The sequence below is a fragment of the Heminiphilus faecis genome, from assembly GCF_008728965.1.
GTDB lineage: Bacteria > Bacteroidota > Bacteroidia > Bacteroidales > Muribaculaceae > Muribaculum > Muribaculum faecis.
On the sequence record NZ_VSMC01000023.1, the window covers coordinates 1 to 53535 of the forward strand.

65 protein-coding genes, 1 tRNA gene and 1 pseudogene are annotated in these 53535 nt (G+C 47.6%); 3 read left to right on the forward strand and 64 right to left on the reverse strand.

Annotation, left to right across the window (positions count from 1 at the left end; translation table 11 throughout):
* Positions 1-194 precede the first annotated feature (194 nt).
* The 33 genes from rplQ to rpsL form a co-directional block, all read right to left on the reverse strand.
* Positions 195-701: a 50S ribosomal protein L17 gene (gene rplQ / locus FW767_RS09865; protein ID WP_121699812.1), complete on the reverse strand. Its 507-nt coding sequence runs from the start codon at positions 699-701 to the stop codon at positions 195-197.
* 6 nt (positions 702-707) lie between these two features.
* Complete coding sequence (locus FW767_RS09870; RefSeq protein WP_121699813.1) at positions 708-1700, reverse strand: DNA-directed RNA polymerase subunit alpha; 993 nt, start codon at positions 1698-1700, stop codon at positions 708-710.
* Positions 1701-1720: 20 nt separating this feature from the next.
* Positions 1721-2326 carry a 30S ribosomal protein S4 gene (rpsD, locus tag FW767_RS09875; RefSeq protein ID WP_121699814.1) on the reverse strand — a complete coding sequence of 202 codons (606 nt, stop codon included), beginning with the start codon at positions 2324-2326 and terminating at the stop codon, positions 1721-1723.
* Between the two features lie 168 nt (positions 2327-2494).
* Positions 2495-2884 (reverse strand): 30S ribosomal protein S11, encoded by a 390-nt coding sequence (gene rpsK, locus FW767_RS09880; protein ID WP_121699815.1) that lies wholly within the window; start codon positions 2882-2884, stop codon positions 2495-2497.
* Between the two features lie 9 nt (positions 2885-2893).
* A complete protein-coding gene (gene rpsM, locus FW767_RS09885) occupies positions 2894-3274 on the reverse strand; it encodes a 30S ribosomal protein S13 (RefSeq protein WP_121699816.1) in 381 nt (126 codons plus the stop codon).
* Between the two features lie 36 nt (positions 3275-3310).
* The gene (gene ykgO, locus FW767_RS09890) at positions 3311-3427 is read right to left on the reverse strand and encodes a type B 50S ribosomal protein L36 (protein WP_068961805.1); all 117 of its coding nucleotides are present in this window, start codon (positions 3425-3427) and stop codon (positions 3311-3313) included.
* 17 nt (positions 3428-3444) lie between these two features.
* Positions 3445-3663, reverse strand: coding sequence for a translation initiation factor IF-1 (gene infA, locus FW767_RS09895; RefSeq protein WP_121699817.1), 219 nt, complete (start codon positions 3661-3663; stop codon positions 3445-3447).
* Positions 3664-3672: 9 nt separating this feature from the next.
* A complete protein-coding gene (gene map, locus FW767_RS09900; RefSeq protein ID WP_121699818.1) occupies positions 3673-4455 on the reverse strand; it encodes a type I methionyl aminopeptidase in 783 nt (260 codons plus the stop codon).
* 34 nt (positions 4456-4489) lie between these two features.
* A complete protein-coding gene (secY, locus tag FW767_RS09905; RefSeq protein ID WP_121699862.1) occupies positions 4490-5833 on the reverse strand; it encodes a preprotein translocase subunit SecY in 1344 nt (447 codons plus the stop codon).
* Positions 5834-5838: 5 nt separating this feature from the next.
* Complete coding sequence (gene rplO, locus FW767_RS09910) at positions 5839-6285, reverse strand: 50S ribosomal protein L15 (RefSeq protein ID WP_121699819.1); 447 nt, start codon at positions 6283-6285, stop codon at positions 5839-5841.
* Positions 6286-6301: 16 nt separating this feature from the next.
* Positions 6302-6481, reverse strand: a complete 180-nt coding sequence (rpmD, locus tag FW767_RS09915; protein WP_121699820.1) for a 50S ribosomal protein L30 — start codon at positions 6479-6481, stop codon at positions 6302-6304.
* Positions 6482-6494: 13 nt separating this feature from the next.
* On the reverse strand, positions 6495-7013 hold the full coding sequence (gene rpsE / locus FW767_RS09920; protein ID WP_148464033.1) for a 30S ribosomal protein S5: 519 nt from the start codon (positions 7011-7013) through the stop codon (positions 6495-6497).
* 5 nt (positions 7014-7018) lie between these two features.
* Positions 7019-7360 carry a 50S ribosomal protein L18 gene (gene rplR / locus FW767_RS09925; protein ID WP_121699822.1) on the reverse strand — a complete coding sequence of 114 codons (342 nt, stop codon included), beginning with the start codon at positions 7358-7360 and terminating at the stop codon, positions 7019-7021.
* Between the two features lie 17 nt (positions 7361-7377).
* Entirely contained in the window at positions 7378-7932 is a 555-nt protein-coding gene (gene rplF, locus FW767_RS09930; RefSeq protein WP_121699823.1) for a 50S ribosomal protein L6, read from the reverse strand.
* A 20-nt stretch (positions 7933-7952) separates the two neighbouring features.
* On the reverse strand, positions 7953-8351 hold the full coding sequence (gene rpsH / locus FW767_RS09935; RefSeq protein WP_121699824.1) for a 30S ribosomal protein S8: 399 nt from the start codon (positions 8349-8351) through the stop codon (positions 7953-7955).
* 76 nt (positions 8352-8427) lie between these two features.
* Positions 8428-8697 (reverse strand): 30S ribosomal protein S14, encoded by a 270-nt coding sequence (gene rpsN, locus FW767_RS09940; RefSeq protein ID WP_121699825.1) that lies wholly within the window; start codon positions 8695-8697, stop codon positions 8428-8430.
* Between the two features lie 9 nt (positions 8698-8706).
* Positions 8707-9258 (reverse strand): 50S ribosomal protein L5, encoded by a 552-nt coding sequence (rplE, locus tag FW767_RS09945; RefSeq protein WP_121699826.1) that lies wholly within the window; start codon positions 9256-9258, stop codon positions 8707-8709.
* A complete protein-coding gene (rplX, locus tag FW767_RS09950) occupies positions 9258-9578 on the reverse strand; it encodes a 50S ribosomal protein L24 (protein WP_121699827.1) in 321 nt (106 codons plus the stop codon). Before rplX ends, rplE begins: the two co-directional genes overlap by 1 nt.
* Before the next feature lie 25 nt (positions 9579-9603).
* Positions 9604-9969, reverse strand: coding sequence for a 50S ribosomal protein L14 (gene rplN / locus FW767_RS09955; protein WP_121699828.1), 366 nt, complete (start codon positions 9967-9969; stop codon positions 9604-9606).
* Positions 9970-9971: 2 nt separating this feature from the next.
* A complete protein-coding gene (gene rpsQ / locus FW767_RS09960) occupies positions 9972-10232 on the reverse strand; it encodes a 30S ribosomal protein S17 (protein ID WP_121699829.1) in 261 nt (86 codons plus the stop codon).
* A 9-nt stretch (positions 10233-10241) separates the two neighbouring features.
* A complete protein-coding gene (rpmC, locus tag FW767_RS09965) occupies positions 10242-10439 on the reverse strand; it encodes a 50S ribosomal protein L29 (RefSeq protein ID WP_121699830.1) in 198 nt (65 codons plus the stop codon).
* A 6-nt stretch (positions 10440-10445) separates the two neighbouring features.
* Positions 10446-10877 (reverse strand): 50S ribosomal protein L16, encoded by a 432-nt coding sequence (gene rplP, locus FW767_RS09970; RefSeq protein ID WP_121699831.1) that lies wholly within the window; start codon positions 10875-10877, stop codon positions 10446-10448.
* Between the two features lie 20 nt (positions 10878-10897).
* Complete coding sequence (rpsC, locus tag FW767_RS09975) at positions 10898-11629, reverse strand: 30S ribosomal protein S3 (RefSeq protein ID WP_121699832.1); 732 nt, start codon at positions 11627-11629, stop codon at positions 10898-10900.
* Positions 11630-11632: 3 nt separating this feature from the next.
* The gene (gene rplV / locus FW767_RS09980) at positions 11633-12040 is read right to left on the reverse strand and encodes a 50S ribosomal protein L22 (protein ID WP_121699833.1); all 408 of its coding nucleotides are present in this window, start codon (positions 12038-12040) and stop codon (positions 11633-11635) included.
* A 49-nt stretch (positions 12041-12089) separates the two neighbouring features.
* Positions 12090-12359 (reverse strand): 30S ribosomal protein S19, encoded by a 270-nt coding sequence (gene rpsS, locus FW767_RS09985; protein ID WP_009318503.1) that lies wholly within the window; start codon positions 12357-12359, stop codon positions 12090-12092.
* Between the two features lie 19 nt (positions 12360-12378).
* Entirely contained in the window at positions 12379-13206 is an 828-nt protein-coding gene (gene rplB, locus FW767_RS09990) for a 50S ribosomal protein L2 (protein WP_121699834.1), read from the reverse strand.
* A gap of 5 nt (positions 13207-13211) precedes the next feature.
* The gene (gene rplW / locus FW767_RS09995) at positions 13212-13502 is read right to left on the reverse strand and encodes a 50S ribosomal protein L23 (RefSeq protein ID WP_121699835.1); all 291 of its coding nucleotides are present in this window, start codon (positions 13500-13502) and stop codon (positions 13212-13214) included.
* A gap of 19 nt (positions 13503-13521) precedes the next feature.
* Complete coding sequence (gene rplD / locus FW767_RS10000) at positions 13522-14142, reverse strand: 50S ribosomal protein L4 (RefSeq protein WP_121699836.1); 621 nt, start codon at positions 14140-14142, stop codon at positions 13522-13524.
* A complete protein-coding gene (gene rplC / locus FW767_RS10005; RefSeq protein WP_121699837.1) occupies positions 14142-14759 on the reverse strand; it encodes a 50S ribosomal protein L3 in 618 nt (205 codons plus the stop codon). Before rplC ends, rplD begins: the two co-directional genes overlap by 1 nt.
* A 44-nt stretch (positions 14760-14803) precedes the next feature.
* The gene (rpsJ, locus tag FW767_RS10010) at positions 14804-15109 is read right to left on the reverse strand and encodes a 30S ribosomal protein S10 (RefSeq protein WP_121699838.1); all 306 of its coding nucleotides are present in this window, start codon (positions 15107-15109) and stop codon (positions 14804-14806) included.
* 18 nt (positions 15110-15127) lie between these two features.
* Positions 15128-17254: an elongation factor G gene (gene fusA / locus FW767_RS10015; RefSeq protein ID WP_121699839.1), complete on the reverse strand. Its 2127-nt coding sequence runs from the start codon at positions 17252-17254 to the stop codon at positions 15128-15130.
* Between the two features lie 31 nt (positions 17255-17285).
* Positions 17286-17762, reverse strand: a complete 477-nt coding sequence (rpsG, locus tag FW767_RS10020; protein ID WP_121699840.1) for a 30S ribosomal protein S7 — start codon at positions 17760-17762, stop codon at positions 17286-17288.
* Positions 17763-17930: 168 nt separating this feature from the next.
* Positions 17931-18335: a 30S ribosomal protein S12 gene (gene rpsL, locus FW767_RS10025; protein ID WP_121699841.1), complete on the reverse strand. Its 405-nt coding sequence runs from the start codon at positions 18333-18335 to the stop codon at positions 17931-17933.
* Between the two features lie 377 nt (positions 18336-18712).
* Between rpsL and FW767_RS10030 the strand changes: the two genes are divergently transcribed.
* Positions 18713-19894 (forward strand): putative sugar nucleotidyl transferase, encoded by a 1182-nt coding sequence (locus FW767_RS10030; protein ID WP_121699863.1) that lies wholly within the window; start codon positions 18713-18715, stop codon positions 19892-19894.
* Positions 19895-19939: 45 nt separating this feature from the next.
* Here the strand turns inward: FW767_RS10030 and FW767_RS10035 are convergent, their stop codons facing one another.
* The 17 genes from FW767_RS10035 to FW767_RS10115 form a co-directional block, all read right to left on the reverse strand.
* The gene (locus FW767_RS10035) at positions 19940-22105 is read right to left on the reverse strand and encodes a cation:proton antiporter (RefSeq protein ID WP_121699842.1); all 2166 of its coding nucleotides are present in this window, start codon (positions 22103-22105) and stop codon (positions 19940-19942) included.
* A gap of 180 nt (positions 22106-22285) precedes the next feature.
* Entirely contained in the window at positions 22286-23299 is a 1014-nt protein-coding gene (locus FW767_RS10040) for an aspartate-semialdehyde dehydrogenase (RefSeq protein WP_121699843.1), read from the reverse strand.
* 59 nt (positions 23300-23358) lie between these two features.
* Positions 23359-24141 carry an acetylglutamate kinase gene (argB, locus tag FW767_RS10045; RefSeq protein WP_121699844.1) on the reverse strand — a complete coding sequence of 261 codons (783 nt, stop codon included), beginning with the start codon at positions 24139-24141 and terminating at the stop codon, positions 23359-23361.
* Between the two features lie 2 nt (positions 24142-24143).
* A protein-coding gene (gene prfB / locus FW767_RS10050) for a peptide chain release factor 2 (protein ID WP_121699845.1) occupies positions 24144-25266 on the reverse strand; the annotation gives its coding sequence in 2 pieces (ribosomal slippage) (positions 24144-25202 and positions 25204-25266; 1122 coding nt in all).
* Positions 25267-25316: 50 nt separating this feature from the next.
* Positions 25317-27125 (reverse strand): AMP-dependent synthetase/ligase, encoded by a 1809-nt coding sequence (locus tag FW767_RS10055; protein WP_121699846.1) that lies wholly within the window; start codon positions 27123-27125, stop codon positions 25317-25319.
* A 241-nt stretch (positions 27126-27366) separates the two neighbouring features.
* A complete protein-coding gene (locus FW767_RS10060) occupies positions 27367-27885 on the reverse strand; it encodes an outer membrane beta-barrel protein (protein ID WP_121699847.1) in 519 nt (172 codons plus the stop codon).
* 158 nt (positions 27886-28043) lie between these two features.
* The gene (locus FW767_RS10065) at positions 28044-28781 is read right to left on the reverse strand and encodes a hypothetical protein (RefSeq protein WP_121699848.1); all 738 of its coding nucleotides are present in this window, start codon (positions 28779-28781) and stop codon (positions 28044-28046) included.
* Between the two features lie 65 nt (positions 28782-28846).
* On the reverse strand, positions 28847-30145 hold the full coding sequence (locus FW767_RS10070) for a sensor histidine kinase (protein WP_121699849.1): 1299 nt from the start codon (positions 30143-30145) through the stop codon (positions 28847-28849).
* Entirely contained in the window at positions 30135-31475 is a 1341-nt protein-coding gene (locus tag FW767_RS10075; RefSeq protein WP_121699850.1) for a sigma-54-dependent transcriptional regulator, read from the reverse strand. The genes FW767_RS10070 and FW767_RS10075 overlap by 11 nt, the downstream gene beginning before the upstream one ends.
* Positions 31476-31623: 148 nt before the next feature.
* A complete protein-coding gene (locus FW767_RS10080) occupies positions 31624-33102 on the reverse strand; it encodes a TolC family protein (RefSeq protein WP_121699851.1) in 1479 nt (492 codons plus the stop codon).
* Between the two features lie 195 nt (positions 33103-33297).
* The gene (locus tag FW767_RS10085) at positions 33298-33486 is read right to left on the reverse strand and encodes a hypothetical protein (RefSeq protein ID WP_121699852.1); all 189 of its coding nucleotides are present in this window, start codon (positions 33484-33486) and stop codon (positions 33298-33300) included.
* A gap of 35 nt (positions 33487-33521) precedes the next feature.
* Positions 33522-34757 (reverse strand): ABC transporter permease, encoded by a 1236-nt coding sequence (locus tag FW767_RS10090; protein ID WP_121699853.1) that lies wholly within the window; start codon positions 34755-34757, stop codon positions 33522-33524.
* 5 nt (positions 34758-34762) lie between these two features.
* Positions 34763-36052 (reverse strand): ABC transporter permease, encoded by a 1290-nt coding sequence (locus tag FW767_RS10095; RefSeq protein ID WP_121699854.1) that lies wholly within the window; start codon positions 36050-36052, stop codon positions 34763-34765.
* A 40-nt stretch (positions 36053-36092) separates the two neighbouring features.
* On the reverse strand, positions 36093-36764 hold the full coding sequence (locus FW767_RS10100) for an ABC transporter ATP-binding protein (protein ID WP_394349342.1): 672 nt from the start codon (positions 36762-36764) through the stop codon (positions 36093-36095).
* 52 nt (positions 36765-36816) lie between these two features.
* Positions 36817-38148 carry an ABC transporter permease gene (locus FW767_RS10105; RefSeq protein WP_121699855.1) on the reverse strand — a complete coding sequence of 444 codons (1332 nt, stop codon included), beginning with the start codon at positions 38146-38148 and terminating at the stop codon, positions 36817-36819.
* Between the two features lie 6 nt (positions 38149-38154).
* The gene (locus FW767_RS10110) at positions 38155-39474 is read right to left on the reverse strand and encodes an ABC transporter permease (RefSeq protein ID WP_121699856.1); all 1320 of its coding nucleotides are present in this window, start codon (positions 39472-39474) and stop codon (positions 38155-38157) included.
* Complete coding sequence (locus tag FW767_RS10115) at positions 39471-40718, reverse strand: efflux RND transporter periplasmic adaptor subunit (protein ID WP_121699857.1); 1248 nt, start codon at positions 40716-40718, stop codon at positions 39471-39473. Before FW767_RS10115 ends, FW767_RS10110 begins: the two co-directional genes overlap by 4 nt.
* A 148-nt stretch (positions 40719-40866) precedes the next feature.
* On the opposite strand from FW767_RS10115, the gene FW767_RS10120 reads away from it, so the two are divergent.
* A complete protein-coding gene (locus tag FW767_RS10120) occupies positions 40867-41412 on the forward strand; it encodes a hypothetical protein (protein ID WP_121699858.1) in 546 nt (181 codons plus the stop codon).
* A gap of 19 nt (positions 41413-41431) precedes the next feature.
* Positions 41432-41516: transfer RNA gene (locus FW767_RS10125), tRNA-Ser, on the forward strand.
* Between the two features lie 272 nt (positions 41517-41788).
* Here FW767_RS10125 and FW767_RS10130 read toward each other — a convergent pair.
* The 14 genes and pseudogenes from FW767_RS10130 to FW767_RS10200 form a co-directional block, all read right to left on the reverse strand.
* Complete coding sequence (locus FW767_RS10130) at positions 41789-42241, reverse strand: DUF6194 family protein (protein WP_235898101.1); 453 nt, start codon at positions 42239-42241, stop codon at positions 41789-41791.
* Between the two features lie 7 nt (positions 42242-42248).
* Entirely contained in the window at positions 42249-42848 is a 600-nt protein-coding gene (locus FW767_RS10135; protein WP_150980558.1) for a uracil-DNA glycosylase family protein, read from the reverse strand.
* A 4-nt stretch (positions 42849-42852) separates the two neighbouring features.
* The gene (dmpI, locus tag FW767_RS10140; RefSeq protein ID WP_138298338.1) at positions 42853-43053 is read right to left on the reverse strand and encodes a 4-oxalocrotonate tautomerase DmpI; all 201 of its coding nucleotides are present in this window, start codon (positions 43051-43053) and stop codon (positions 42853-42855) included.
* A 6-nt stretch (positions 43054-43059) separates the two neighbouring features.
* Positions 43060-43629, reverse strand: coding sequence for a flavodoxin family protein (locus tag FW767_RS10145; RefSeq protein WP_150980561.1), 570 nt, complete (start codon positions 43627-43629; stop codon positions 43060-43062).
* Positions 43626-44141, reverse strand: coding sequence for a GNAT family N-acetyltransferase (locus tag FW767_RS10150; protein WP_150980564.1), 516 nt, complete (start codon positions 44139-44141; stop codon positions 43626-43628). Before FW767_RS10150 ends, FW767_RS10145 begins: the two co-directional genes overlap by 4 nt.
* Positions 44141-44428 (reverse strand): YciI family protein, encoded by a 288-nt coding sequence (locus FW767_RS10155; RefSeq protein ID WP_035457600.1) that lies wholly within the window; start codon positions 44426-44428, stop codon positions 44141-44143. The genes FW767_RS10150 and FW767_RS10155 overlap by 1 nt, the downstream gene beginning before the upstream one ends.
* 24 nt (positions 44429-44452) lie before the next feature.
* Positions 44453-44725: pseudogene (locus FW767_RS13335) on the reverse strand (zinc ribbon domain-containing protein); the annotation flags it as partial.
* A 282-nt stretch (positions 44726-45007) separates the two neighbouring features.
* Positions 45008-46411, reverse strand: coding sequence for a mobilization protein (locus FW767_RS10170; RefSeq protein ID WP_150980566.1), 1404 nt, complete (start codon positions 46409-46411; stop codon positions 45008-45010).
* A gap of 206 nt (positions 46412-46617) precedes the next feature.
* Positions 46618-47574 (reverse strand): toprim domain-containing protein, encoded by a 957-nt coding sequence (locus tag FW767_RS10175; RefSeq protein WP_150980568.1) that lies wholly within the window; start codon positions 47572-47574, stop codon positions 46618-46620.
* 212 nt (positions 47575-47786) lie between these two features.
* Positions 47787-48863: an AAA family ATPase gene (locus tag FW767_RS10180; RefSeq protein WP_150980584.1), complete on the reverse strand. Its 1077-nt coding sequence runs from the start codon at positions 48861-48863 to the stop codon at positions 47787-47789.
* Between the two features lie 14 nt (positions 48864-48877).
* Positions 48878-49186, reverse strand: a complete 309-nt coding sequence (locus FW767_RS10185) for a DUF3853 family protein (RefSeq protein ID WP_080650746.1) — start codon at positions 49184-49186, stop codon at positions 48878-48880.
* A 223-nt stretch (positions 49187-49409) separates the two neighbouring features.
* On the reverse strand, positions 49410-50435 hold the full coding sequence (locus tag FW767_RS10190) for a hypothetical protein (RefSeq protein ID WP_149940669.1): 1026 nt from the start codon (positions 50433-50435) through the stop codon (positions 49410-49412).
* An 11-nt stretch (positions 50436-50446) separates the two neighbouring features.
* Positions 50447-51736, reverse strand: coding sequence for a PDDEXK nuclease domain-containing protein (locus tag FW767_RS10195; RefSeq protein WP_150980571.1), 1290 nt, complete (start codon positions 51734-51736; stop codon positions 50447-50449).
* 65 nt (positions 51737-51801) lie between these two features.
* Entirely contained in the window at positions 51802-53085 is a 1284-nt protein-coding gene (locus FW767_RS10200; protein ID WP_150980574.1) for a site-specific integrase, read from the reverse strand.
* Between the last annotated feature and the right edge of the window lie 450 nt (positions 53086-53535).

Here is a 53535-nt window from a genome sequence, read left to right on the forward strand (position 1 = left end):
TCTGCTGCTGTCCGCTCTTGGGGGCGGTTTAGGCCGCCCCCGCCGCTTGGGCATCCCCTCGCCAGAAGGAGAGAGGAGAATGACTAATGCCCATCTCAAAGTTTTGCACTTCGATTTGGAATCTTCAGAATAATAAAAAAATCGCCGTCCCGGGAAGGGGCAGCGATTTTTCATTATAAGATGTGTTCTGAAAATTATTCAGCGGCAGGAGCTTCGGCTTCGGGAGCTGCATTGTCGGCAACAGGAGCCTGTTCAGGAGCGGCAGCAGCCTTGTCAGCAGCGCTCTTGCGCGAGCGGCGAGTGCGGGTAGCTTTCTTAGCTGTAGTGTCCTTAAGCATGTTCTCGTTGTAGTCAACCAACTCAATGAAGCAGGTCTTGGCATTGTCACCAAGACGGTTTCCGGTTTTAAGTATGCGGGTGTAGCCACCGTTGCGGTCGGCAATCTTCTGCGCAACTTCGCGGAAAAGCTCAGTGACAGCATACTTGTTCTGAAGATGGCTGAATACCAAGCGGCGGTTGGGAGTGTTATCCTCTTTGGCGCGGTTGATCAGGGGCTCGGCATACATGCGGAGAGCTTTAGCCTTGGCAAGCGTAGTGAAAATGCGCTTGTGCATGATGAGGGAAACAGTCATGTTAGCGAGCAAGGCATCGCGGTGAGCCTTTTTGCGACCAAGATGGTTAAATTTTTTATTGTGTCTCATCGTTTATTACTCTTTATCTAATTTATATTTTGAAATGTCCATTCCGAACGACAGGTTAAGATTGGCGAGGAGCTCATCAAGCTCCGTGAGCGATTTCTTACCGAAGTTACGGAATTTCAAGAGGTCGGTCTTGTTGAAGACCACGAGTTCGCCAAGGGTTTCCACTTCAGCGCTCTTCAAGCAGTTAAGAGCACGGACCGAGAGGTCCATGTCCACGAGCTTCGACTTAAGCAACTGACGCATGCGGAGAACTTCTTCATCAAACTCTTCGTTGCTGTCAGTCTCGGTTGTCTCGAGAGTTATCTTCTCATCGGAGAATAGCATGAAGTGATAAATCAGTATCTTCGCAGCCTCTTTAAGGGCGTCTTTGGGAAGTATAGAACCGTTGGTAGTGATCTCAATAATCAATTTTTCGTAGTCGGTCTTTTGGTCAACACGGAAGTTTTCAACCGTATACTTCACATTTTTGATTGGAGTATAGATCGAGTCAATAGCGATAACATCGATCGCATCGGCGGGAGAGCTGTTTTCTTCAGCGGGGACCCAACCGCGTCCTTTGTTTATAGTGATGTCGAGCTGAAAACTTGCACCGGGATCCAAATGACAAATGACTTGGTCGGGATTGAGAACCTCGAATCCGCTAAGCGCCTTGCCAATGTCACCGGCCTTGAACACCTCCTGACCTGACACCGTGATTGTAGCCTTTTCGTTTTCGGTATCTTCGACAATCTGCTTGAGGTCAACTTTCTTCAGGTTGAGGATGATGTTTGTGACATCTTCTTTCACACCGGGAATAGTGTCAAACTCATGCTTCACGCCATCGATGCGGATTGAAGATATGGCGTATCCTTCAAGAGAGGAGAGGAGAATGCGTCGCAGCGCATTGCCCACAGTTATGCCATATCCGGGCTCCAATGGCTTGAACTCGAACTTACCGAAGAAATTATCGGCTTCCAACATGACGACTTTGTCAGGTTTCTGAAATGCTAAAATAGCCATGGATCTACGTTTTAAAATGATTATTTAGAATACAACTCGACGATCAACTGCTCCTTGATGTTTTCAGGAATATCTTCGCGAGTGGGAACGTGGAGGAACTTGCCGGCCTTCTGAGCCTCGTCCCATTCGATCCACGGATACTTGCTGTGGTTGAAACCAGCGAGAGCATCAGCTATCACCTCGAGCGACTTAGAGCGCTCACGCACACCGATAACGTCGCCGGGCAGTACGTGATAAGAGGCGATATTTACTACATCACCGTTGACAGTGATGTGACGATGGAGCACCAGCTGACGTGCGGCCGCACGAGTGGGAGCGATGCCCAAACGGTAAACCACGTTGTCAAGGCGTGCCTCGAGAAGCTGAAGCAGCACCTCACCAGTGATGCCTTTAGTGCGAGAAGCACGAACGAACAGGTTATGGAACTGTTTTTCGAGCACACCGTAGGTGTATTTAGCCTTTTGTTTTTCGCGGAGCTGTACGCCGTACTCAGAAGACTTACGGCGTTTGTTAACGCCATGCTGTCCCGGAGGATAGTTTTTACGCGAGAGAACTTTGTCAGCGCCGAAGATAGGCTCGCCAAATTTGCGGGCAATCTTAGTTTTTGGTCCGGTATATCTTGCCATTATAATAATCTTAATTAGGGTTTTGACTATGGGTCGTCATCTTAGTGCAGCCGCGACCACAGAGAGGTGATAAAAATTGTGGTCTATTCACATTCAATGCCGCTTCACAGTCAAGAGCCTCGGTTGATATATGTTCGTGAAAGTAATTAATGATGATAAAATCCCGACTTATACGCGACGACGCTTGGGAGGACGACAACCATTGTGGGGCAGCGGAGTAACGTCAACGATTTCGGTAACTTCGATGCCGGCACCGTGTATGGTACGAATAGCTGATTCGCGACCGTTACCGGGACCCTTTACATAAGCCTTTACTTTACGGAGACCAAGGTCGTAAGCGACCTTAGCGCAATCCTGCGCTGCCATCTGAGCAGCGTAAGGGGTATTTTTCTTTGAGCCACGGAAGCCCATCTTACCGGCGCTTGACCAAGAGATCACCTGACCTTCAGAGTTGGCTAAGCACACGATAATGTTGTTGAAAGATGAGTGAACATGCAGCTGACCGTTAGCGTCAACCTTGACATTTCTCTTCTTTGCTGCGACTGTCTTTTTTGCCATATTAATTTATTATTTTGTAGCTTTCTTCTTGTTAGCGACTGTTTTCTTGCGGCCTTTGCGTGTACGGGCGTTGTTTTTTGTGCTCTGTCCACGTACGGGCAAACCGATACGGTGACGTATACCACGGTAGCAACCAATGTCCATAAGACGCTTGATATTGAGCTGGATCTCGCTACGGAGATCGCCCTCTACCTTATGGTCACGTCCGATAACCTCACGCACGGCGGCAGCCTGAGCGTCGGTCCAGTCTTTTACTTTGATATTTTTATCAACTCCGGCTTTCTCAAGGATAGAGTTAGCGGCGCTACGTCCGATGCCGAATATATAAGTCAAGGCGATTTCACCTCTTTTATTTTGGGGGAGATCCACTCCCACGATTCTAACTGCCATATTGATTGACTAAATTTTCTGCAAAAATAACAAAAATTATCCTTGACGCTGTTTATACTTTGGATTTTTCTTATTGATCACATACAAGCGACCCTTGCGACGCACGATTTTGCTGTCGGGAGTGCGCTTTTTAATTGAGGCTCTTACTTTCATATCTATGGTTGTTTTTATTATTTATATCTAAACGCAATTCTGCCTTTGGACAAGTCGTAGGGAGACATCTCGACACGAACTTTATCACCGGGTAGGATGCGGATGTAGTGCATGCGCATCTTTCCTGATATGTGGGCCGTAATTTCATGCCCGTTTTCCAATTCGACGCGAAACATCGCGTTACTTAATGCCTCGACGATAGTACCGTCTTGTTCTATTGCAGCCTGTTTTGCCATATAATAAATTTAAATTGCTTTGTCGCCTAATGCCTGTTCAATGTAGTCGAACGTTGTTAAAATCTCTGTTTCGCCATTAATCACGGCCACCGTATGCTCGAAATGGGCCGATGGCTGACGGTCACGGGTGCGGCACTGCCATCCGTCTTTTTCGATGACAATGTTGCGTTTTCCCAAGTTTACCATGGGCTCAATGGCTATGCACATGCCGTTTTTAATGATTGGTCCAGCTCCTTTACGTCCGTAATTCGGGACTTCAGGGTCCTCATGCATGGATCGGCCTATGCCGTGGCCACACATCTCACGGACTATAGAGTAGCCATGACGCTCGCAAAATGACTGGATGGCATTTGATATGTCGCCTATGCGATTACCGTCTTTGCATGCGGCTATACCGCGGTACAAAGATTCTTTAGTCACTTTAAGGAGCTGCATGACTTCGGAAGCCACGTCGCCTACGGGGAATGTGTAGCATTGGTCGCCGTTGTAACCGTTGAGTTCCACTACACAATCCAATCCGATTATGTCGCCCTCACGCAGTGCGTAATTGGAAGGGAATCCATGGACGACAACCTCGTTTACCTCAATACACAGAGTTCCGGGAAACCCTCCGTAACCAAGACAGGCGGGCTTACCACCGTTGTCGAGAATAAATTCACGGGCAATGGTGTCGAGCTTATGTGTAGTAACCCCGGGAGCCACCCACTTGGCGACTTCGCCAAGTGTGCGGCTTACGAGTTTAGAAGCCTCGCGCATCAAGATTATTTCTTCAGATGTCTTGAGATATATCATTATTGACGATTTCCAGCTTGTTTATTCAACTTTATCAATAAGCACTACCGGTTGTGCGGCCCTTAATCTTACCGTTCTTCATCAGCCCGTCGTAGTGGTGCATCATGAGATGAGACTCGATCTGCTGAAGAGTGTCGAGCACAACACCCACGAGGATGAGCAACGAAGTACCACCGAAGAACTGGGCGAAGTTCTGGCTGACGCCAAACAGACGCGCAAACGCAGGCATAACAGCCACAATGCCCAAGAAAAGAGATCCGGGCAATGTGATGCGCGACATGATCGAGTCAAGATACTCCACAGTCTTCTTTCCGGGTTTGACACCGGGGATGAATCCGTTGTTGCGTTTCATGTCTTCAGCCATCTGTGCAGGGCGCACGGTGATAGCGGTATAGAAGTATGTGAACGCTACGATGAGGATGAAGTAGGTAATATTGTAAGCTAATCCGTTAATATCGGAGAATTTTGCAAAAATGCTGTTTTCGCGGGCTCCGAAACCGGCAAGGGTGATGGGTATAAACATTATTGCCTGAGCAAAGATGATAGGCATCACACCTGCGGCATTAACTTTCAGGGGTATGTATTGGCGTGCGCCGCCATACTGCTTGTTGCCGACAATGCGCTTTGCATATTGCACGGGTACTTTACGCGTACCCTGCACAAGCAATACGGCGCCTACCGTAACGGCGAATAGCAGAACGAGCTCGACGATAAACATGACAAGGCCACCTTCTGAGCCGGTTGAACCGGGAAGACGGCTTACAAATTCATAGTAGAGCGACTGGGGCAGACGGGCGATAATACCCACCAAGATGATGAAAGAGATACCGTTGCCAATACCACGATCGGTAATGCGCTCGCCGAGCCACATGATGAACATGGATCCAGCAGCCAGAATGACCGAGAGATAAAGTACAGTCCAAAATCCCATTACTGCATGGCCACCTGCGCTGTTAACCTGTACCTGAAGGTTTATAAGGTATGCGGGGCCCTGAAGCATCAGGATAATCACGGTAAGATAACGAGTGTACTGGTTCAGTTTCTGACGACCGCTTTCACCTTCGCGCTGCATCTTCTGGAATGAAGGGAGGACCATGCCGAGAAGCTGTATCACGATGGATGCCGTGATATATGGCATGATACCGAGTGCAAAGATAGAGGCTTGCGAGAAAGCGCCGCCCGAGAACATATCAAGGAGCTGCATCAAGCCGCTGCCGGCAGTAAAATTGGCCAGCGCGTCAAGATCGTCGGGATGTATACCCGGAAGCACCACGTAACATCCCAGTCGATATACGAATACCAACAGGAATGTCACGAGGAGACGCTTGCGGAGCTCTTCGATTGTCCAAATGTTTTTAAGGGTTTGAACAAATCTCATTATCATTAAACTTTAGCGATTGAACCACCGGCAGCCTCGATAGCCTTCTGAGCGGCTTCAGAGAATGCGTTGGCTTCAACAGCGATTGCACGAGTGATAGTGCCGGAAGCAAGAATCTTCACCAGCTGATTGCGCGAGATGAAACCGGCAGCACGAAGTTCTTCGATGCCGACCTTCTCGAGGCCTTTAGCTGCGGCGAGAGTCTCAAGATCGCCGATGTTGATGGCTTTGTATTCAACACGGTTGAAGTTCTTGAAACCGAATTTAGGAAGACGACGCTGCAAAGGCATCTGACCACCCTCGAAGCCCACCTTGCGGCTGTAGCCCGAACGGGATTTAGCACCCTTGTGACCACGAGTTGAAGTACCGCCTTTACCAGAACCTGCACCGCGACCGATGCGGGTCTTCTTTGTATTGGATCCTACGGCAGGATGAATTGTATTTAATTCCATAACTGTAAGCCTTGAATTATGCGTTGGTCACTTCAACGAGGTGACGAACACGGTTAACCATACCCATCACGCTGGGAGTGTCTTCTTTGACAACCGAGTGATGCATTTTCTTCAAGCCGAGAGCATCCAAGGTGAGTTTCTGAACCTTGGGAGCGTTGATGCGGCTCTTTATCTGAGTGATTTTAATTTTTGCCATTTTTCAAGTCGAATTAACCGTTATATACTTTTTCGAGTGATATACCACGATTTTGAGCTACTTGAAGCGGGCTTCTCATTTCGCCGAGGGCCTCTATTGTAGCCTTCACAAGGTTGTGGGGGTTGGAAGAGCCCTTAGACTTTGCAAGGACGTCGGTTATACCCACGCTCTCAAGCACGGCACGCATAGCACCACCGGCCTTAACACCGGTACCGTGGGATGCGGGCTTGAGGATAACGCGAGAGCCGCCGAACTTCGCTTCCTGTTCGTGAGGGATAGTGCCTTTGTGAACGGGCACGCGGATAAGATTTTTCTTAGCCGCTTCCACACCCTTGGCGATAGCCGCGGTAACTTCATTAGCTTTACCGAGTCCCCATCCTACTATGCCGTCTTCGTTACCTACAACGACGATAGCGGCGAAAGTAAAGGTGCGACCACCCTTAGTAACCTTGGTAACACGGTTTATAGCCACAAGGCGGTCCTTCAATTCGAGATCGTTGGTCGATTTTACTCTGTTATTCTTATTTGCCATGATTCTTAAAATTTAAGTCCGCCTTCGCGAGCTGCGTCAGCCAATGATTTTACTCGGCCATGGAAAAGATAGCCGTTACGGTCAAACACGACCTCGGTTATGCCTGCGGCGAGAGCCTTTTCGGCAATGGCCTTTCCGACTTTGGCAGCCACCTCAGTCTTGGTGCCTCCTTCGAGGCCCTTCGATGAAGTTGCAACAAGAGTCTTGCCTTCGAGATCGTCAACAAGCTGTACATAGATCTGCTTGTTGCTACGGAACACCGTCATGCGAGGACGAGAAGCGGTGCCTGACACTTTACCACGGATACGTGTCTTGATTTTATTTCTTCTTTGTATCTTTGATATCATGATTCTGTCTTCTTTAATTATTTAGCACCTGCCGACTTACCCGACTTACGACGGATAACCTCGCCGACAAACTTGATACCTTTACCCTTGTAGGGCTCGGGCTTGCGGAGCGAACGTATCTTGGCGCACACCTGACCGAGGAGCTGCTTGTCATCGCTCTCAAGAATGATGAGCGGGTTTTTGTTACGTTCGGTCTTAGCCTCTACCTTAATCTCTTTGGGCAACTTGATGAATATAGCGTGAGAGAAGCCGAGAGCAAGTTCAAGAACCTGACCTTCTGAAGTGGCGCGATAACCGACACCTACCAACTCCATCTCCTTGCGGTAACCCTGCGACACACCAACCACCATATTGTGGATAAGTGCGCGATACAGACCGTGCTGTGCACGATGCTCGCGGTCATCGGAAGGACGAGTCAAAGTCACATGACCGTCTTCGACATTCACTGTCAAATCGGGATTTATTTTTTGCGAGAGTTCACCCTTGGGGCCTTTTACGGTAACTTCGTCACCTTTAACGGTCACGGTTACGCCGGCAGGTATTTCAATGGGAGCTTTACCTATTCTTGACATTGTTATTTCCTCCTATTAAATTAGTATACATAACACAATACCTCACCACCGACTTTGAGTTCGCGAGCCTTTTTGTTGGTCATCACGCCTTTCGAAGTCGAAAGTATGGCAATACCTAAACCGTTTAACACTCTCGGCATATCTTTGTAACCGGTGTACTGACGAAGACCGGGACGAGATACACGCTTAAGATTTTTGATAGCGTTAACCTTGTCAACGGGGTCGTACTTCAAGGCGATCTTGATAGTACCGGCTGGGTTTTCACCCTCTACAAACTTGTAGTTAAGAATGTAGCCTTGTTCAAAAAGAATCTTGGTGATCTCTTTTTTCAAGTTTGAGGCAGGGATCTCCACAACTCTGTGCTGAGCTTTGATGGCATTCCTCAATCTTGTTAAATAATCTGCTATTGGATCAGTCATTTTATTGATTTGTTTAAATTGATTCGGGATTATCCGAACAATATTTAATACTCACTTATAATATCGGTCCCGTAAATTACCAGCTTGCTTTCTTTACACCGGGAATAAGGCCTGCCGATGCCATTTCACGGAACTGTATACGTGAAATACCGAACTGGCGCATATAACCTTTAGGACGGCCAGTGATGCTGCAACGGTTGTGCAGACGCACTGAAGAAGCATTTTTGGGAAGTTTCTGGAGGCCTTCGTAGTCGCCGGCAGCTTTGAGGGCAGCCTTTTTAGCGGCGTATTTAGCTACGAGTTTGGCTCTCTTCACTTCACGAGCCTTCATTGATTCTTTAGCCATAGTATAATCTTAGTTTTTAGCGTTCTTGAACGGGAGTCCGAAGTGTTTCAACAATGCATATCCTTCTTCGTCAGTCTTTGCAGATGTAACGAAAGTGATATTCATACCCATCATCTTAGAAATAGAATCGATGTTTATTTCGGGGAAGATGATCTGCTCGGTGATACCGAGAGTATAGTTACCGCGTCCGTCAAGCTTGCCTTCAATACCTTTGAAGTCGCGTATACGGGGCAAAGCCACACGGATAAGGCGCTCCAAGAACTCGTACATTCTCTCGCGACGCAGAGTAACGCGTGCTCCGATGGGGTTCTTTTTACGCACCTTGAAGTTAGAAATGTCTTTCTTAGACAAGGTAGCTACGGCTTTCTGGCCAGTAATAGCAGTAAGCTCGTTGATAGCGGTCTCGATGATCTTCTTGTCCTGAGTGGCCGCACCCAGACCCTGATTGATGACAATCTTCTCAAGGCGGGGCACCTGCATAACGGTTGTATAGTTAAATTCTTTTTCAAGAGCGGGGACAATGCGCTCCTTGTAATCATTCTTAAGAGTGGCTGTGCTCATTACTTAATCTCCTCTCCTGATTTTTTAGAATAACGTACTGATTTACCCTCCTCGTTTTTACGACGAGCCACACGACAGGGCTTGCCTGTCTTAGGGTCGAGAAGCGCGAGGTTGGAAATGTGCACCGGAGCTTCGATCTTTATGATGCCGCCCTGCGGATGCTTAGCATTTGGCTTGGTACTCTTGGATACCATGTTGATACCTTCAACGATAGCGCGACACTTGGATACCTGCACGGAGAGCACGCGGCCAGTCTTGCCGCGGTCATCACCGGCGAGCACATATACGTTGTCGCCCTTTTTAATATTTAATTTGCTCATTGTGGTTTACTTCTTTTACTATGGATTAAAGTACTTCAGGGGCAAGTGAAACAATCTTCATGTTGGTGGCGCGAAGTTCACGGGCCACGGGGCCGAAGATACGTGTTCCGCGGAGTTCACCGGCATTGTTGAGCAACACGCAAGCGTTGTCATCAAAGCGGATGTAAGAACCGTCGGCACGACGCACCTCTTTTTTAGTGCGCACTACCACTGCCTTAGATACAGTACCCTTCTTTACGTCTGAGGAGGGGATGACGTTCTTTACCGACACTACGATAATGTCACCCACCGAAGCGTAACGACGACCTGTACCGCCAAGAACATGGATGCAAAGGGCTTCCTTGGCACCACTGTTGTCTGCAACAGTTAAACGGGATTCTGTCTGTATCATAATTATTTAACTTTTTCGATTATTTCTACCAATCTCCATCTTTTGGTTTTGCTCAAAGGACGGGTTTCCATCAGGCGCACTGTATCGCCTACGCTGCACTCGTTGTTTTCATCATGAGCGTGATACTTCTTTGTCTTGTTGACAAATTTACCGTAGATGGGGTGTTTTTCTTTCCATTTCACCATTACAGTGATGGTTTTGTCACCCTTGTTGGACGATACAACCCCAATGCGCTCTTTTCTTAAGTTTCTCTTTTCTTCCATTTCTTGGGATTATTTATTGTTAAGTTCACGCTGACGCAACTCAGTCTTCATGCGTGCAATCATTTTACGGTCACGTGTAATGGCTGCAGGATTATCAATGGGAGAAATTGCGTGATTGATCTTCATCTGAAGATAATCTTTTTGAGCTTGTTCAAGACGATCCTTGAGGTCCTGAGTGCCGAGTTCCTTTATTTCTTCTTTCTTCATAATCTTTTACACGTTTTGAGTTGGGTCATAATCGCGACGCACAATAAACTTGGTGGTCACGGGGAGCTTCTGGGCTGCAAGGCGGAGAGCTTCCTTAGCTACATCGAAAGGCACACCCTCAAGCTCGATCAGTATACGTCCGGGAGTAACGGGCGCAACGAAACCTTCGGGATTACCTTTACCTTTACCCATACGCACTTCGGCAGGCTTCTTAGTGATGGGCTTGTCGGGGAATATGCGGATCCATACCTGACCCTGACGCTGCATGTAGCGGGTCACGGCGATACGTGCGGCCTCAATCTGACGGCCGGTGATCCACTTTGATTCCAAAGTCTTGATGCCAAACGAACCGAAAGCGAGCTGATTGCCACGCTGGGCATTGCCCTTCATACGGCCCTTTTGTTGACGGCGGAATTTAGTTTTCTTAGGTTGTAACATTGTTGTGTTGATTCAATTCGTTAACGATTGTTTTTGGGCTTGCGGAAACGATTGCCACGGGGCGCTCCGTTGTTGCCTCCGCGACTTTCCTTGCCAGAGTTTGCGAATACGGGAGCAAGCTCGCGCTTGCCGTATACCTCACCGCGGCAAATCCAAACCTTCACACCTACCACACCTACCTTGGTGTGTGCTTCCACTAAAGCGTAGTCGATATCGGCGCGAAGTGTGTGGAGCGGTGTACGACCCTCCTTAAACATTTCGCTTCGGGCCATTTCGGCGCCGTTAAGACGGCCGCTGACCTGCACCTTGATACCTTCGGCACCGCTGCGCATAGTGCTCTGGACAGCCATTTTCACAGCACGGCGGTAAGCGATCTTACCTTCTATCTGACGGGCTATGTTGGCCGCTACGATCTGAGCGTCAAGCTCGGGACGTTTTACCTCGAAGATGTTGATCTGAACATCCTTGTCGGTAATCTTCATAAGCTCTTTCTTGAGCTTGTCCACATCGGCACCGCCTTTACCGATAATAAGACCGGGACGCGAAGTGCAGATAGTGATGGTGATGAGCTTGAGTGTACGCTCGATAACGATGCGCGATACACTTGATTTGGCGAGACGGACTTCAAGATATTTGCGGAGCTTTGCATCCTCGAGCAAATTATCGCCGTACTTTTTGCCACCATACCAGTTAGAGTCCCAACCACGGATGACACCTAAACGGTTGCTTATTGGATTAACTTTCTGTCCCATCTCTTATTCTTTAGTAGATTTATCAATTGTGTCTACAAACAATGTCACATGATTGGCACGTTTGCGAATTCTGTAACCACGACCTTGGGGGGCCGGACGGAGACGCTTGAGCATGGGAGCGGGTCCCACAAAGATTGTGCTTATATAAAGCTCGCCGTTTTCGGCTTTGCGCTCGTTTTTGGCTTCCCAGTTGGCGATAGCTGAACGCAGGCATTTTTCCAAACGCGCTGCAGCTTCTTTATTTGAGAATTTAAGGATACCCAGCGCGCGGAACACTTCCTTGCCACGTATCATGTCGACTACCAAACGCATCTTGCGAGGCGACGAGGGCACGTCGAGAAGCTTGGCAAAAGCCTGCGACTTCTTGGCTTCCTTAATCAATTCGGCTGATTGTCTTTTTCTTACACCCATTGTATTTAATTTCTTTTTTTGTCAAAAATTTTTATATCAATGGCCCAATTTATTTTTTCTTATTGCCGCCGTGTCCACGGAAGTTACGAGTGGGGGCAAATTCGCCCAACTTGTGACCTACCATATTTTCGGTGACATAAACGGGAATAAACTTATTACCATTGTGCACTGCAAAAGTGTGTCCTACAAAGTCAGGAGAAATCATTGAAGCGCGGCTCCAAGTCTTTATGACTGATTTCTTGCCGCTTTCCTCCATGGCCGACACTTTCTTCTCCAGCTTCACGCTGATATATGGGCCTTTTTTTAATGAACGACTCATAGTTACTTAATTAATCAGATTACTTTTTTCTTCTTTCAATAATGTACTTTGAAGAATGCTTCTTCGGTGCACGTGTCTTGAGACCCTTTGAGTACAATCCCTTGCGTGAGCGCGGATGGCCTCCAGAGGCGCGTCCTTCACCACCACCCATGGGGTGATCCACAGGGTTCATAACGACGCCGCGGTTGCGCGGACGACGACCGAGCCAACGTGAGCGTCCGGCCTTACCTGAACGCTCGAGAGAGTGTTCGCTGTTGCCTACGACGCCGATAGTTGCCTTGCAAGCCGAGAGCACTTTACGGGTTTCACCCGAAGGTAATTTGATAATTGCGTAATCTCCTTCGCGCGACACAAGCTGAGCGAATGTGCCGGCCGAACGAGCCATGAACGCTCCCTGTCCGGGACGCAACTCGATGTTGTGGATAACGGTACCTACGGGTATAGCGTTCAGCGGAAGGGCATTGCCCAACTCTGGAGCTACATCAGGACCGCTCACAACAGTCGCGCCCACTTCAAGGCCATTGGGTGCAATTATGTAAGCCTTTGCTCCGTCTACGTAGTAAAGAAGAGCGATACGGGCCGAACGGTTAGGATCGTACTCGATCGATTTTACTACTGCGGGTACACCGTCTTTGTTTCTCTTAAAGTCTATCACACGGTATTTGCGTTTGTGACCACCGCCAAGGTAACGAGAGGTCAGGTGGCCTTCGGAGTTACGTCCTCCGCTTGACTTTTTACCGACTGTAAGAGATTTCTCTGGCGTCCGGGCAGTGATCGTACCTTTGAACACGCCAATAACTTTGTGTCTTTGCCCCGGTGTTGTGGGCTTGAATTTTCTTACTGCCATTTCTGTTATATATTGCTATAGAAGTCGATAGTTTCACCATCAGCTACAGTGATGATGGCTTTCTTGTAGTCAGATGTGCCTCCTTTGATGATGCCGCTACGGGTGTAACGCGACTTGTTTTTGCCGCGTACAATCATAGTGTTGACTCTAACAACGTGTACGCCATAGAGCTTCTCAACCATGTCTTGGATCTGAAACTTGTTGGCCTCGGGAGAAACACGGAAAGTGTAGCGATTACGCTTTTCGGTAAGCATAGTCGCTTTTTCAGTTACGATAGGTGTTATTTGAAATTCCATTTCTATATCCTCCTGTGTATTATATGTTGTTAATTACATCAAGGCTACCTTCGGTCAAGATGATAGCTTTATTATTGAGCAAAGCATAAGTGTTTACATCGCAAGCACTTATTATTTTTGCTCCGGGCACATTTCGAGCCGACAAAAATACATTTTTATTTTGGTCCTTCAAAATCAGAAGGATTTTTTCGTCTGCAACTTTAAGATTTTTAGTAAAATTTACAAAATCTTTAGTTTTCGGGGCCTCGAAAGTGAAGTCTTCAACAACGATTATCTGGTTGTCCTGCGCCTTGTAGGTCAGTGCCGAACGACGGGCGAGGGCCTTGAGTTTTTTGTTGAGTTTGAAGCGATAGTCACGGGGACGGGGACCGAATACGCGTCCACCGCCTACGAGTACGGGCGAGTTGATGTCACCGATACGGCTACCGCCGCCACCCTTCTGCTTGTGGAGCTTGCGGGTAGAACCGGACACTTCACTTCTTTCCTTGGACTTGTGAGTACCCTGACGCTGATTGGCGAGATACTGCTTCACATCGAGATAAACGGCTTGCTCGTTAGCTTCGATTGCAAACACCTCGTCGTTAAGCTGAGCCTTACGGCCGGTGTCTTCTCCTTTTATATTATAAATTGCGAGTTCCATTATTTCTCAATTAATAAGATTGAACCTTTAGATCCGGGGACCGAACCCTTTATCATCAGCAGATTGTGTTCGGGGATCACTTTGATCACCTGAAGGTTTTGCACTGTGACGCGCTCGTTGCCCATCTGACCGGCCATGCGCATACCCTTGAATACTTTTGCGGGATACGAGCAGGCACCGATTGAACCGGGCTTGCGAAGACGATTGTGCTGACCATGGGTAGCCTGACCTACACCGCCGAAGCCGTGACGCTTCACAACACCTTGGTAACCTTTACCTTTGGAGGTGCCGACGATGTCGACAAAGTCGCTTTCAGAGAAGAAGTCCACGGCGATAGTATCACCGAGATTGTACTCTCCTTCAAATCCTTTGAACTCGGCCAAGTGTCGCTTGGGAGTCACTCCGGCCTTTTTGAAATGGCCCTGCATCGGACAAGTGGTGTGCTTCTCCTTCTTGTCCTCGAAACCGAGCTGAAGGGCTGCATAACCATCGTTCTCAACAGTCTTTACTTGAGTAACTACACAAGGACCAACTTCGATAACAGTGCACGGTATGTTCTTACCGTCGGCACTGAAAACGGATGTCATTCCGATTTTCTTTCCTAATAATCCTGGCATTTCTCTTGATTGTTAAAATGTTGACTTTTATTAAACTTAAAATCTTATACTTTGACTTCAACCTGCACACCGCTGGGAAGCTCGAGCTTCATCAGTGCGTCCACAGTCTTGGCGCTTGAATTGTAGATATCGATCAGGCGCTTGAACGAAGAGAGCTGAAACTGCTCGCGCGACTTCTTGTTGACGAAAGTCGAACGATTGACAGTGAAGATGCGCTTGTGGGTGGGCAGAGGTATAGGACCGCTTATCACCGCACCTGTAGCCTTTACAGTCTTTACAATCTTCTCGGCCGACTTGTCGAGCAAGTTGTGATCGTAAGATTTTAGCTTGATTCTGATTTTTTGGTTCATATCTTTTTGTATAAAATATTATTTCAATAAATCCACACGGCCTTGGCACTCGGTGAGCACGTTCTTGGCGATCGAGCTGCTTACCTCGGCATAGTGAGAGAACGTCATGGTGCTTGTGGCACGTCCTGAAGTGATTGTGCGGAGTGCGGTAACATAACCGAACATCTCGGCAAGAGGAGCCTTGGCTTTTACCACACGGGCACCGCTGCGGCTTGTCTCCATACCTTCAACCTGACCGCGACGCTTGTTAAGGTCACCGATCACGTCACCCATGCTCTCCTCGGGAGTAACCACTTCAATCTTCATAATCGGCTCAAGAAGCACGGGATTGGCTTTTTCAGAAGCTTTCTTGAATGCCTGTATAGCGCAAAGCTCAAACGAAAGCTGATCGGAGTCAACCGGGTGGAACGAACCGTCGATAAGAGTGACCTTGAGGTGTTCTACGGGGAAGCCGGCAAGAACACCGTTCTTCATAGCGGCTTGGAAACCTTTCTGGATAGAGGGAATAAATTCCTTGGGAATGTTACCGCCCTTAACCTCGTCTACAAACTGAAGATTGCCTTCGAAGCCTTCGTCAACGGGCTCTACGCGTACAATGATGTCGGCAAATTTACCACGACCACCGGTCTGCTTCTTGAATACTTCACGAAGTTCGACAGGCTTGGTGATAGCTTCCTTGTAAGTAACCTGAGGACGACCTTGATTACACTCTACCTTGAACTCACGACGCAGACGGTCGATGATTATATCAAGATGAAGCTCACCCATACCGGATATAACGGTCTGACCGGTCTCTTCATTAGTCTCTACACGGAAAGTAGGATCCTCCTCGGCGAGTTTCTGAAGACCCACTCCGAGTTTGTCAAGGTCTTTCTGAGTTTTGGGCTCTACCGCGATACCGATTACAGGATCGGGGAACTCCATTGCCTCGAGTACGATAGGAGCATCCTCGGCACAAAGAGTATCACCGGTACGGATATCCTTAAAACCTACTCCGGCACCTATATCGCCGCAACCGATCTCTTCTTTCGGGTTCTGCTTGTTGGAGTGCATCTGGAAAAGACGCGATATACGCTCTTTCTTTCCTGAACGGCTGTTAAACACATAGCTTCCTGCGGGGATAGCACCCGAATAAACGCGGAAGAAGCACAGACGTCCTACATAGGGGTCAGTAGCGATCTTGAACGCGAGGGCACACATCGGCGACTCGAAGTTGGGCTCACGAGTAAGCACTTCGTCAGGATTGCCTACGGCATGGCCTTCAACAGCACCAGAGTCAACAGGGCTGGGAAGATAAGCGCAGACAGAGTCAAGCAGACACTGAACGCCCTTGTTCTTGAACGAGCTACCGCATATCATCGGCACAACCGACATAGAAAGAGTGGCGGCACGCAAAGCCTTGCGTATCTCGTCCTCGGTGATAGTAGCGGGATCGTCAAAATATTTAGCCATGAGATCGTCGTCAAATTCAGCGATCTTTTCAAGCATTTTGTCGCGCCATTCCTCAGCCTCGGCAAGGAGGTTGGCAGGTATCTCTTCTACGGTGTAATCGGCACCCATAGTCTCGTCATGCCAATAGATGGCCTTCATGGTCACGAGGTCAATGACACCCTTGAATGTCTCTTCAGCCCCGATAGGAACCTGAATAGGACAAGGGTTAGCACCAAGTATCTCCTTAAGCTGGCGCACAACCTCAAAGAAGTTGGCACCCGAACGGTCCATTTTGTTTACGTAACCGATACGGGGAACATTGTACTTATCAGCCTGACGCCATACGGTCTCTGACTGGGGTTCAACACCGCCCACGGCGCAGAACGTAGCCACAGCACCGTCAAGCACACGCAGTGAACGCTCGACCTCAACAGTGAAGTCAACGTGTCCCGGAGTGTCTATCAGGTTGATTTTGTACTTCTCGCCGACATAGTTCCAGAAAGTGGTGGTAGCGGCCGAAGTGATTGTAATACCGCGTTCCTGCTCCTGCTCCATCCAGTCCATAGTAGCGGCGCCGTCATGCACCTCTCCGATCTTGTGAGTAAGACCGGTATAGAACAGGATACGCTCCGATGTGGTAGTCTTACCGGCATCGATGTGAGCCATAATTCCGATATTACGGGTATATTTTAAAAGTTCGTCTTTGGTTGCCATTATCGAAATGATATTAGTGAATCATATTTAATTAGAAACGGAAGTGAGCAAATGCGCGGTTGGCTTCGGCCATCTTATGCATGTCCTCCTTGCGCTTGAATGCGCCTCCCTGCTCGTTATATGCGTCTACAATTTCAGCTGCGAGTTTGTCGGCCATAGTCTTGCCGCCGCGCTTACGTGCATAGATAATAAGATTTTTCATTGAAATCGACTCTTTGCGGTCGGGACGTATCTCGGTAGGTACTTGGAATGTAGCACCACCTACACGACGTGATTTCACCTCCACCTGAGGAGTCACGTTTTCGAGAGCCTTCTTCCAGATTTCGAGGGCTGTCTTCTCTTCATTAGGCAACTTCGACTTCACAGTCTCGAGCGCCGAATAAAATATAGTATAAGAGGTATTTTTTTTGCCGTCATACATCAGATGATTGACGAACTTTGACACTCTTACGTCATGAAAAACGGGATCAGGCAATACGACCCGCTTTTTAGGCTTTGCTTTTCTCATTTTGTTTTTAAAATTGGCGTTTTTGGTTGCTTGGCTGCTTTTTAATCTTCAACTCGGCTCTCTCGCCTCGTTTACTCAACCTAAATTGCTGTCCAATAAATCAAAAACGAAGTTGTAATTAACTGGGTTTTGTTTATCTCCTGCAAGAATTTCGGCTATAGGTCAAAATTACTTCTTGCCTTTTGCCGCGGGTGCTGCTCCCGGTTTCGGACGTTTTGCTCCATATTTCGAGCGACGCTGTGTACGATCCTTCACTCCGCTCGTATCAAGAGTACCGCGCACAATGTGATAACGCACACCGGGAAGGTCTTTTACACGACCGCCACGAACGAGTACGATAGAGTGCTCCTGAAGGTTATGACCTTCACCGGGTATATAGGAGTTAACCTCCTTACCGTTGGTCAGTCTCACACGGGCTACTTTACGCATTGCAGAGTTAGGCTTCTTGGGAGTAGTGGTATAAACTCTCACACACACACCACGACGCTGGGGACAGCTGTCAAGTGCCGGAGATTTACTCTTATCCTCAAGAGCTACACGTCCTTTTCTTACTAATTGCTGAATTGTAGGCATCTTAGTTCTTGTTTTTACTTTAAAGTTATTATCGTTTAAATTGTCTTCTTTACGTAGAGCTACGCGCCGCTATCGAGCTGAAATTCAATTTCATAGACAGCAATGCACGCATACAGCGCTCAAAAACTTCGCAAAGTTACTCACTAAATCGCTATTTTCCAAATATTTCCGTTCTAAAAAATTAGTATTTGGCTTTTTAAACCCTTAATTGTTCAACTGAAACGGGATTTTACATAATTTTAACACTTTTCAAGACCTTTAATATCTTTTAACCACATCTCAACCGTTTTATTCGCTCTTTTCTTCGCGCTCAACGCGTTTTTCGCTATTTTTGCAGCTCTTCACATTTCATCTAAAACAAAAAAGACAAAATGCCCATGGCACGCAACATCATCCTATACGACGATCCCGAATTAAGAGAAAACCTGCTCCCGATAACATTTACCCGCCCGATAGCCGACATACGCTTCGGCATATTCACCATACGCCGCAAGTGGCAACGCGCGTTTCCCGGCGACTACTCATACCTTACGGCCGACTATCTGCAGCCCAAATATCCGGCGCACGAAGTCAACACCCTCGACGACTTCTACATCGCCGGCAATATATGCCCCAACCCCTCGCTGATTAAAGCCATTGAAAAACTCCCATCCGGAGCCGCTCTTACTTGCAAAGGTGTCACTCTGGCACGACACGGCAAAAATACCGATACCGTTGTCGAAATCGACGAAATGCCCCTTGCAGTCAACTCACTCACTGACATATTCATGCTCAACGAGCAGGCTCTCATTGACGACTATATGACAATAGCCCGTACTGCTACATCCGCCCCATTAAGCAAAACCTGCACACTCATAGGCGACCCGTGTTTCCCCGACGGCACACCAAAGATATTCATCCACCCCGAAGCCACGGTCGAGGCCGCGACGCTCAACGTCACCAAAGGACCCATATACGTAGGTCCCAATGCAGAGATAATGGAAGGCACCTGTGTACGCGGCCCTCTTGCCCTGTGCGAGCACTCATATATAAATATGGGTTCAAAAATATACGGAGCCACTACCATCGGTCCGTATTGCAAAGTAGGCGGCGAAATCAACAATGTGGTCATGATAGGCTACAGCAACAAAGGCCATGATGGCTTCCTCGGCAATGCGGTCATAGGCGAATGGTGCAATCTCGGCGCAAACTGCGTGGCGTCCAACCTCAAAAACGACTACTCGGAAATTAAGCTGTGGAATTATCCGGCTCACCGCTTCCTACGTACAGGCCTGCAATTCTGCGGGCTGATCATGGGCGACCACACCAAAGCCGGCATCAACACAATGTTCAACACAGCCACCGTGGTAGGCGTAGGATGCAACATCCACGGCTCCGGATTCCCGCGCAATTTCGTGGCCTCTTTCAGCGAAGGCGGAGCCTCGGGCTTCAGCGATGTATCACTTAATAAATTCTTTGATATAGCACGTCGCGTCATGGCGCGCCGGCATGTCGAGCTCACCGACATAGACATCGACATATTCAACTCAATCTATGCCATAGCGGAGACGTATAAATAATAATGTCCCGCCGCTTTCGCAGTTCAGTTAATGCAGCGACCTAAACTATAGGTCTATCTTCTTCACCTTATTGCGCTGCGTAAAACGCTTGCGAAGCAGTATCAGACGTCGATAATATCCGGCCACACGGAGCCACAGTTCACTCGGTGTGGCCGTAATGTCACTTGCGAGCGGATCAATCGAAGATGTTGTAGCGGCTCCTGCGCCGAACTGTTCGGGATATATGACAATAAGATTATTCCGCGAAAAGTATTTCTGAAGAAACGCCGGAAGCTGATCCATCGACGAGTCAAACGACACCGACGCGCGACGGGCATTAACCACCACAAACAGATCATCGTCAAGCACCTTGTTGGCCAGCAATACGAAGTCATCCCATTCCTCCACATCACGATATTCGCTCCTTATCTCGAAACCGTCACGTTTGAGCACCGCGCGAATGTACGACTGCACCTCAACCGGACAACAGAATATTATTCTGCACCCGAGCTGCCGGGCAAGATTGCCCAAAGCCGCAACCCATCCGGTAAAACCGGTTTCATACTGCGACTTGGGAGGCACTGACACAACTATGCGTGTAATTGTACTTACCGGGATAAAACAGCGGGTTATCACAAGCATCTTGTGGGTGGAAGCCAGAAGCTGCTCTATTTTTGAACCAAAAAACGAGTCTATTATGGTAGCCTTGCGGTGCATACCCAATATCACTTCCGACACATCGCGTTCTTCTATCGTATTCACAAGACCGGTAACAAAGTTAAGGTCATAACGTTCTATCGGAGTAAGTCGCGTGTCAACACTCGCCGCAGCCTGAACGGCAAGCTCAAGCGAGTTACGCCCGATGGCTCTCGAACCTTCCGAATTGTCATTGCGCACATGCAACGCATACATTTTACCCGAACGGGCAAACGGGTTGCGCATGAGCATGGCCAAGTCCACGAGAGCTCCTGCAGTTATAGGATTGGCTACGGATATGAGCGTATTGCGGCTCCGCGCCACTTTATCGACACTACCCTCCCCCTTACTTTGCATCTGCTGCAACTTCATCTTGGCCGCCGCCTGCTCAGTAACGATGGACGATACCGTACAGGTGACAAGTATCATGACAATAGTACCGTTCAGTACCGACTCGTCAAACATGCCTATATTGAAGCCTATCATCACGGCGGCAAGGGTAGCGGCAGCCTGAGCGTTTGACAGACCGAATATCATCCTCCGGTCAAGGCCCGACATATGGTAAGTCAGTTGCGTCATCCATGCCGCAATCCACTTGCACAAAGTAGCCACTACCGACATTATCACCGCTACATAAAGTACATCCCATCCCTTCACTATAACCTCTACATTTATAAGCATGCCCACTCCTATAAGGAAGTAAGGTATGAATATGGCATTGCCCACAAACTCAATACGGTTCATCAGAGGCGACATATTGGGGATATACCGGTTAAGCACAAGTCCGGCGAAGAATGCACCGAGCACACTTTCAAGCCCTATCATCTTGGCCGAATAACTCGCCAGAAACACCATAGCGAGCACATAGACAAACTGGGTTATATTGTCATTATACTTCTTGAAAAACCACCTTGTCACCCGCGGAAAAGCATATACCACGACTACACAGTACACCACAAGACGCAAAAGCAGCATCAGTACCGTACCGGGATTAAATGCCCCGTCGACATGTATGCCCACACACACGGCAAGCACAATAAGAGCGCCCAGTACCGTCACTATCGTACCCGCTATGGTTATTATCACGGTCGATGACTTAGTAAGACCGAAGCGCGATATGACCGGATAAGCGATAAGCGTATGCGAAGCGTACATCGACGCAAGAAGTATCGACGTAAGCCAGTCAAGATGCAGCATGTAATAAGACGTGACAGTACCGATTATCATCGGCACAAAAAACGTGTAAGCACCAAAGCTCATACCCTTGCCCAGATTCTTCTTCAGGTGATACATGTCTATCTCTATTCCGGCAAGAAACATCAGATATAAAATACCTACCTGTCCGAAAATCTCGAAACTGGCATCACGGGCCAGCAGGTCAATGCCGTAAGGGCCCACAACGACACCGGCCACAATCATACCTATGATGTGGGGTATCTTCAAGCGGTTCAGAAGTACGGGAGCAAGCAGAATTATCACCAGCACTATAAAAAAAATCAGCACGGGATCGGTCACTATGGCTGTGGCATTCTGCATCGTTTCAAGTGTTTTTTAGGAATCCGACACAAATTTACAACTTTTTCATTTAACACCGTACCATACGGTCATAAAAAAAGGAGGCGGCTCTCGCCGACCCCTTTTCACACACATAAAATAAAGGCTTAAAAAGAATAAATCTTATTTGTACAGAGGTTTCTTTATAGGGATATTATTCCTTTAAAACTTTTTGCCGTGGGCTATCATGTACTGGGCTATCTGAACCGCATTGAGGGCGGCACCCTTCTTAATCTGATCGCCGACCACCCAGAATGAAAGACCATTGTCGCACGTTATATCTTTTCTGATACGCCCCACATACACCGGATCTTCATCGGCTACATGCAGGGGCATAGGATATTTTTTATCGGCCGGAGCGTCAAACACAACCACCCCTTCTGCTTTCGACAGTGCCTCACGGGCCTCTTCGACCGATACGGGGCTCTCCGTCTCAAGCCATATCGACTCGGAGTGAGCGCGCATCACAGGCACACGCACACATGTGGCGCTGACATCAAGACCGGGAGCATGCATTATCTTCTTTGTTTCGTTATACATCTTCATCTCCTCCTTGGTATAACCGTTGTCGGTAAATACATCTACCTGAGGGATGACATTATATGCAAGTTGATAGGCAAACTTTTCTATCGTAGGCTTCTCGCCGCGTCCGAGCTGGGCATATTGTTCGACAAGTTCGTCCATGGCGGCGGCACCGGCACCGCTTGCAGCCTGATAAGTGGCCACATGTACGCGCTTTATGGGCGATATGTCATTGATGGGCTTCAGGGCCACTACCATCTGTATGGTAGTGCAATTCGGATTGGCTATGATATTGCGGGGAGTGTTGAATGCATCGTCACCGTTTACTTCCGGTACAACGAGGGGCACGTCATCATCCATGCGGAAAGCGCTGGAGTTGTCTATCATAAGAGCACCGTGCTTGGTGATGGTGTCGGCAAATTCACGCGAAGTGCCAGCTCCGGCCGAGGTAAACGCTATGTCTACGTCTTTGAAGTCGTCATTATGCTTCAATTCCTTGACCTCTACCTCTTTGCCGCGAAAAGTATATTTACACCCCGCGCTTCGGCTTGAGCCGAAGAGCAACAACTCATCAATAGGGAAATTTTGTTGGTCAAGCACACGCAGAAACTCCTGTCCTACGGCACCGCTTGCACCCACGATAGCAACTTTCATAATTTTCCTGATTTTTCGCTACAAAAGTAGCGCATTAATTTCATTTTTCCAAAATAATGCTAAATTTTCGCTACTATGTGCGTACCGGATGTCATATTGCCTATTTCCGATGCCTTGGTTATAATCACTTTTCCGACACCGAGGTCGATGGCATCAAGAGCATTTTCAAGTTTGGGAAGCATACCGCCTCCTACCACTCCGTCTTCTTTCAGCCTGCCATACAATGCCCTGTCAATAAACGGTATCACCGAAGCGTCGTCATTCTCGTCACGCAATACGCCGGGTTTTTCAAAGCAGTACACCAACTCCACATCAAAATAAGGAGCAAGACCTTTGGCTGTCTCTCCCGCCATAGTATCGGCATTGGTATTGAGCAGATGGCCTTGCTTATCATGTGTAAGCGGAGCTATCACAGGCACAATGCCGGCGCGCAGCAAAGAGGCGAGAGCCTCGCCGTTCACACTCTCCACATCGCCTACCCAGCCGTAATCGACCTCTTTAACCGCACGCTTGCGGCTGCGCAGTATATTCATGTCGGCGCCGGTCATTCCGAGCGCATCGACATCAAGAGCCTGAAGTCCGGCCACGATATTCTTGTTTACCAGACCTCCGTATACCATAGTTACAATACGGAGCATCTCGTCATCGGTCACCCTGCGGCCGTCGATCATCTTGGTCTCCACACCCATATCGGCTGCGAGCTTCGTTGCCGACCTGCCGCCGCCATGTACCAGCAGCTTGAATCCACCGATACCGGCAAAGTCGGCGAGCAAGGCTTTCAAGGATGCTTCCTCCTCTACTATTTTGCCGCCGACCTTTATTATTGTCAGTTTATCTTTCATTGTCAGTTATTGTCGTTCTCTCCGGCAAACTCCATCAGATATGCCTTGATAAACCCGTCAAGATCACCGTCCATGACTCCGTTGACATCACTTGTCTGCCAGTTGGTGCGATGGTCCTTCACGCGCCTGTCGTCAAAGACATAACTTCTTATCTGCGAGCCCCACTCGATTTTCATCTTGCCGTCCTCAATTTTGCGCTGCTCGGCAAGCCGGTGCTGGAGTTCCTTGTCATAAAGTATCGAGCGCAACTGCCTCATCGCATTTTCCTTGTTCTTAGGCTGGTCGCGGGTCTCGGTATTCTCGATAAGTATCTCCTCTTTCTCACCGGTATACGGGTCGGTAAACTGATAGCGTAGTCGTACCCCCGACTCCACCTTGTTGACGTTCTGACCGCCTGCACCGCCGCTTCGGAACGTATCCCACGACAACAGCGCCGGGTCCACTTTAACCTCGATAGTATCATCGACAAGCGGCGTCACAAATACTGACGCAAACGACGTCATGCGCTTTCCCTGCGCATTGTACGGCGACACACGCACAAGACGGTGTACTCCGTTCTCGCTCTTCAGATAACCGTAGGCAAAGGCACCGTCCACCTCGATGGTCACAGACTTTATGCCGGCTTCATCGCCTTCGAGTATATTGGCTATGGATGTCTTGTAGCCCTTGGCCTCACACCAGCGAAGATACATGCGCATCAGCATCGACGCCCAATCCTGACTCTCCGTGCCACCGGCACCGGAATTTATTTTAAGCACCGCACCAAGCGAGTCCTCTTCACGGCGCAGCATATTGCGCAGTTCAAGAGCCTCGAGTTTAGTCATGATGTCGCTGTACATGGCGTCAAGCTCACTCTCCTCCACAAGACCCTCTTTGAGAAAATCCCATGCAAGCTGAAGCTCGCCCACCGCTTTGTCAAGCTCATCGTAACCGTCAATCCACTGATGCAGTTCCTTTACTTTCTTCATCTGGGCCTGCGCCTCCTTCTGATGTTCCCAGAAATCCGGTACATGAGTGCGCAGTTCCTCCTCTTCTACCTCGACACGCTTACTGTCGATGTCAAAGATACCTCCCCAGCGCATCCTTGCGCTCTATCGTCTCTTTTAGCTGCTCAAACGTAATCATAGCAATATGGTTAAAATTTTATAGTATTTGAATTAATAGTCTGTCATCAATCACTGTGCGTACATAGCCTCTATCTCGCGGGCATACCGGTTGTTGATGACCGGACGGCGTATCTTAAGCGTATTGGTCAACTCGCCCGACTCCATCGTGAACTCCTTGGGAAGAAGCACAAATTTCTTCACCTTCTCATAGTTGGCGAATCCATTCTGCAACTTGTCGATACGCTCCTGTATAAGACGACGTATCTCACTGTTGTTCACAAGATCGACAAGCGACTTATATTGAATATGCTTTTTCCGGGCATACTCTTTCAACGCCTCAAAAGCAGGTATTATTATAGCTGTCACATACTTGCGCTGATCGCCGATCACAGCCACCTGCTCGATGTATTCGTCCTCTCCGAGACGGCTCTCTATAGCCTGCGGAGCTATGTATTTGCCATTGGAGGTCTTGAACAGGTCTTTCAGTCGCTCGGTAAGCACAAGCGCTCCGGTATCATCTATTTTTCCGGCATCGCCTGTACGGAACCATCCGTCCTCGGTAAACGCAGCGGCGGTCTCCTCGGGCTTGTTGAAATAGCCGGCCATAACTGTCGGACCCTTCACAAGCACTTCATTCTCATTTCCGAGTTTGATCTGTATACGGGGCATGACAGTACCTACCGTGCCTATCTCATAACCAAGAGAAGGATAACAAGTCACCGTAGCGGTAGTTTCCGACAGTCCGTATCCGACCACGATATTGATACCGCACGTATGCAGAAACTCCACTATCGTATCAGACAGAGGCGCTCCGGCCGTGGGAAATATATTTCCGTTCTCTATGCCTATGACCTTGCGCATAGGCAGAAACACATGTCTGTCATAAAAGCGATATTGCATCTCAAGTATGCGAGGTGCCTGACGGCCCATACGCACATAATCAAGATTGCGCCGCCGCCCCACTGCAATAGCACGCTTAACCATAAACTTCTGCACGGCATTCATGCGCGAGATTTTGGACTGCACGGCAGAATAGACTTTCTCCCAGAAGCGAGGCACACTGCACATGCATGTAGGACGCACCTGACGTATCGAAGTCTGTATGTCATGAGGGTCAAGATTTATGTACACCTTCATACCGCTATAAAGGCAGAAATAAGTCCATGCTTTCTCGAAGATGTGGCTCATCGGCAGGAAGCTTATGGACGTATCGCGGTCACTAAGCATGACAAGGCGCTCCCTGTGCACATCCATAGCAGCGTCAAAGCACGAATGGAGCAGCATGGCTCCTTTCGGCTCGCCGGTAGTACCCGATGTATAAAGAAGAGTGGCAAGGTCAGCCGGACGGGCCGCCTTACGGCGTTTTTTCACTTCTTCGCGACAGTTCTCGCCGGCAGCACGTCCCAGCTTAAGAAACGACGAAAAAGTCATCGTTGTAGTGTCATCGGCATCAAGAATTATATCTTCATATACTATGACCTGCATCAGACCTCTGCACGAAACTGCGGCCTCACGGGCTATAAGGTATTGCTGACGGTCCCCGACAAAAAGCAGTTTTACCCGGGCATCGTTCACTATATATTCAACCTGTTCGCGACTGCTCGTGGCATATATGGATACAGGCACGGCGCGATTGGCAAATGCACCGAAATCTGTCATAAGTATTTCAGGACGATTTCCGGAGAAAACACCCACGGTATCGCCCGGCTCCACGCCCATTATCTCAAGGGCGCATGCGGCAGCCTCCACCTGACCGGCAAAATCGGACCATGTGGTATCGACCCATGCTCCTTGCGGGGTAGCCTTGAAACTGAAGGCTATTCGATCCCCGTATTTTAATGATTGCGTACCGACCAGATTTGTCAATATATTTGGCATAAATCAGTATTTTACTTGACAAAGTTAAAGCCTTAGCCTTACTAAACAACACTATAGGCGCTCTTTTCTGCCGAAGCGTTAACATTCATTTACAATCTCTTCAGGAATACATATGACAATTAATATATATTAAGAAAGCAAACAGGCGCGACGAACCAATGTCATCACGCCTGAAAACCATACTATATAAAATAAAAAAATAAGTCGGCAGCTGTTGCAAAACACCCTGCAACTACCTTTTTCAGAGATGTATCTTGAAGCCTACCTGTATAAGACCCTGCGCACCGAAACCGGCCTCGCCAAATATAGACACAGTATTGCTCAGACCCACCTGTGCGCCTACCGGAGTCAGCTGAAACGCGAAGTAGCCTTTGTTTTCCGATTCGTCATCATAGGTCTCGTGGGTGATAATTGAGCCGATACCTACTTTACCGTACACGGTTACAATCGAGTTGCGATAATAATTGTAACGGCCGTTGAGCATAATGGCGTGATAATAAAACTTATTATCGGAGTGATGCTTACGCGAAGTACTGGAGAAAGTATAGGAGGGACCTATCCAGAAATTGGGTGCGATATTGAAATTGGCTCCCAAGTTCAAGGCTCCCCATGCGGTGTTGACGTCACCGCCGCCGTCATGACAGTCCATGGCATCCATCTGAGTATAACCGCCGTAACTTGCAGTCAATTCGGCGCGCTGGGCGCTGGCAGTTGTGAAAAAGGCGACAACGGCCGCGATAATAAGTAAATACCTCTTCATAATAATCGTTTTTAGTTAGATTAACGTGAAATTAAATTACAATTAATTAAACAACATTAAACGACGAAAGTTGAACAGCTATTTATTTTTTATCACAAAATCCTAAAACAGGGGCTAATAACAACACTGTTTTATATCGGCCCAACCCGAAAGGCCACTTAGGGAGCAAGCGCTTTCGCCACAACAGGAAATGACTCCGACTCAAGCGCCCGCCGCAGCCTTGAAGCCATGACCCGGAAAGTCCGATAAGTTATGGCCGCCGATACAGGCGCACCAATGAAAGGCACTACTTTTGACACTCCGCGCCCTAAGGCATCCTTTGACAACTTCACCCCTGTAGTCTTGATAACGTACTCCAACGCCCGGTCCACGGCAACCTGTACCGCGGCATTCTGAGGCAGTCTTATCGCAGCCTGCTTGACAGCGGCTTCGGCTATCTCTCCGGCAAGAGCCGAAACTATTCCCGCACCCATCATCTCACCGAGAAAAAGGGTCACTATACGTCGCGACTCGTCGTCCATGCTCCCCGACCGGCCTGTAAGCTGGGGCCAACCGTAAAGATACAGCATCTTCTGAAGCAGGACTATGGCATGAGAATAAAACTGAAGTATGTCGGCGGGAATAGTGCCCAGCAACAGCCATCCCCCACCAAGACCGGCCCCGGCCGAAGCAAGGCATGCCAGCCTCATATGATAATCGACACTCTTCCTTACAAACCGGTCGAAGTCGCGTTTGTCCAACACATGCCGGGGCGATATCACCTCGGCCGCATCCCGGTCAATGCCGGGCATGCAGTGCGACATCTGCTCCCTGATAAAATCAGCCCTGTCCACCCGTAGGATGTCTGAAGACAGAGCGGTGACTATAATCTTATTCCATATCGTTTTATCGGCCATATCGTTTATTTATATTTTGTAGTTATAACAAATATCGGGCCGATATGTCAGCATACACGTTTCAATCAGCGGGGAAATATCACAGAAAACCGTGTAAGACCGTCATCGCCGGTACGCAACGAGAATGTACACTTATGCTTGTTAAGAACATCGCTGATAAACAACAGTCCTATGCCTTGCCCGTCGGGTTTTGTCGAGAAGAACGGGCTGAACAGCTTATTCTCCACCTCATCGCTTATACCCGGACCGTTGTCAATCACGGCAAGAGTGGGCGGTGAAGCCGAGGTGACTATTGTCACGTCGCCTCCGCTCACAAGACTCTCCGTAGAATTCTTTACCATGTTTATAAGCGCCTGCTCCATCAGCACACGGTCCAACATTACAGGCACCTCTTCCTCACACAACTCCATATGCAACTTCACGTCACGAAGCCCGCACATGCTTTCGAGCAATACTTTGGCCGCACCCACACACTCATTCAGGTCACAGACACACAGCACCGCATCGGGTATCTTAACAACAGCGGCAAACGACGTTATAAATCTACTCATCGACATACAACGCTGCTCGCACACCTTTATGAGTTCCAGCAGATCATCGTCGCCGATATCCTCGACCGCCGCCGACACACTGTCAAGCATGGAATTTACCCCCGCCATAGAGTTGTTGACCTCATGAGCTATCATTCTTATGACTTTTTCGTAAGCCTTGCGCTCGGCTTTCATCACTTCGGTGGTAAGCTTCTCTATCATTACGAACTGATGGGCATAACCCTTGTCCATAAACGACAGTCGCGAGCACCTGTATATCATTGAGTCGCTGAGGCGCATAGTCTCCACTCCCCCATATGGCATACGCGCCACAACGCGCCCTAAGGCCGAACCGCTATCCTCTACAGGACGGCCTACCAAAGCGTCCACGGAGCTGCAGCCGAGAAATTTGGCCGCCGCACCATTGCACATGCTCACGCAGCCTTTACTGTCAAAAATCACTATACCCATAGGCGAAGCGGCTATCAGAAGATCCATGAAGTGGTTCTGCTCCCTGACATGAAGACGCTCCTCCTTTAACTGGGCCATTATGCGGTTAAACATATCCACTATACGGTCGGCCTCGTGCTGCCCAACCGGCGAAAGCCGGCTGCTGAAGTCCTGCTCACGCAGCAGGTCTATACCGTTAGCTATAGTGTCAAACGATTTTATAATTTTACCATAAAAGAAAAACAGGAGCAACATACTCAAGAAAACGACTCCTTCGGTAATATAGAACGCAAGATTGCCACTCCCGGCCAGAATCCACATAAGCGCTATGTTGGCACCGAAGAACACGACTGAAAGAGCGATGAATATACGCCTAAACTTCATAATCTATGCCGAACTTGTCCATGCGCCTGTACAGAGTCTGACGCGATATACCCAAAGCCGCCGCCGTCCGCGACATATTGTAATTATGCTTTACAAGCATGTTCATTATCGTCCGGCGCTCCACATCCTCAAGTTTTTCCGATGACTGCAGCTGCACCGCAGGGTCGTGAGGCAACTGAAGGTACAGCTCCTCGAAGTGGCGCCGGTCATACACGTCGGTACCGCCCACGATAAGAGTTCGCTCCACAATATTTTTAAGTTCCCTTATGTTGCCCGGATAAGGCAGCGATGCGAGATACGCCATGGCACCTGACGTTATCTCTACTTTAGGGAGCCTGCACGACCGGCAATACTCGTCGGCGAAGTGCCGTACAAGCAGCGGTATGTCTTCAGGCCGTTCCCTGAGAGCCGGAAGCACGGCCGTAATAAGATTTATACGATAAAACAGATCCTCACGGAAAGTACGGTCGGCAACCATCTTGTTCAGGTCGGCATTGGTGGCGCACACCACCCGTATGTCGACCTTCCGCGGACGACTGTCGCCGAGCACCTCGAATGTGTGTTCCTGAAGCACTCTCAGCAATTTCACCTGACTACCGAGATCCAGATCGCCTATCTCGTCAAGAAATATCGTGCCTCCGTCGGCAAGAGCGAAACGCCCGGTCCTGTCAGCCACAGCTCCGGTAAATGCGCCCTTTTTATGTCCGAACATCTCGCTTTCGAAAAGCGACTGCGATATGCCGCCGAGATTGACCTTTACAAACGGTTTGCCGGCACGCAGACTGTTGCGGTGTATGGCCTCGGCTATCAGCTCCTTACCCGTACCGTTCTCACCCATAATAAGCACAGATGCGTCGGTCCGGGCCACGCGCCGTATGGTGTCAAGCACCTTGTTCAAGGAAGGGCTGTCACCGATTATACCCGACCGGTCAAACTCTTTGGTCACGACTCCGTCATTATGCCCTGCAATGTCAAGGGCCGCTTTGACATGCTCAAGCACATTGCGGTTGTCCCACGGCTTGGTTATAAAATCGAAAGCCCCTGCATGTATGCCCTCAACCGCAAGAGGTATGCTGCCCCACGCCGTCATAAGTATGACCGGCATGTCGGGACGGAAAATCTTCATCTGTTTAAGTAGCGTAAGCCCTTCATCGCCCGAAGTGGCCCGCGAAAAGTTCATGTCAAGCAACACAAGCTGCGGAGCTGTCGACCTGACCACATCCATGGCCTCGACCGGACCGGCTACGGACACAACCTCATATCCTGCCCGCTGCAGAAGCATCTTAAGCGACAGCCTTATGGCATTATCATCATCAACTACCAATATCATGACTACAAATGTACTATTTTTAAGGAACAATCTAAAAGTTAGGGTGTTAAATTTTCATTGAATACGGGCGCCGTAGAAACACGGCGCCCGTAAGACCCTGATGAACTTCAACAATACGACCGGGACTGCTGATTATTTTTTTGTAACACTACTGCCTGATCACAGCCTCGATATCGGCGTCAATGCTTTTTCCCGCACCGAAATCCCATAATGTAAGGCTGCGCAACTGGTAGTAATAATGCCAATACGTATAGAGCTGATTGATATAAGCCTGACGTGAAGCGTCTTTTTTTGCCTGTGAGTCATTAAGGTCAAGTGTAGATATTTTGCCTATCAGAAATGTCTCGACATTGGTGTCGTAGCGCTTCTGCGCTATGTTATCGGCGGTGATGGCTATATCGAGCTGTCGCTGCTGGTTGTTGAAGCGCTCCACAAGAATGAATATGTCCTGATTGAAGTTCATGGTCTCCTGACGCAGACGGCTCTCGACAACGTCACGGTTACTTTCGGCCACTTTCACTTTGCCTCGGCGTTTTCCCCAGTCGAGCAGCGGTATACGGAAGCCGATCTCCACCACCTGATTGTCTTTCAAATTGTCATAAGCCGGACCGAACTTGTCGGCAGTGCCTGTATAACCGATCTGCGCAAAAAGAGTTATCTCGCGCATGTTGCCTTTGGCTTTGGCCACTTCGTAATCGGCTTCGAGCTGACGTCGCCTTATATTCTTTGCAAAAGAATTGTTGGCCAACGCCTTGTCAAGAACATCGTCATAGCCCACCACAGCCTTAGGTATATCAGAAGGTATCACAGGTTCAAGGTCGACATTCTCCTCAAGCGACAGAAACGAACGCAATTTAAACATGTCGCTCTTGAACTGACTCTCGCAGTTGGTGAGCGACGACACAGCGTTAAGTTTATTCAACTCAAGCTGCAGCAAGTCATTCTCGCTTATCTGGCCCATTGAACGTTTTGCCTTTGCCACCTCATAGAGTTTATTGGCATTGGTCAGATTCTGACGTGCTATCAACAAGTTTTCCTTTGACATCAGTAGATTGAAAAAGTAGTTGATGGTCGACATGGCCACCTGCTCCGTGGCACTCATGAACCGTGCTTTGGCCTCCTCATAGCGTACCGGCTCGATGCGCCGGTTCCACTTTATATGATTTACGCCGAATATGGGCTGACTCAGAGTCAGAGCCACCGGCACCGACATGAAGCGATTGTATTTATTTCCTTCAAGCTGCTTGAGAAAGTCTATCGAAGTGTTGAGCGACAGCGTACCTCCGGTCAGCCATATGTTCTGGTCGACCGACACCGTACCGCTCATCTGCATATAGTTGTTACGGACAAAAGTGTACGAACCGTCTTCAAGCTGATACGAGTTGTAACTCTTGCGATAGCTCGGCGCGGTAGCCTGAAAGTTTATCTCCGGAAGCAGGTCGGCACGGAAAGTGCGATACTCCCAATAAGCGGTCTTAAGTTCGTTAAGTGCCACCGCCGCATCAACGCTCTGCGCACGGGCTATGGCTATGGCTTCGTCAAGAGTTATCGAGCGCTTCAGGTCCTCCGCTCCCGACACAAGCGGAAGCATAAGCACCGCTATGGTAAAAAGTCTGTTAAGTATCATATCTGTCATATCTTTATTTTCGGATTATATATAAGTCTGTCACTCATCATGCAGCGCCACTGCCGGTGACACCCTCATTGACGAGCGGGCGGCAGGCCATATCGCGATTACGAAAAGAACCACGGTAAACAAAAAAACGCTATCACACCATAAAGAGTGCACACATAGCTCACCGTACCGTGAGTGAGGTCGTAGTCATCCTTCATGTCGGAAAGCGCCCTCGCGCCGGGCTATCTCGCACCCCACCATATCGGCGGCATAGGCTTTCGACAATCGCCGTACGGCCGCCATGACAAATGTCATGGTAACCGCCGTGCCGACAATCACAATCACTGCGTGAAGGCGATTGTCGGACACAAGGCGATACAACTGCTTAAAAAGCATACCATAAACCAATATTTCAAAATTAAAATCGCTTGCTATTCGTCATGTAGCGCTACAGCAGGAGGCATCTTCATGGCACGGAATGCGGGAATGGCGATACCGAGCGATATCATGAGAGCCATAATCACATAGGTCACCGCAGTGCATATCACAAACCGCATGACCGTGAAATATCCGTCGAACCAAGAGGTCATCTCCAGCTTAGCTATATTGAAATCGGCCACCAAAGCCAGCGGCGTTATCACAGTCAGCAGCAACAGCCCCTCCCCGATAAGCCGGCGGAACACGTCACCGCGTGTGGCGCCGCTTACCTTACGTATGGCAATCTCGCTCACCCTCTGCTGCGCACGGAACCAGAATGTACCGAACAGACCGAGGAATATGTTGAGCAGCAGGAAGCCCATGCCCACACAGTTATTACGCATTTCATTGGTGATATAGACCTGATAGTTGCGCCGTATGTCATCAAACGACCTGACATTTGTCACATAAAGGTTGCCCACACGGTACTGCCGGTCGGCATCGGCCATGAAGTTCTCTATGAAATCGCGGTCCTTGTCATCGTAGACTCTCACACACCATTCGTTTCCGTTGAGAGGATTTTCTATCGAGCCTACCATGCTAAAATCGTGTCCCCAGCCTCCGAAGTCGTTATACTTGACCTCGTTAATGGCCGCGCCTATACGGTAGGTCATCGTAGTGTCACGATTCAGGTAGAGACCCTCACCCACTATGTCGGTCACGCGTATGTCGTCGTACATGAACACATTGTCAGAGAGCAGCACTTCGCCGCGACGGAGTATTTCGGCAAGCTGTTCGGAGGTTTCGCCGCGTGTGCCTTCGTAACGAAACACATTGACAAAATCAGGTGTGACGTTGCGGTATACGCAGTAGCCCTTGCACATTATAGTGTCGTAACTGAACCATCTGCCGCTGTTGCTGCCGTTATAGGGATATGAGTTGGTGCTCACGGCCACATACTCTACTTCGGGACGGCGTTTTATGCGGTCGAAAAGCTCCTGACGGTCCGCCATGCGCTCTTCCATCGTCTGATTTGGAATATAGTCGGCACTGTTTTCTGAAAGAGACTTTACTCCTATCCTGTAACAGTGCTCGATATTAAAACCGCGCGGACAAGTGTACGAGTTTATCTTTACATAAAAATAGTCTACTACGTACCACAGCACAACGCTCACCACAAGTAGTTCCAAGGCAAGCCACAGATTGCTGCGCCATTCGTTTTTTATCTGTTTAAGCAATTTTCGTTCCATAGCGCTCAATGTTTATTGCCGTTGAGGGCGGTTACTATTTTGGTACGCGACGCACGCCACGAGGGTATGCCGCTGCTCAGCAGGTTAAGGATGAAGCAGAACAGCAATGCCCATAAAAATGTAGATCCTTGAATCAACATCGACACATCGACCGAAGGAGGATTAAGCGTCGCGCTGAACGGCTGAGTGAAGAGCATGGAGCCGCACAGGTACGCAAAAACCACACTCATGAGCCAGCCCAAAGCTCCGGCAAAGAGTGTTATAATCAGACTTTCGCTTATGATCTGAAGAGCGATTTCGCTACGCAGACAGCCGAAAGCGCGACGGACACCGATTTCCGACACACGCTGCCGCATACGGCTGTCGGTCATACTGCTAAGATTGATGGCCGGCACAATAAGGAGTATCAGATACACTACAAAGCGCTTACGACGTGAAATCGTCACATCGGGCTCGCTGCTGGCATCAAAACATATCGAAGCCGTCTCCTGATCATATGGGCGACCGAATGGCACGAATTTCCATCCGGTAGGCACTATCTCTTCATTATACTTGGCATAATTATGCTCGACCTCCTTCTTTATGGCATCAAAATCATCGCGCGACTTGGCGAGTAATGTAGCCCGCATAGAGCCCATAAGACCGCTGTTCCACGTCTCGACAGGCGATGAGGTATAAGGTATCCACACCTGTGCGTAAGCTGCGGAGGCGAGTGTCGACACATCCTCGACCACTCCGGCCACGGAGTAGGCTGTATAATCAAGCTTGAACTCACGTCCCACAACATCTTCGGTGCCAAATACCGCACGCGCCACGCTACGGGTTATCACCGCCTGCTTCAGTCCCGCGTCAAAAGCGGCTTTGTCATATGGTTTGCCGTGAATGAAGCGGAAGTCAAATACCTTCCAGAAGTCATCATCGGTTTTGGACAGATCGACCTCAACAGGTGTCCCTCCGGGAATCACCGCCGATGAAGTTTCAAGAAATGCCTGATGTATAGTCACAGCCTCGGGAGTGTCAAGCGATTTATAGAGCGCTTTGGCCGATTTTTCAGAAATGGGGCCGTTGGACGACCACCCGTCACTCTCGTTTAAAGCCTTGATCGATCCGTACTGCGCATGCAACAACCTGTCGCGGTTGCTCTCCGGCGAAAATGGCGCCACCATGACCTGCTGCATCATAACCACTACCATAATGAGAAATATGGCGAGTGCCGTACCGGTCACGGCTACAATGCTAAGTACAGGTTGCTGCCTGACAGAAGCCAGTGTCTGTTTAAAAATATTGGTATTCATTATCTGACAATGGATTGGTTATATTTTCAACACGACTTCATCACTGTATCTGACGTCCGTCGAAGAAACGCATTATACGATCGGTCATCTTGGCCTGCTCCTCGTTGTGAGTCACCATGACTATGGTGCGGTTGTCTTCTTTGTTGAGATTGTGAAGCAGCTCCATCACCTCGGCACCCATCTTTGAGTCGAGGTTACCGGTCGGTTCATCGGCAAGTATTATCTCCGGATTGCCTACTATGGCGCGGGCTATGGCCACACGCTGGCACTGACCACCCGAGAGCTGCGACGGCATGTGGCGCATACGGTGGCTCAGTCCCACACGCTCGAGCACCTCCTTGGCAAGACGGGTGCGCTCACTTCCGCGCATCTTGCGGTAGAGCAGAGGAAGTTCCACATTGTCTACAACGTTGAGCGAGTTGATCAGATGGAAACTCTGGAATACAAAACCGAGATTGGCATTACGGAACTCGGCAAGCTGCTTGTCCTTCATTTTTCCGATGACAGTGCCGGCCATCTCGATAGTGCCGCTTGTAGGCTCGTCGAACAACCCGATGACATTGAGCAATGTCGATTTACCACAGCCCGAAGGGCCCATGATGCTTACAAACTCGCCTTGATCGACGGTAAGATTCACATTTTCCAGTGCAAGAGTCTCAATTTCGTCAGTACGGTATATCTTATTTATACCGCTAAGTTTAATCATTGTCATAATGTTTGTTTATTTTATTTTGAACTATATTTCACAAAAATTTATCACAGTGTCATTCGTCACGTAACGCGTCGACCGGGCTCACCCGGCTTATGCGCCTTGCCGGCAGGTATACACCGGCACTAACCACCGCTATCAGTATCACATATATGATAAGCGACACGATGGTGAAATGCAGCATGAAGCTATCGGTCCAGTCGGGCATGTAAGCGGCAAGAGTGGCTCCATTAAAACCTCCTATAATCTCAAGGCCCTCCTTAAGGGCATACTGCATATATGCAAGACATCCGACGAGCCATGCCAGAGTGGCAAGTACCCATACCTCTCCGAGCATCTCGCGCATTATATATCCGGGAGTGGCCCCGAATGAACGCATCACGCCGGCATCCTCGCTTCGCTTGCGTGTCTGGAGATAGAATGTGCCTATAACGCCCAGACACAGGTTGACAAGGAAAAATACGGCGAGAGCGGTCTTAAGACGCAATTCGTTAGTCTCGCCCTGCGACAGGCCGAGGTCCTCTTTTATCGACTCATAAGACTTTATGTCATACGCCTTGACATTGCCTGATTTCAATTCCGTATTAATGAGCGGACGAAAATCGTTTAGAAACGAGGCCATATTTACATTGGGTTTAATGCGTACTACCAGTTCAATATTGCCGGCATCATTAGATACAAGTCCGGCAAGAGTCGATGACGTGTAGGTAATCATGCTACGGCCCATGGAACTTCGTATCACGGCGTCATTGACAACTCCGACAATCCTGCGGTCATTGTCGGCAGCAGATGCCTCATCGAAATCATGAGTGTTTTCCAGCATATAGTGTCCTAAAGCTTTACCATCAGGAAACAGAGCCCTCGCAAGTGACTCGCTTATCACAATCTCGCCGGGACCGGGAGTCATGCCGTCAAGTTGAGCCGCCGAAGGACCTCCGGCCACTCCTTCAAGACCAAATGTCTCGAAAAACGGCGTGCCGCCGACATAATCGATCCTCGACACACTTAGGCTTACCGAGTCATTTGGATTTACGACTTCCCAAGAACTTCCCTGACTTTCAAAAGTCGCCCATCTAAGCACAGGCACCACCTTATCGACGCATGGATGTCCGGCTATAGAACCGATTATGCGTGTAATAGCCTCCGTCCTTGCCTCGGGAGTGGCGGCTGCGGCGTCATACCGCGACGACATAGGCGATATTTCAAACAGGCTTATACGTGCAAGCCTTTCGGCGTCATAGCCGGGAGAGCAATGGGCCACATAAGTCTTCACAATGACGGGGTCGAGAATAATCCACGCAAGCACAGTGACTATGACAAGCTCTGCAAGAAGCCAGCCGTTACGCTTGCGGCGGCTCCACAGATTTTTTATTATTAGTCGAAACATAACAGTCTATCTTTTTTCATTAAGCGATGATACTATAGGGCGTCTGAGCGACCACCATACAGGCAACAGGGCCGAGGCAAGGTTCAGGACTACACACAGAAGCAATGTGGCAATAAATACGGCAGGAGCAAAAAGCATCTCGCCCGATACTTGGGTTGTCACCGTATCGACGTGTAAATTCGAATACTTCGTCATGATGCCGTAGATCCAACTGCGGTTGGCAAACATCATGACCCAAGCAACCACAAGGCCGAGCAGTCCACCGGCGAGAGTCATATAAAGGTTCTCGGCAAGGACCTGCGAAAGCAGACGGCGGCGTGTGGCGCCAAACGATTTACGGATACCCATCTCCGCGAGGCGCGCCTCCATGCGTCCGGCTATCATGCCGCTGAGATTCATAGCCGGCACAAGCAACAGCACCAGAAGTATCACGGCATATTTCTTAGCCACTGTCATCCAAGAAAACTCCTCATTATTAGAATCCATGAATGCCGTCTGATAATGCGTCACGAGCGGATTGGGCATTGACACGACACCGGTTGTATCGGCGGCATTTACACGACGCACGATCTCGTTTAGCTCAGCACGCAAAGCGGCTTCCTGCTCATTGTCTTTTACAAAATAGCTCACACCCACACTTCCTACCCAAGGCACACCACACGGACTTACACGGTCATAACCGGGTACAGTTGTATAAGGACAATAAACCTGTGCAAACGACGCCGGGGTAAGTACACTACCCTCCTTGACAACCCCGGTCACACGTGACCTTACGTCATTATAATCAACATACTTGCCCACGGCATCCTCCGGATTGCCGAAAAGCCTCTCTGCCATACGATGACTTATGACACATACCGGAAGCGCACTGTTAAGGTCGGCCTCATCAAACGGTTTGCCCGCTATAAAGCGGAACCCATAAAGCTCAAAAAATGCAGGGTCGACACCTTTTGCCTCCACTTCAAACTGCTTGGCCCCGTCTACTGTGCCGATAAACGAGCAGCTGCTTGCATTGGGGGTGACATGAGCCGATACAATCTCCGCATTCTCAACCTGCGACAGGTAATCGCGGAAAAAAGGATAGCCTACAAGCGACATACAGGACATGTTTTTTGCCTCATCTTTATATGACACACTGTTGACATACAATGTGCCGCCACGATTGTATTCGGGATAGACAGGAGCAAGTTTCACATAATATATCATGGCGAATATCATGGTGAAAGCTATGGCAAGAGCCACACCGCCCACATAGAGCGCGGCAAAGGCCGGTTGCTTCCGGGCATCGGCCCAAGTCTGAGTCAGCGATTGTCGGAAGTCTTTCATTTCAGTTTGAGTTTATTGCTGTTCTTGTACTGGCTCATGTCACTTATCACCACCTGTTCGCCGGGACTGATGCCGCGTACCACCTCGACATTCTCGAAGTTGCTGTCGCCAAGACGCACTTTACGCTTAACAAGCTCGTTCTCGCCGTCGAGGACAAACAGTTCATACTCTCCCGGGCCGGTGTAGAAGGAGCCGTTGGCTATACGCGTCACGTCCTCCACCACATCGCACATGACATATACGTCGGTCTTGAGTCCCGAGCGCAGACGACGGTGATTGTCCTCGTCGAGCTGTACGTTAAACGATATGACTCCGTTGCGCGACAGAGGAGTGACGTTCGTCACAGTGCCGCTTAGTTTCTCCTTGCCTATCTTGACAACAGCCTTGCCGCCTACGCTCACGCGGTCGCCGTACGAGTCGGCTATCTCCCCTTCGACTTTGAAGTGGCTGAGATCCGATATCACAGCTATACGCTCGCCTTCGCTTACCTTCTGGCCTATCTGATTGTTTATATATGTAAGTGTGGCGGCGCGAGGAGCCTTGATACGGGCGTCATCAAGAGTACGCTTCATCTCTCCGAGATTTTTTCCGAATATGTTTAGCTCCAGATCTTTTACTTTAAGGTCGGCATCAGTGACCTTGCGCTCGTTTTCGAGTTGCTGTTTCATCTGCTCCAGCTCCAGCTTGCCGGTATTGTAGGCGAGTTCTACCTGCTTCACACGGTCGCCGGTGCCCGAGCCGAGACTGTCAAGATAGCGTTCGTTGCGAAGCTCGACCTCCATACGGTTTACCGCCATAGCCTTGACCTTGATCTGCATGTCGAGGTCGCTCAAGCGTGTATCGTTATTTATACGCTGCTGCTCAAGCTCATACCGTTTCATCTCTATCTGGTCCATCAACTTGTTGAGCTCCGTCTCGGTACTCTGCAGATCAAGACGCAGCAGCGGAGTACCTGCCCCTACACTATCGCCGGCCTTACAGTAAATCTCCACTATGCGGGTGTTGATCGGTGAGTTTATAATCTCTTCAAATGCCGGAACAACCTTACCCGTGGCGCTGACGGTAGTCTCAATGCTGCCCTGATCGGCGGTGACTATGATGACATCCTTGCGCGTAAGGCTCGTACGCATCAAAGATGTAAGCACAACTACAACGGCAATCACAGCCGCAGCTATGGCTCCGTAAGTGATGAATGTCTTACGACGTGCCCGTGCACGCACTTCTTTAGGAATTTCTCTATCCATTGTAAAAAACTTTGTATTATATGACAATAATAGTACATTAACCGTGCCAAAAACGCATCTCTTTGATAACCAGCATAGTCTCATTTCAAGAACTGTCCGATATCGGACAATTGTGTCCGTTTGCAAGATTTTGTGTAACTTTGGTGCCATGACAACCGCCCGATTCAAAGTTTCACCCTCATGCCTTATCGCAAGTATAACTAAACGATGGCTCGCCGACAACTGGTGGATGCTTGCCATAGCGCCCGCAATAAGCCTCATGCTTGCCGCGATGGGCGACATACGCTTTATGTTTGTGGCTCTGATCATGATATTCACAGTCATTCCTCCAGCCGTATTTATAATATACTTTTACTACGGTGTGACGCCGGCCGCCCGCTACTCAATACTCTTACACTACATCACGGCTGACAACTCCGGACTGCATATAACATACATTGCCGAATATGAAAACACGAACGTGCCTGAGCCCGAACTGATCGGCTGGACCGATATAACCGATGCAAGTGCTGATGACAAAAATATGTACTTGTATCTCCGCAATCCCAGATACTCACTTATCATAGTACCTGTAGACAAACTATCGCCCGTCGAGACGGCGTCCGGTGTAGAACTTTCGGCAATAACCGGAGACTGGCTCAAATTTTCGCGAAAAAACATAAAATTACTTGCACAAACCAAAAAAAGTATCTAACTTTGCACCCGTCATCCATGGAGAGGTGGCAGAGTGGTCGATTGCGGCGGTCTTGAAAACCGTTGAGGGTCACACCTCCGGGGGTTCGAATCCCTCTCTCTCCGCAATAAATGCTGAAAATCAGCAAATTGCAAAATGAACACCCAATTTTACACCCAAGAATGTAAAATTGGGTGTTTTTGTATTATTTAAGAAAACTGCCGAGCGACTATGCATTGATCAGTGATTCTTTCCATTTTCAATCACCTTATGAAGCCTAAAACAATATCATACACACAGCCATGTCGCTGCGCTCTGCTGCAAAACGAGCAATCGCCAAGGGTAAATTACTGCAACTGTGATACACAATCAATAAATATGTTTCTTATCACAACGGCTATTTCCTTTTGCTGAATTTCTCTTTTGCATATTCATAAGATTCGAGGATATATGGCTTCAATGATTCAAAAGTCGTTTCGGATGGGCTCAAAGCGCAAATCCAACCCATCCACGCATAGACCGGATGCGGCATAATGACATTCTTTGCACTAAAGTTATATGGCATATCCACAATACTGCCTTTGCATGGACGTTTGGGCAATTCTCCGAACAAAGTGCGGAATGTCTGTTTTCGGACACCTATATTCACTCGCCACGCTCCCTCACGGTCTAGTCGGGAAGCTCGGTCATTGTCACCATCCTTTTCTTTGATTGTCAAGACATATACGCCACGTTTCAGTACGCTACTGGGATTATAGAAAATACCACGCTCGCCCCAGCTACGAACTTCGACAACTCCTTCAAGGTTGTCAAGGCAATATTTCAGAATGTTGTCAGGTGTAATAGCCATATTGTAATCATGATTCTTTAATTAACCGGTGCATCGTTGCAATATCCTCCGATGCCATTTCAAATTTTGATTTCTCAATCAGGATATTTTGCCCCGTCATTATATAGGATGGAAGGATACGAATACCGTTGTATAAAATCTCGGTATTGCGCAATTTATAGGTAGATATGCTTGGGACAGCATTCTTCCCGGTCGCCTTCTTGCTTATCATATTAAAGGCTTTCTTTGCCACATCCCCCATAAGCATAATGACCCTGACATTGGGAAACAATGCAAGTTCTCTTTCCAGATAAGGCAGATTTTCCTCTATGTTCTCTTTTGAAACGGCATATTCGGTTTTGGGCATCTTAACAGCGTTGGTGATGTAAATCCCTTTGTTCAGGATATCCGGTGCGGAATTCACCTCTATCCCGGCTTTTCGGAACAATGGAATTGTCGTTGACATATATGCGGCATCCGGCTTTCCATAGAAATCATCTTCCGGGCATGAGGGGACAACCTCATTTATCATGATTGCCCGTATGATTTCCGGATTAACCTCTACATTGTTGAAGTGCATATCTGTTTCCCTTTCGGATAATCGCCGTAGTTGTTCCTCGATATTCATAATACTATCCTTTATAGCTACGTTTTATTTCATCAATCGACTTGCCGCCGATACCAAAGTTCTCATCCGGCAATTCCTTAATGGTTACGGTGAAGAATTGCGCCGGGATATGGGTTATTTCGGCAGCTGTTGCTGTCAGCCGCTCAATAAGTTCTTTCTTCTGTTCGGAGGTCAAAGCCCCGCTTTCAACTGAAATGTACGGCATAATATATTATAATTTTAATTTAGACAGAATTAGAGCCATGTTCTGACCAAGATTGCGCATATTGGCAATTCCCTCGTCATCTTTAAGGACATCGCCAATTTCTCGCCCATAAACCATGTTCCAATATGTCGAGCCTATGACAATCATCTCTTTATTGAGAAAGAAATGATTCATAGTGTCAACGGCTGTCATCCCCCCGGCACGACGAACGGCGGCAACTGCCACGCCCAATTTATGTTTCAATATTCCCGGATTGACAGCAGCGACAACGCCACCTCTGTCCAACAATGCTTTCATTCGAGAGGAAACATCTGCTGAATAAACCGGCGAACCGAGAATTATCCCGTCAGCTCTAACCATTTTGCTAAATACATCGGAAAAACCGTCTTTGCGGAATACACAATTACCTTTACCTTTACAGGCAAAACAAGCACGGCATGGCTCTATATCGACATCGGCCAATTGGATAAACTCGGTTTCAATACCTCTCTTATTCAGTTCCTCAAATATCGTGCGGATTATGATAGCTGTATTACCATCTTTCCGTGAGCTGCCGTTAATTCCAATTACTTTCATAGTCCTTTGTATTGTTCCATTTCAATGCAATTCCAAGTTTCGCCCAAGCAAGAATAGCTTTCTGTTGTTGGAACAATCACGCGCCTGAATCCGACAGACTTATAGCAATGGATGGCTGACGGATTATTTTCAAAGACACCGAGTGATACTTTCGTAGCACCAAGCGTCTCAAAAGCATATTTGACTGCCATTGAAACAAGAGTTTTACCAAAACCTTGACCACGTTTTGAATCATCGACAATGACGAATCCCAAGCGTTGTTCCGATGAATCATCTGCCGGAGTGCGCAGGGTGATATATCCCACAATGTTATTGCCATTCAACATTGTCAGGGCGCGTTGACTTTGTCCGTCAATATACCGCTCGTGATAGATATTCATATCTTCTGGTGTGACCGGGTAACACTCATATCTGTCAGCGCACCATTGGCGCATAAGATATTCGTTTTTTAGCCAAGTAGTAATTACATTGGCATCTGTGGGCTGATATGGTCTAAGACTAAGGCGCATCATTATAGAATTGTTTTCAACTCTTCATTGCAAAACATTGTCGGGGTAAATTCCACAATCTGATAGTTGGCAATGTCGTTGATGTGGAACGGATCTTCGGAAATAATAGCATCAACCGCTTCGCGGTTGTTGGCTTTTATCATTATCACGCCACCAATGCGAGGGATCTGTGGCCCAGATGTTATGAAATCTCCGATGGCATAATGTTTGGCGAGATATTCACGGTGCGCACTCAGATAGTTATCAACCTCGCTCAACGGCTTTTTGTATGTGAGAATTGCAATAAACATAACGAGTCTATTTTTCCAGCGTTTAAGGTGAGGGAAGAATTGACGCATCATGTCTTTAGCCTGTTCCTGTGTCAAGTTCTGTCCTGACTGTTTGTTTATCTCATCAGTGAATTGGGCGCAGTGGTCAATCATCTGCTCCATAGTCATATCCTGCGCAAACTTGCCATCTTTGTAGCAGTAGATGCAATAATCTTCATTGAGTGTGCCATCGGTATTCGTACCGAGGATTTCGTTTGTTAGCGGCATTCCGCAGCTTTGACAGAATTTTTGTTCCATATCGTTTTCCTTTTCGCCCATCAGTCCAACAGGGTAGGTTATTAAATACAAAAGCGTGGACTACCTATGTCAATCTAACTTGACGGCCCTGAGAAAGCCTATGATGCAGATACAACGATAGCAGCCCACGCTATATGCGTGAGAACCACTATGCTATCTCTTGCATCAAATTTGAAAGGCTCTCAGGTTTTCAAGTTACAAGATGAGCATAACGCTTCTTTTTCTTATGTCTTGGAAAGAGTTGCCCCTATCCGAATGCAAAATTAGTTATTTTATTGATGTTTTGCATTATATAGAGCGGAATTATAGCTTGAATCCTCTACTTTTTCTTGGCTCTTCCGCTGATTGTCGTAAACCTTGCCGGAGTTTCTCCCATTGCTCTTTGAACCATTCGCCTATCGGTTGCCTGTTTATTGTAAGCACCAATTTATTATTATCAACCGAACTTTTCTCAATCTTGAAAATATCGTTCTTTATGTCAAACTTTCGTCTATGCTCTTCGGAATAGATTTTCCCATTGCATCTGATTGCTTCTTTTTTTGTCAAAAGATTGTTTACCATATCTTTGGTAAATCCGATGGCATAGCAGAATTTTTCCATTCTAAACATCTCTTTGAGTAAAGGGAACCAGTTGAACGCTTTTTCAAGAATGGTGTTCAATCGTGATATTTCCTTGTCTTTGATTTCAAGCTCTTGATTATGTATTCCTTGTAGGTTACGAATCTGCTTGCCGTGCTGTTCCTGCATTTGTTGCATCTTGGCTTTTAATTCATCAATACCCTTGTCACGCTTGGCAATTTCATGACGTAAATTCTCATTGGTTTGTTCCAAATCTTTCAATTTTCCGCTTCCGAAAAGAGAACCGACACCGCTTGCTATGGCTGTGGCTGCATCGGTAGCTGCGCTTTTGAGTTTGTCGGTGCGTATTTCCGATTTTACCTGTTTGAGTTCTTGCTCAGCAAGAGTTACCTGCTGCTTCTTGTGCCTTTGTGTTTCCTCTATACGTTGCAGTTCGGCTTTCTGTTTCTTTATGATGAAATCGTTACGTTCCAGATGTTCCTTGCCTGTTTCGGTTTTAGATTGTCCTCGTTCCATCAGGAGAATGTCAGAAGCCAAACTTTGCATTTCGGTCATATCCTCGTCATTGAGTTTACAGCTTTTTCCTGTATCGTGGTTCATCCAATCGAAAACGATATGAGCGTGATAATTCGGCTTGAACCACTTTCCATCAATTTGGAAACTCTCTCTGTCTTCAGCTTCGGGTTGTCCGCTCAGCCAATGTCCTTCATCTTTGTGCAGGAAGATTTGCAGCGGAGTAATACCCCAGCGTTGTTTGCACTCCTCGCCAAATTTATGCACATCTGCCAATGTGGTGTCCGCTCTGATGAGCAACACCCCCTCACGGATAGGTGAACACCCTGCCACCTTGATGATTTTTCCGTTCTTGCCTTTGCGTTCACGTTCTTTCTCCTGCATGGCACGTCCGGTCTTTTCCTTGACCATCCGTTTGATGTTGTCGTAATGTGTCCGCAATTCGGTAGTGCCGAAGTTAGGATTTACCCACTGCTCGTTATCGGTGGAAAGTTTGGAAACGACATAGATTCTGGACTCTCCGATGTTGCGTATGTACTCGGCAGTCCTTCGGTTGTGTGCCTCGCTCGATGCGATGTTGCAAGGCTTGATATGTATGCTTGATTTTGTTGCCATAGTTTTTTTGTTTACATTAGATTACTTTGTTCGCTTCCGCAGTGGGGTTCTTAGGGGTGCAACCCATAAGCGGTGATTGCAAAGAGAGGGTCACTCTTTGCTCGGGGTTCTCAGGGGTGAACGCCCTGAGTGGGTTATTAGGGCAAAGCCCTAATCCCCTCGGGAGAGCCCACAACTACGAAAGCGGAGCGTGTAGTTATAGTGGGCTATAACCGAAAGCCGTTCTTCTTTTTCGGTGGCTGGGTGTGCGTCTCTCTTACGGACTGGACTTGCCTGTTTCTTTCAGCCTGTTTCTGTAAGTATTCGTTCAAGTCCTTGCATCCGCTGTAGGTTTGCGAAGCGTCACGGATGTATAAATCCCTGCCGTATTCCATACGAATTTGCCGGAGTGCTTCCATCCCTGCACGGTCATTGTCAAAGAAACAATGGATGCGCTCGTAGCTACCCAAAGGATAGAGAGCCTTGCTCACATTCGATACAGAGTTCAATACCATATAATCTTGTCTGTCCAGTTCGGGAAATTTTGGGCAATTTTCCAATCTCAAAGTAAGAAATGAAAGATAGTCCATAAATCCCTCGAACACATAACACGTTTCCCTCGCTTTTCCCGCCTGTCTGATGTGGGAGATTTCCTTAGGGGCAATACAGCCCTTGAAATAACGGTTGCGAATCTCATAGCCGCCCGATATGTTTGGAAAGGCAATGGCGAAATACCGTTTGCTGTTGTTGGTGAAATGAGCTTCGCGGCATTCTCTTTTCGCCAGTTCCGTGTTTATTCCCCTTTCCTGCAAATATGAGAGTAGGGCAGGCGAAGAAAGCGGTACAATCTCCAGTTGTTGAAAACGTGGCTCGGAAGATGACTGCTTGCCAAAAGAGAAAGAAACAGGACGGATATGTGGTGTCTGTTCCGCTATGCGTTCCAATATATAAGGTAGATGGTCGGTAGCATATAAGTGTGAAGCCAGTTCGATGATGCCGCCGCCTTTGCCGAGTGCAAAATCATACCATTGGTTGCGCTCGGTATTTACCTTGAACGAGGATTCAGTTTCTTCCCTTAACGGTGATTTATACCATAGGTTGATACCCTGTTGTTTGACGGGAGAATATCCCAAACTGTGAAGATAATCTGCTATCCTGATTTGCTTGGCTGTCTGTATATCCATAAGATAATTGTTTGAGTAGTTGGTGAATTAATTTATTTTTCTTTTCGCCCGTACCATTTTAAGAAGTACGGTCTGTATAACCACTTCACTAAATTGTCGTATATATAGAGTACGGTAATAAAGTGAAGCGGTTTATCCATTCCTTGCATCACTTCGCTTTATCCTTAATATATAGACACACAGAATAAAGTGAAGCGATTACAAGCAACAGGCTAATAGTGGAAGTCGGGCATGAATGTGTATTTTCTGCCGTTCTCCTGCACTATCATCCGTTTGTTGCGAAGCATGGTGATGAGCGGTACCGCCTTTTGATGGTTCAGCTTTACACCTATTGACGTATAGCTTTTGATTAAAGCATCTTCCAGTTCCTTGTAACCGTATTCCTCTTTCAGCCCGAAAACGGCTTCCAATGCGATACGGTGCTGCTGTTCGGTGATATGTCTGTAAGGGTCGAACTTTTCCTCTTCCGGTCTTCCCGGTTTTTTCGCTTCGGGTTTGTAGCCCTCTATGAGTTCAGGCAGGGCATTGTCATTGATGCGGAATGAAAAAGGCTCGAAATCCATTGCCCGGATGTGCATGGCTGAAACATTGCTTATATCTCCGTTGCTTTTGTCCTTTTCCACCAGCAATACGGTTTCCGCCTTATTGTTCAACTCCGTGCCGATATGCCCTCTCGCATTCTCATCCCCTTTGTTCTGGTGCAGTATCGTATGGATATGTATCTGCCTGTCGTCCGTCCACTGCATCAGTTTGGATATGATGCGTGTGGATTCGCCGGGGCTGTTGATATCATATACCATGTCACGGATACCATCTATGATTACAAGCCCAATGTCGGGCGTATTATAGATAGCCTGTTCGACAATCTTTATACGCTGCTCAGGTGTGTATTTTCTCAAAGCGAGAAATTCAAGGTTCTCATTGTCCCTGTCATCAGGCAAGCCTGCCATCCGTAAAATACGTTTCATGACTTTCAGGCAATGATAAGGACTTTGCTCCGTATCAACATAAAGCACTTTCCGCTTCCCGCCGGAGAGCTCCGCTACATACCGCAACACTGTGCCATTCTTCAATGCAGCGGCTACGATAGCCGAAACATTGAATGTCTTTTTACTTTTGGCTTTGCCGATGGATGCACTGAAATTGCCCAATGTCCCAATGACAGAACCATGTACTTTGAGGATTTCAGGTGCTTTCTCATAACTTTTCGACAGACTCAAACGTGAGGCTTGCCAAAGGATTACGGCTTCTTCTGCCGATATGTCCTTAAACTCTTTCATATAGTCCATAGCCATTCCTCCCGTTATTTCCGTCCTCCGGTTTTCTTTCCTGCCAGTTCAAGGGCAAGCTCCACATCCACGATAATCTTGCGTCCTATCTGGGTGATGGCTTTGTCAATCTTTCCGCTTTTCTTGATGCGGTTGGCGGTGGGCAGGCTGCACCCGAACAGTTTGGCTATGCCCAGTATTCCGTACACATACTTTCTTTCTGTGTCCGTAACGGGTCGTGGTTGCACTTCCGTTTGACCGGAAGCGTGCTTGCTCAGGAATATGAACTCTTCGCCTGTCATCTGCCAGACGGGTTTTAATAATAACTCTTGAAGATTTGTCATAGTTCAATCTATTTAGCCGTTAAACAATCAGCCCTGCGCACTGGCTGTTATCTCTGTTCTCGAACGATGCAAAATTAGATAGGGGAGTGAGTGGAAAGGATGTGGTTGGTATAAATGGAATATTTTATTATTTCTCTGAATATCAGATAATAAAAATACCACTCAAAAATTAATTTGAGTGGTAAAAGTGGTAATTTCGTAAAATATCAGGGTGTATCACGGATTATCGGAATATTGCGTCCATTTCTTTGGCGAACTTCTGGTTACTGTCACTTGGAAAATCCGACACCGGTTCCTTGTACTTTGACTTGTAGTAGTTCTCGTCAATATCCAACTGTTTCAGGATTATATTCTTCCATTTATCCCTGTCTTGTTTGGGCAGTCTTTCACTCATCAGGAATATCAGGTAACACACCCGTATTTTTTCTCGTGCCTTGATTTTTAATTCCTTTTTACAGGAGTAGAGGTTCATGTTGGCATAAAAGTCCTGCGTTGCAATATCTTCAAACTGTTCCCCCACACAGACTTTATGAATAAGCGAAAGTAATTCTGCATCGAAATATTCGGGTTGCTCCTTTAGCGCATCCTGCTGTTTCTCTTGCTTGCTCGTTTCATCCGGCTTGTCTTTTGCTACGGGAATATATTTTGCCAATATTTCCATAAAATGAAAACTCAGTTTATAAATATCTCCGCAACAGTTCTCTATATATTGGAAAGCTTCTTTTCTTGCCTGCCTTTCCAATTCATAAAGCCTGTCCAGTTCTTCTTTTTCCTTCTCATATTCAGCCTTGCAGCGTTCATACTCCTTTTCGGCTTGTTTTTCTTCTGCTGCCGTATGTACCCTGTAGCCAATGGAATCATACCTGTTGTATGCTTCATTCAAAGGCTTGCTTAATTTTTGTGTAACCTCCAGTTGCGCCTTTATATCAATATCATGTCTGCCTGCGAAGTTGTAGCATACACGAGAAATTACCTCGTTATCAAACAATGGATGTTTTTCGTAAATCAGTATGTTTTTCTCTATCTCGGTTCTCAGGCTGTTGAGAACCAGAGTATATTGTTCCTTCGGTTTGTCAAGCACCAGTTCAAGGATGGCGGCTTCAAAAGCTTTTGTGTCATTGTATTGCTTGTAGAAGTCCGTGATGAATTTCTGCCTGTCAAAAGAGAAAGTATGGCTGATTAAAAAGTCGTTGTATATCCGATTGAGTTCGCCATATTGGGGAATCATGATCTGTATTTCTCCTGCCATATACGCTTGGTTTACGGGTTCTTATCTTTATCAAGGAAGGAAGTCAGTTCTTCCTCCACTTCTTCTATACTTGGCAGAGCCGATTTTAAGTTTTCAGGTATAGCCTTGCTCAACTGGTAATCGCTGATGCCTATCGGCTGGTCGTAGCCTGTCAATGCGTATTGCGCTACAACTTCGTCTTTCCCCTTGCACAGCAACAATCCGATAGTCTTGTTGTCATTCTCTCCCCTCAGTTTGTCGTCCACCACATTGATGTAGAAGTTCAGTTGTCCTGCATACTCCGGTTTGAATGGGGTTGCTTTCAATTCCACTACGATGTATGCGTGCAGGGGGATTGAATACAGAATCAGGTCGGCAAAGAAATCGCTGTTGCCAATTTGAAAGTGTTTTTGTCGGGCAACGAAAGCAAAGCCATTTCCCATTTCCAACAAGTAACGGGTGACGTGCTTAACCAGTTGTTCTTCTATGTCCCTTTCGTCTGCCTTTTCCTTCGTTCCAGCCAAGTCAAAGATGTATGGGTCTTTCAGAAGGTAATTGGCAAGGTCGCTTTGCGGTGCAGGAAGCGTGGCTGTGAAATTATTAACCTTGTTGTTGCTGATTTGTCTGCTATACAGATTGGTTTCAATTTGTATTTTAAGAACATTGCTGCTCCAGCCCATTTCTACGGACTGTTTCATGTACCAATAGCTTACACCCAATGGAAGCGAACTGTTAAGCATAATCACATGGCTCGCCCAATTGGTTTTTGCAACAGGTGATGCCATAAATATGTTTTCTATATCCTTAATTTCCATACGGTAAATGTCGGATACGGTTTTGGCAACATTATGAATTTGTGCAAGAGGTTCTTGCGTGATTGTAATTTCCTTGTTACCAGTAGATTGAATTTGCGCAAGAGGCTCTTGCGTAAATTGCACATTGTTTAAGTAGCGTACTTCGTCTGCAATTTTCTCCACGCTTGGAGCTATCAGCTTTGCGTCCGTTTCAATGAAATTCTGTAATGTCCTTAAAGAATATGCCTTTGCAAACTGACACATATAGGTAAGGTTGCGTTCCGAATAGCCTTTCTTTTCAGGAAAATTCAGCCGGATAGCCTTTGCCAGCTGTTTGATGGTTTTGCTTCCCCATCCGTGCAATTGCTGATGATAGAGAATATAGTTGCCCATTTTCCAGTAATGGAACAACATTTGCGCATTGGCTGCGGTAATCAGCCGGACTTGCGCCTGCTGTATTTCCGAACCGATCGCATTTATAAATGCGTCAAAGTTCGTCTTTTCTATGTTATGTCCGTTGTTAATCATCTTATGATATTTTCAGAATACAAATATACTTCAATGGTGGTAATCTATGAAACTAATTGATACTTTTATAGTTGATTAAACTTGTTCATGGCGTTTGCTCTAATGTCATCCGCTATGTCAATATAGGGCTTCATGGCTTTGTAATCACTGTGTCCAGTCCATTTCATAACCACCGGTGCCGGAATTCCGAGTGCCAACGCATTACAGATGAAAGTCTTTCTTCCGGCATGGGTGCTTAACAATGCGTATTTGGGTGTGACTTCATCTATGCGCTCATTTCCCTTATAGTAGGTTTCCCGTACAGGTTCGTTGATTTCCGCCAGCTCACCCAGTTCTTTCAGATAATCGTTCATCTTCTGATTGCTGATGACGGGCAATGCCATATGGTTCTCAAAATGAACATCCTTGTATTTTTCAAGAATGGCTTTGCTGTGGTCGTTCAGTTCGATTATCAGGCTGTCCGCAGTCTTGACTGTGGTGACTTCAATGTGGTCGGGCTTAATATCACTTCTTTTAAGGTTACGAACATCCGAATATCGTAAACTCGTGAAGCAGCAGAACAGAAAGACATCCCTGACACGTTCCAAATACTGCTTGTCATGCGGTATCTGATAATCTTTCAGCTTGTTCAGTTCATCCCATGTCAGGAATATCACCTTTTTAGGGGTTGTTTTCAATTTGGGTTTGAATGCGTCGTATGCAATGTTCTGATGATGCCCTTTTTTGAAGCTCCAACGCAGGAACCATTTGAGAAATCCCATCTGTTTGCCGATGGTGCTGTTTCTCATGTCCTTTTTGTCACGCAAGAAATTGACATACTCATTTAGCCCGAATTCGTTGAAGTATTCAAAGGTTACATCCTCCTTGAACTCTTTGATGTGATTTCTCACCGCTGCAAATTTCTCGTATGTGGATGCCGTCCAATTATTCTGGTTGCCACACTCTTTTACAAACTCATCGAACACTTCCCAAAAACTTATCTGCGCTTCTTCCGGCTGTTCTTCACTGCTGTCTTTCATCCGCAGATTGAATGCATCCTTTAGCTGTTGGGTGGTGGGCATGGTTTCCTGTACCTCAAACTCCTTGAACACGTTTTGCATTTCGGCATAGTATTTCAGCAAGTCCGCATTGATTTCGGATGCGCTTTGTTTCAGCTTGTTGGTGCAACCGTTCTTTACCCGTTGTTTGTCGGCATCCCATTTGGCTACGTCAATCCGGTAGCCTGTTGTAAACTCGATGCGTTGGCTTGCGTATATGACACGCATACGGATAGGCACGTTCTCTACGATTGGCACACCGTTCTTCTTCCGGCTCTCCAATGCAAAAATGATGTTACGTTTGATATTCATAATTAGGTGCGTTTGAAATTCTACACCCAAATATACACCCAAAAATTGAAATAGCAAAAGGTATTTAGAAAGATTTAGATTTACTCTGCATTGTAGATAATGTATGATTATCAGTGATTTGCAATTTTATGATATTTTCTGAAAGCGTAGGTTCGGGAGCCTCTCTCTCCGCTGAACTTACTGGACAGAAATGGTCAGTAAGCGGACAAAAAGCTACAAATCAATGATTTGTGGCTTTTTTTATTGCCCGAAAGTCCAGCTTCCAAGACTTCTGGAAAAGCCACTCTACTTTGACCCTTTTGGCCAAACAGAATTTACCCACCTTGGCCATAATATGATTGACCCTTTTGGCCCAAATAACATTAACCGCTTAACACAAGAGTTATTAGAGATTTTTTGTGTAGATTTAAGAACCCGAGTCCTGGTGTAAGGGGTAATAATAAAATCTAT

Bases quoted from the DNA above. Each gene is read 5' to 3' on its own strand.
- rpsQ (WP_121699829.1), bottom strand. From the start codon at position 10,232: ATGGAAGAAAAGAGAAACTTAAGAAAAGAGCGCATTGGGGTTGTATCG.
- rplB (WP_121699834.1), bottom strand. From the start codon at position 13,206: ATGGCAGTAAGAAAATTCAAGCCCACAACACCGGGGCAAAGACACAAA.
- rpsG (WP_121699840.1), bottom strand. From the start codon at position 17,762: ATGAGAAAAGCAAAGCCTAAAAAGCGGGTCGTATTGCCTGATCCCGTT.
- rplX (WP_121699827.1), bottom strand. From the start codon at position 9,578: ATGAGCAAATTAAATATTAAAAAGGGCGACAACGTATATGTGCTCGCC.
- FW767_RS09870 (WP_121699813.1), bottom strand. From the start codon at position 1,700: ATGGCTATTTTAGCATTTCAGAAACCTGACAAAGTCGTCATGTTGGAA.
- fusA (WP_121699839.1), bottom strand. From the start codon at position 17,254: ATGGCAACCAAAGACGAACTTTTAAAATATACCCGTAATATCGGAATT.
- rplE (WP_121699826.1), bottom strand. From the start codon at position 9,258: ATGAGCACAGCCACTCTTAAGAATGATTACAAGGAGCGCATTGTCCCC.
- FW767_RS10145 (WP_150980561.1), bottom strand. From the start codon at position 43,629: ATGAAAGTAATTGGAATTAACGGCAGCTCACGGAAAGATGGTAATACA.
- rpsN (WP_121699825.1), bottom strand. From the start codon at position 8,697: ATGGCTAAAGAATCAATGAAGGCTCGTGAAGTGAAGAGAGCCAAACTC.
- rpmC (WP_121699830.1), bottom strand. From the start codon at position 10,439: ATGAAGAAAGAAGAAATAAAGGAACTCGGCACTCAGGACCTCAAGGAT.
- FW767_RS10200 (WP_150980574.1), bottom strand. From the start codon at position 53,085: ATGAATATCAAACGTAACATCATTTTTGCATTGGAGAGCCGGAAGAAG.
- rpsE (WP_148464033.1), bottom strand. From the start codon at position 7,013: ATGGCAAATAAGAATAACAGAGTAAAATCGACCAACGATCTCGAATTG.
- FW767_RS10185 (WP_080650746.1), bottom strand. From the start codon at position 49,186: ATGACAAATCTTCAAGAGTTATTATTAAAACCCGTCTGGCAGATGACA.
- rpsS (WP_009318503.1), bottom strand. From the start codon at position 12,359: ATGAGTCGTTCATTAAAAAAAGGCCCATATATCAGCGTGAAGCTGGAG.
- FW767_RS10155 (WP_035457600.1), bottom strand. From the start codon at position 44,428: ATGTTTATTGCAATTCTCACATACAAAAAGCCGTTGAGCGAGGTTGAT.
- FW767_RS10110 (WP_121699856.1), bottom strand. From the start codon at position 39,474: ATGAAAGACTTCCGACAATCGCTGACTCAGACTTGGGCCGATGCCCGG.
- FW767_RS10070 (WP_121699849.1), bottom strand. From the start codon at position 30,145: ATGAAGTTTAGGCGTATATTCATCGCTCTTTCAGTCGTGTTCTTCGGT.
- FW767_RS10035 (WP_121699842.1), bottom strand. From the start codon at position 22,105: ATGCAGAATGCCACAGCCATAGTGACCGATCCCGTGCTGATTTTTTTT.
- FW767_RS10100 (WP_394349342.1), bottom strand. From the start codon at position 36,764: ATGACAATGATTAAACTTAGCGGTATAAATAAGATATACCGTACTGAC.
- rplP (WP_121699831.1), bottom strand. From the start codon at position 10,877: ATGTTACAACCTAAGAAAACTAAATTCCGCCGTCAACAAAAGGGCCGT.
- ykgO (WP_068961805.1), bottom strand. From the start codon at position 3,427: ATGAAAGTAAGAGCCTCAATTAAAAAGCGCACTCCCGACAGCAAAATC.
- rplR (WP_121699822.1), bottom strand. From the start codon at position 7,360: ATGATATCAAAGATACAAAGAAGAAATAAAATCAAGACACGTATCCGT.
- FW767_RS10120 (WP_121699858.1), top strand. From the start codon at position 40,867: ATGACAACCGCCCGATTCAAAGTTTCACCCTCATGCCTTATCGCAAGT.
- rpsD (WP_121699814.1), bottom strand. From the start codon at position 2,326: ATGGCAAGATATACCGGACCAAAAACTAAGATTGCCCGCAAATTTGGC.
- FW767_RS10065 (WP_121699848.1), bottom strand. From the start codon at position 28,781: ATGGCCGATAAAACGATATGGAATAAGATTATAGTCACCGCTCTGTCT.
- map (WP_121699818.1), bottom strand. From the start codon at position 4,455: ATGATATATCTCAAGACATCTGAAGAAATAATCTTGATGCGCGAGGCT.
- rplN (WP_121699828.1), bottom strand. From the start codon at position 9,969: ATGATACAGACAGAATCCCGTTTAACTGTTGCAGACAACAGTGGTGCC.
- infA (WP_121699817.1), bottom strand. From the start codon at position 3,663: ATGGCAAAACAGGCTGCAATAGAACAAGACGGTACTATCGTCGAGGCA.
- argB (WP_121699844.1), bottom strand. From the start codon at position 24,141: ATGAAAGATAAACTGACAATAATAAAGGTCGGCGGCAAAATAGTAGAG.
- rpsC (WP_121699832.1), bottom strand. From the start codon at position 11,629: ATGGGACAGAAAGTTAATCCAATAAGCAACCGTTTAGGTGTCATCCGT.
- FW767_RS10135 (WP_150980558.1), bottom strand. From the start codon at position 42,848: ATGAATATCGAGGAACAACTACGGCGATTATCCGAAAGGGAAACAGAT.
- FW767_RS10090 (WP_121699853.1), bottom strand. From the start codon at position 34,757: ATGGAACGAAAATTGCTTAAACAGATAAAAAACGAATGGCGCAGCAAT.
- FW767_RS10095 (WP_121699854.1), bottom strand. From the start codon at position 36,052: ATGAATACCAATATTTTTAAACAGACACTGGCTTCTGTCAGGCAGCAA.
- rplV (WP_121699833.1), bottom strand. From the start codon at position 12,040: ATGGGTGTAAGAAAAAGACAATCAGCCGAATTGATTAAGGAAGCCAAG.
- FW767_RS10075 (WP_121699850.1), bottom strand. From the start codon at position 31,475: ATGATATTGGTAGTTGATGATGATAATGCCATAAGGCTGTCGCTTAAG.
- FW767_RS10055 (WP_121699846.1), bottom strand. From the start codon at position 27,125: ATGCCAAATATATTGACAAATCTGGTCGGTACGCAATCATTAAAATAC.
- rpsJ (WP_121699838.1), bottom strand. From the start codon at position 15,109: ATGAACCAAAAAATCAGAATCAAGCTAAAATCTTACGATCACAACTTG.
- rplC (WP_121699837.1), bottom strand. From the start codon at position 14,759: ATGCCAGGATTATTAGGAAAGAAAATCGGAATGACATCCGTTTTCAGT.
- rpsK (WP_121699815.1), bottom strand. From the start codon at position 2,884: ATGGCAAAAAAGACAGTCGCAGCAAAGAAGAGAAATGTCAAGGTTGAC.
- rplO (WP_121699819.1), bottom strand. From the start codon at position 6,285: ATGGAATTAAATACAATTCATCCTGCCGTAGGATCCAATACAAAGAAG.
- FW767_RS10115 (WP_121699857.1), bottom strand. From the start codon at position 40,718: ATGGATAGAGAAATTCCTAAAGAAGTGCGTGCACGGGCACGTCGTAAG.
- FW767_RS10180 (WP_150980584.1), bottom strand. From the start codon at position 48,863: ATGGACTATATGAAAGAGTTTAAGGACATATCGGCAGAAGAAGCCGTA.
- rpmD (WP_121699820.1), bottom strand. From the start codon at position 6,481: ATGGCAAAAATTAAAATCACTCAGATAAAGAGCCGCATCAACGCTCCC.
- FW767_RS10175 (WP_150980568.1), bottom strand. From the start codon at position 47,574: ATGGATATACAGACAGCCAAGCAAATCAGGATAGCAGATTATCTTCAC.
- rplQ (WP_121699812.1), bottom strand. From the start codon at position 701: ATGAGACACAATAAAAAATTTAACCATCTTGGTCGCAAAAAGGCTCAC.
- FW767_RS10085 (WP_121699852.1), bottom strand. From the start codon at position 33,486: ATGCTTTTTAAGCAGTTGTATCGCCTTGTGTCCGACAATCGCCTTCAC.
- FW767_RS10060 (WP_121699847.1), bottom strand. From the start codon at position 27,885: ATGAAGAGGTATTTACTTATTATCGCGGCCGTTGTCGCCTTTTTCACA.
- FW767_RS10190 (WP_149940669.1), bottom strand. From the start codon at position 50,435: ATGGCAGGAGAAATACAGATCATGATTCCCCAATATGGCGAACTCAAT.
- FW767_RS10040 (WP_121699843.1), bottom strand. From the start codon at position 23,299: ATGAAAGTTGCTATCGTGGGTGCAAGCGGTGCCGTAGGACAGGAGTTT.
- FW767_RS10170 (WP_150980566.1), bottom strand. From the start codon at position 46,411: ATGGCAACAAAATCAAGCATACATATCAAGCCTTGCAACATCGCATCG.
- dmpI (WP_138298338.1), bottom strand. From the start codon at position 43,053: ATGCCGTACATTTCAGTTGAAAGCGGGGCTTTGACCTCCGAACAGAAG.
- rplD (WP_121699836.1), bottom strand. From the start codon at position 14,142: ATGGAACTCGCAATTTATAATATAAAAGGAGAAGACACCGGCCGTAAG.
- FW767_RS10130 (WP_235898101.1), bottom strand. From the start codon at position 42,241: ATGGCTATTACACCTGACAACATTCTGAAATATTGCCTTGACAACCTT.
- rpsM (WP_121699816.1), bottom strand. From the start codon at position 3,274: ATGGCAGTTAGAATCGTGGGAGTGGATCTCCCCCAAAATAAAAGAGGT.
- FW767_RS10105 (WP_121699855.1), bottom strand. From the start codon at position 38,148: ATGTTTCGACTAATAATAAAAAATCTGTGGAGCCGCCGCAAGCGTAAC.
- rpsL (WP_121699841.1), bottom strand. From the start codon at position 18,335: ATGCCTACAATTCAGCAATTAGTAAGAAAAGGACGTGTAGCTCTTGAG.
- rplF (WP_121699823.1), bottom strand. From the start codon at position 7,932: ATGTCAAGAATAGGTAAAGCTCCCATTGAAATACCTGCCGGCGTAACC.
- rplW (WP_121699835.1), bottom strand. From the start codon at position 13,502: ATGGAATTTCAAATAACACCTATCGTAACTGAAAAAGCGACTATGCTT.
- rpsH (WP_121699824.1), bottom strand. From the start codon at position 8,351: ATGACTGATCCAATAGCAGATTATTTAACAAGATTGAGGAATGCCATC.
- FW767_RS10195 (WP_150980571.1), bottom strand. From the start codon at position 51,736: ATGATTAACAACGGACATAACATAGAAAAGACGAACTTTGACGCATTT.
- FW767_RS10030 (WP_121699863.1), top strand. From the start codon at position 18,713: ATGGCACGCAACATCATCCTATACGACGATCCCGAATTAAGAGAAAAC.
- FW767_RS10150 (WP_150980564.1), bottom strand. From the start codon at position 44,141: ATGATGCGCCTTAGTCTTAGACCATATCAGCCCACAGATGCCAATGTA.
- FW767_RS10080 (WP_121699851.1), bottom strand. From the start codon at position 33,102: ATGATACTTAACAGACTTTTTACCATAGCGGTGCTTATGCTTCCGCTT.
- secY (WP_121699862.1), bottom strand. From the start codon at position 5,833: ATGAGATTTGTTCAAACCCTTAAAAACATTTGGACAATCGAAGAGCTC.